This window comes from Streptomyces atroolivaceus, assembly GCF_000717025.1.
Lineage (GTDB): Bacteria > Actinomycetota > Actinomycetes > Streptomycetales > Streptomycetaceae > Streptomyces > Streptomyces atroolivaceus.
This window is the reverse complement of the sequence record NZ_JNXG01000024.1, coordinates 1-56,576: the sequence shown is the minus strand read 5'-3', so window position 1 is coordinate 56,576 and position 56,576 is coordinate 1. Positions and strand designations below refer to the sequence as shown.

The 56,576-nt window shown below is 71.7% G+C and carries 55 protein-coding genes, 1 pseudogene and 1 riboswitch (1 of these 57 running past the window's edge); of the genes and pseudogenes, 27 read left to right on the top strand and 29 right to left on the bottom strand.

Annotated elements, in window-relative coordinates; all coding sequences use genetic code 11:
* On the bottom strand, positions 1–1,953 hold the 5' portion of the coding sequence (locus tag OO67_RS33465) for an ABC transporter ATP-binding protein/permease (protein ID WP_033305593.1). 636 nt of this gene lie to the left of the window's left edge; 1,953 of the gene's 2,589 nt are visible here — the first part of the coding sequence; its start codon is at positions 1,951–1,953; its stop codon lies beyond the left edge, outside the window.
* 267 nt (positions 1,954–2,220) lie between these two features.
* Between OO67_RS33465 and serB the strand changes: the two genes are divergently transcribed.
* Positions 2,221–3,477, top strand: coding sequence for a phosphoserine phosphatase SerB (serB, locus tag OO67_RS33460; protein WP_033305592.1), 1,257 nt, complete (start codon positions 2,221–2,223; stop codon positions 3,475–3,477).
* A gap of 67 nt (positions 3,478–3,544) precedes the next feature.
* On the opposite strand, the gene OO67_RS33455 is transcribed toward serB, so the two are convergent.
* The 4 genes from OO67_RS33455 to OO67_RS33445 form a co-directional block, all read right to left on the bottom strand.
* Positions 3,545–4,063 carry a SixA phosphatase family protein gene (locus OO67_RS33455; RefSeq protein WP_033305591.1) on the bottom strand — a complete coding sequence of 173 codons (519 nt, stop codon included), beginning with the start codon at positions 4,061–4,063 and terminating at the stop codon, positions 3,545–3,547.
* A 100-nt stretch (positions 4,064–4,163) separates the two neighbouring features.
* Positions 4,164–4,370, bottom strand: coding sequence for a hypothetical protein (locus OO67_RS33450; protein ID WP_033305590.1), 207 nt, complete (start codon positions 4,368–4,370; stop codon positions 4,164–4,166).
* Between the two features lie 137 nt (positions 4,371–4,507).
* The gene (locus OO67_RS40550) at positions 4,508–4,624 is read right to left on the bottom strand and encodes an SGM_5486 family transporter-associated protein (RefSeq protein ID WP_086010434.1); all 117 of its coding nucleotides are present in this window, start codon (positions 4,622–4,624) and stop codon (positions 4,508–4,510) included.
* Positions 4,625–4,641: 17 nt separating this feature from the next.
* Positions 4,642–5,922, bottom strand: a complete 1,281-nt coding sequence (locus OO67_RS33445; RefSeq protein WP_033305609.1) for a CynX/NimT family MFS transporter — start codon at positions 5,920–5,922, stop codon at positions 4,642–4,644.
* A 142-nt stretch (positions 5,923–6,064) separates the two neighbouring features.
* Here OO67_RS33445 and OO67_RS33440 point away from each other — a divergent pair, with 142 nt between their 5' ends.
* A complete protein-coding gene (locus OO67_RS33440; protein WP_033305589.1) occupies positions 6,065–6,739 on the top strand; it encodes a FadR/GntR family transcriptional regulator in 675 nt (224 codons plus the stop codon).
* Between the two features lie 21 nt (positions 6,740–6,760).
* Here the strand turns inward: OO67_RS33440 and OO67_RS33435 are convergent, their stop codons facing one another.
* The 3 genes from OO67_RS33435 to fabG form a co-directional block, all read right to left on the bottom strand.
* A complete protein-coding gene (locus OO67_RS33435) occupies positions 6,761–7,132 on the bottom strand; it encodes a hypothetical protein (RefSeq protein WP_033305588.1) in 372 nt (123 codons plus the stop codon).
* 179 nt (positions 7,133–7,311) lie between these two features.
* On the bottom strand, positions 7,312–8,079 hold the full coding sequence (gene fabI / locus OO67_RS33430; protein ID WP_033305587.1) for an enoyl-ACP reductase FabI: 768 nt from the start codon (positions 8,077–8,079) through the stop codon (positions 7,312–7,314).
* 5 nt (positions 8,080–8,084) lie between these two features.
* Positions 8,085–8,804 (bottom strand): 3-oxoacyl-[acyl-carrier-protein] reductase, encoded by a 720-nt coding sequence (fabG, locus tag OO67_RS33425; protein ID WP_033305586.1) that lies wholly within the window; start codon positions 8,802–8,804, stop codon positions 8,085–8,087.
* A gap of 221 nt (positions 8,805–9,025) precedes the next feature.
* Here fabG and OO67_RS33420 point away from each other — a divergent pair, with 221 nt between their 5' ends.
* The 3 genes from OO67_RS33420 (at position 9,026) to tyrS (ending at position 13,272) form a co-directional block, all read left to right on the top strand.
* Positions 9,026–10,549 (top strand): TldD/PmbA family protein, encoded by a 1,524-nt coding sequence (locus OO67_RS33420; RefSeq protein ID WP_033305585.1) that lies wholly within the window; start codon positions 9,026–9,028, stop codon positions 10,547–10,549.
* Complete coding sequence (locus OO67_RS33415; protein WP_033305584.1) at positions 10,546–11,940, top strand: metallopeptidase TldD-related protein; 1,395 nt, start codon at positions 10,546–10,548, stop codon at positions 11,938–11,940. The genes OO67_RS33420 and OO67_RS33415 overlap by 4 nt, the downstream gene beginning before the upstream one ends.
* A 63-nt stretch (positions 11,941–12,003) precedes the next feature.
* The gene (tyrS, locus tag OO67_RS33410; protein WP_033305583.1) at positions 12,004–13,272 is read left to right on the top strand and encodes a tyrosine--tRNA ligase; all 1,269 of its coding nucleotides are present in this window, start codon (positions 12,004–12,006) and stop codon (positions 13,270–13,272) included.
* Positions 13,273–13,356: 84 nt separating this feature from the next.
* Here the strand turns inward: tyrS and OO67_RS33405 are convergent, their stop codons facing one another.
* Positions 13,357–13,641, bottom strand: coding sequence for a GlsB/YeaQ/YmgE family stress response membrane protein (locus OO67_RS33405; RefSeq protein WP_033305582.1), 285 nt, complete (start codon positions 13,639–13,641; stop codon positions 13,357–13,359).
* Between the two features lie 213 nt (positions 13,642–13,854).
* Here OO67_RS33405 and OO67_RS33400 point away from each other — a divergent pair, with 213 nt between their 5' ends.
* On the top strand, positions 13,855–14,241 hold the full coding sequence (locus OO67_RS33400; protein WP_033305581.1) for a DUF3099 domain-containing protein: 387 nt from the start codon (positions 13,855–13,857) through the stop codon (positions 14,239–14,241).
* A 217-nt stretch (positions 14,242–14,458) separates the two neighbouring features.
* Positions 14,459–14,707 carry a hypothetical protein gene (locus OO67_RS33395; RefSeq protein WP_033305580.1) on the top strand — a complete coding sequence of 83 codons (249 nt, stop codon included), beginning with the start codon at positions 14,459–14,461 and terminating at the stop codon, positions 14,705–14,707.
* Here OO67_RS33395 and moaA read toward each other — a convergent pair.
* The 3 genes from moaA to OO67_RS33380 form a co-directional block, all read right to left on the bottom strand.
* Complete coding sequence (moaA, locus tag OO67_RS33390; protein ID WP_033305579.1) at positions 14,690–15,679, bottom strand: GTP 3',8-cyclase MoaA; 990 nt, start codon at positions 15,677–15,679, stop codon at positions 14,690–14,692. The genes OO67_RS33395 and moaA overlap by 18 nt on opposite strands.
* 159 nt (positions 15,680–15,838) lie before the next feature.
* The gene (locus OO67_RS33385) at positions 15,839–17,479 is read right to left on the bottom strand and encodes a solute symporter family protein (RefSeq protein WP_033305578.1); all 1,641 of its coding nucleotides are present in this window, start codon (positions 17,477–17,479) and stop codon (positions 15,839–15,841) included.
* On the bottom strand, positions 17,476–17,841 hold the full coding sequence (locus OO67_RS33380) for a DUF485 domain-containing protein (protein WP_033305577.1): 366 nt from the start codon (positions 17,839–17,841) through the stop codon (positions 17,476–17,478). Before OO67_RS33380 ends, OO67_RS33385 begins: the two co-directional genes overlap by 4 nt.
* A gap of 304 nt (positions 17,842–18,145) precedes the next feature.
* Between OO67_RS33380 and OO67_RS33370 the strand changes: the two genes are divergently transcribed.
* Positions 18,146–19,678: a S8 family peptidase gene (locus OO67_RS33370; protein WP_033305575.1), complete on the top strand. Its 1,533-nt coding sequence runs from the start codon at positions 18,146–18,148 to the stop codon at positions 19,676–19,678.
* Positions 19,679–19,734: 56 nt separating this feature from the next.
* Here OO67_RS33370 and OO67_RS33365 read toward each other — a convergent pair whose 3' ends face one another.
* Positions 19,735–20,439: a lysoplasmalogenase gene (locus OO67_RS33365; RefSeq protein WP_033305574.1), complete on the bottom strand. Its 705-nt coding sequence runs from the start codon at positions 20,437–20,439 to the stop codon at positions 19,735–19,737.
* Positions 20,436–21,338 (bottom strand): sterol desaturase family protein, encoded by a 903-nt coding sequence (locus tag OO67_RS33360; RefSeq protein ID WP_033305573.1) that lies wholly within the window; start codon positions 21,336–21,338, stop codon positions 20,436–20,438. Before OO67_RS33360 ends, OO67_RS33365 begins: the two co-directional genes overlap by 4 nt.
* 150 nt (positions 21,339–21,488) lie before the next feature.
* On the opposite strand from OO67_RS33360, the gene OO67_RS33355 reads away from it, so the two are divergent.
* On the top strand, positions 21,489–24,584 hold the full coding sequence (locus tag OO67_RS33355) for an NACHT domain-containing protein (RefSeq protein ID WP_051710139.1): 3,096 nt from the start codon (positions 21,489–21,491) through the stop codon (positions 24,582–24,584).
* A 9-nt stretch (positions 24,585–24,593) separates the two neighbouring features.
* On the opposite strand, the gene OO67_RS33350 is transcribed toward OO67_RS33355, so the two are convergent.
* A complete protein-coding gene (locus tag OO67_RS33350) occupies positions 24,594–25,313 on the bottom strand; it encodes a VIT1/CCC1 transporter family protein (RefSeq protein ID WP_033305572.1) in 720 nt (239 codons plus the stop codon).
* 142 nt (positions 25,314–25,455) lie between these two features.
* On the opposite strand from OO67_RS33350, the gene OO67_RS33345 reads away from it, so the two are divergent.
* From OO67_RS33345 to OO67_RS33325, 5 genes are all read left to right on the top strand, one after another.
* Positions 25,456–26,463: a DEDDh family exonuclease gene (locus tag OO67_RS33345; RefSeq protein ID WP_033305571.1), complete on the top strand. Its 1,008-nt coding sequence runs from the start codon at positions 25,456–25,458 to the stop codon at positions 26,461–26,463.
* Between the two features lie 63 nt (positions 26,464–26,526).
* Entirely contained in the window at positions 26,527–26,760 is a 234-nt protein-coding gene (locus OO67_RS33340; RefSeq protein ID WP_078598444.1) for a hypothetical protein, read from the top strand.
* A gap of 68 nt (positions 26,761–26,828) precedes the next feature.
* A complete protein-coding gene (locus OO67_RS33335; protein WP_033305569.1) occupies positions 26,829–27,623 on the top strand; it encodes an SURF1 family cytochrome oxidase biogenesis protein in 795 nt (264 codons plus the stop codon).
* A gap of 78 nt (positions 27,624–27,701) precedes the next feature.
* Positions 27,702–29,495 (top strand): glycoside hydrolase family 15 protein, encoded by a 1,794-nt coding sequence (locus OO67_RS33330; RefSeq protein ID WP_033305568.1) that lies wholly within the window; start codon positions 27,702–27,704, stop codon positions 29,493–29,495.
* A 4-nt stretch (positions 29,496–29,499) separates the two neighbouring features.
* Positions 29,500–30,255 carry an SDR family oxidoreductase gene (locus OO67_RS33325; protein ID WP_033305567.1) on the top strand — a complete coding sequence of 252 codons (756 nt, stop codon included), beginning with the start codon at positions 29,500–29,502 and terminating at the stop codon, positions 30,253–30,255.
* 42 nt (positions 30,256–30,297) lie between these two features.
* Here the strand turns inward: OO67_RS33325 and amaP are convergent, their stop codons facing one another.
* Genes amaP through OO67_RS33300 form a run of 5 tightly spaced genes read right to left on the bottom strand, consistent with a single transcriptional unit; the run spans position 30,298 to position 32,629 of the window.
* Positions 30,298–30,876 (bottom strand): alkaline shock response membrane anchor protein AmaP, encoded by a 579-nt coding sequence (amaP, locus tag OO67_RS33320; RefSeq protein ID WP_033305566.1) that lies wholly within the window; start codon positions 30,874–30,876, stop codon positions 30,298–30,300.
* 4 nt (positions 30,877–30,880) lie between these two features.
* Positions 30,881–31,567: a DUF6286 domain-containing protein gene (locus OO67_RS33315; protein WP_033305565.1), complete on the bottom strand. Its 687-nt coding sequence runs from the start codon at positions 31,565–31,567 to the stop codon at positions 30,881–30,883.
* Complete coding sequence (locus OO67_RS33310) at positions 31,564–31,917, bottom strand: Asp23/Gls24 family envelope stress response protein (protein WP_033305564.1); 354 nt, start codon at positions 31,915–31,917, stop codon at positions 31,564–31,566. The genes OO67_RS33315 and OO67_RS33310 overlap by 4 nt, the downstream gene beginning before the upstream one ends.
* Entirely contained in the window at positions 31,914–32,102 is a 189-nt protein-coding gene (locus OO67_RS33305; RefSeq protein WP_033305563.1) for a hypothetical protein, read from the bottom strand. The genes OO67_RS33310 and OO67_RS33305 overlap by 4 nt, the downstream gene beginning before the upstream one ends.
* 32 nt (positions 32,103–32,134) lie before the next feature.
* The gene (locus OO67_RS33300) at positions 32,135–32,629 is read right to left on the bottom strand and encodes an Asp23/Gls24 family envelope stress response protein (protein WP_033305562.1); all 495 of its coding nucleotides are present in this window, start codon (positions 32,627–32,629) and stop codon (positions 32,135–32,137) included.
* Positions 32,630–32,722: 93 nt separating this feature from the next.
* Here OO67_RS33300 and OO67_RS33295 point away from each other — a divergent pair, with 93 nt between their 5' ends.
* Entirely contained in the window at positions 32,723–33,418 is a 696-nt protein-coding gene (locus tag OO67_RS33295; protein WP_033305561.1) for a hypothetical protein, read from the top strand.
* Between the two features lie 51 nt (positions 33,419–33,469).
* Here OO67_RS33295 and OO67_RS33290 read toward each other — a convergent pair whose 3' ends face one another.
* The 3 genes from OO67_RS33290 to OO67_RS33280 form a co-directional block, all read right to left on the bottom strand.
* Positions 33,470–34,261: an enoyl-CoA hydratase/isomerase family protein gene (locus OO67_RS33290; protein ID WP_033305560.1), complete on the bottom strand. Its 792-nt coding sequence runs from the start codon at positions 34,259–34,261 to the stop codon at positions 33,470–33,472.
* 151 nt (positions 34,262–34,412) lie between these two features.
* Entirely contained in the window at positions 34,413–34,634 is a 222-nt protein-coding gene (locus tag OO67_RS33285) for a helix-turn-helix domain-containing protein (protein WP_006123601.1), read from the bottom strand.
* A gap of 358 nt (positions 34,635–34,992) precedes the next feature.
* Positions 34,993–36,591, bottom strand: a complete 1,599-nt coding sequence (locus OO67_RS33280; RefSeq protein WP_033305559.1) for an ABC-F family ATP-binding cassette domain-containing protein — start codon at positions 36,589–36,591, stop codon at positions 34,993–34,995.
* Between the two features lie 299 nt (positions 36,592–36,890).
* On the opposite strand from OO67_RS33280, the gene OO67_RS33275 reads away from it, so the two are divergent.
* Positions 36,891–37,295, top strand: a complete 405-nt coding sequence (locus tag OO67_RS33275) for a VOC family protein (RefSeq protein ID WP_033305558.1) — start codon at positions 36,891–36,893, stop codon at positions 37,293–37,295.
* A 36-nt stretch (positions 37,296–37,331) separates the two neighbouring features.
* Here the strand turns inward: OO67_RS33275 and OO67_RS33270 are convergent, their stop codons facing one another.
* The 3 genes from OO67_RS33270 to OO67_RS33260 all read right to left on the bottom strand — a co-directional run bounded on the left by OO67_RS33270 (position 37,332) and on the right by OO67_RS33260 (position 40,706).
* Positions 37,332–38,630 (bottom strand): hypothetical protein, encoded by a 1,299-nt coding sequence (locus tag OO67_RS33270; protein WP_033305557.1) that lies wholly within the window; start codon positions 38,628–38,630, stop codon positions 37,332–37,334.
* Between the two features lie 185 nt (positions 38,631–38,815).
* On the bottom strand, positions 38,816–39,946 hold the full coding sequence (locus OO67_RS33265) for an alpha/beta hydrolase (protein ID WP_033305556.1): 1,131 nt from the start codon (positions 39,944–39,946) through the stop codon (positions 38,816–38,818).
* 100 nt (positions 39,947–40,046) lie between these two features.
* Positions 40,047–40,706, bottom strand: coding sequence for a class II aldolase/adducin family protein (locus OO67_RS33260; RefSeq protein WP_033305555.1), 660 nt, complete (start codon positions 40,704–40,706; stop codon positions 40,047–40,049).
* 272 nt (positions 40,707–40,978) lie between these two features.
* Between OO67_RS33260 and OO67_RS33255 the strand changes: the two genes are divergently transcribed.
* The 7 genes from OO67_RS33255 to OO67_RS33225 all read left to right on the top strand — a co-directional run bounded on the left by OO67_RS33255 (position 40,979) and on the right by OO67_RS33225 (position 49,430).
* Entirely contained in the window at positions 40,979–42,229 is a 1,251-nt protein-coding gene (locus OO67_RS33255; protein WP_033305554.1) for an inorganic phosphate transporter, read from the top strand.
* Positions 42,230–42,241: 12 nt separating this feature from the next.
* Positions 42,242–42,463 carry a hypothetical protein gene (locus tag OO67_RS33250; protein WP_033305553.1) on the top strand — a complete coding sequence of 74 codons (222 nt, stop codon included), beginning with the start codon at positions 42,242–42,244 and terminating at the stop codon, positions 42,461–42,463.
* Positions 42,464–42,610: 147 nt separating this feature from the next.
* Positions 42,611–42,739, top strand: a riboswitch (cobalamin riboswitch).
* A gap of 128 nt (positions 42,740–42,867) precedes the next feature.
* Entirely contained in the window at positions 42,868–43,812 is a 945-nt protein-coding gene (locus tag OO67_RS33245; RefSeq protein ID WP_033305552.1) for a cobalamin biosynthesis protein, read from the top strand.
* Positions 43,809–45,428 carry a cobyric acid synthase gene (locus tag OO67_RS33240; RefSeq protein WP_033305551.1) on the top strand — a complete coding sequence of 540 codons (1,620 nt, stop codon included), beginning with the start codon at positions 43,809–43,811 and terminating at the stop codon, positions 45,426–45,428. The genes OO67_RS33245 and OO67_RS33240 overlap by 4 nt, the downstream gene beginning before the upstream one ends.
* Complete coding sequence (locus OO67_RS33235) at positions 45,425–47,482, top strand: putative cobaltochelatase (protein ID WP_033305550.1); 2,058 nt, start codon at positions 45,425–45,427, stop codon at positions 47,480–47,482. The genes OO67_RS33240 and OO67_RS33235 overlap by 4 nt, the downstream gene beginning before the upstream one ends.
* Positions 47,482–48,090: a cob(I)yrinic acid a,c-diamide adenosyltransferase gene (gene cobO / locus OO67_RS33230; RefSeq protein WP_033305549.1), complete on the top strand. Its 609-nt coding sequence runs from the start codon at positions 47,482–47,484 to the stop codon at positions 48,088–48,090. The genes OO67_RS33235 and cobO overlap by 1 nt, the downstream gene beginning before the upstream one ends.
* Entirely contained in the window at positions 48,084–49,430 is a 1,347-nt protein-coding gene (locus tag OO67_RS33225; protein ID WP_033305548.1) for a cobyrinic acid a,c-diamide synthase CobB, read from the top strand. The genes cobO and OO67_RS33225 overlap by 7 nt, the downstream gene beginning before the upstream one ends.
* 38 nt (positions 49,431–49,468) lie before the next feature.
* On the opposite strand, the gene OO67_RS33220 is transcribed toward OO67_RS33225, so the two are convergent.
* Positions 49,469–50,191, bottom strand: coding sequence for a ZIP family metal transporter (locus OO67_RS33220; protein WP_033305547.1), 723 nt, complete (start codon positions 50,189–50,191; stop codon positions 49,469–49,471).
* Between the two features lie 116 nt (positions 50,192–50,307).
* Between OO67_RS33220 and cobC the strand changes: the two genes are divergently transcribed.
* Complete coding sequence (gene cobC, locus OO67_RS33215; RefSeq protein WP_078598442.1) at positions 50,308–51,819, top strand: Rv2231c family histidinol phosphate aminotransferase CobC; 1,512 nt, start codon at positions 50,308–50,310, stop codon at positions 51,817–51,819.
* Positions 51,820–51,880: 61 nt separating this feature from the next.
* Here the strand turns inward: cobC and OO67_RS33210 are convergent, their stop codons facing one another.
* Entirely contained in the window at positions 51,881–52,813 is a 933-nt protein-coding gene (locus OO67_RS33210) for an SCO1860 family LAETG-anchored protein (RefSeq protein ID WP_033305546.1), read from the bottom strand.
* Between the two features lie 322 nt (positions 52,814–53,135).
* Positions 53,136–54,236 (bottom strand): amidohydrolase family protein, encoded by a 1,101-nt coding sequence (locus OO67_RS33205; protein WP_208861124.1) that lies wholly within the window; start codon positions 54,234–54,236, stop codon positions 53,136–53,138.
* A 103-nt stretch (positions 54,237–54,339) separates the two neighbouring features.
* On the opposite strand from OO67_RS33205, the gene OO67_RS33200 reads away from it, so the two are divergent.
* The 3 genes and pseudogenes from OO67_RS33200 to OO67_RS38375 all read left to right on the top strand — a co-directional run.
* Positions 54,340–55,446 carry a pyridoxal-phosphate-dependent aminotransferase family protein gene (locus OO67_RS33200; protein WP_033305544.1) on the top strand — a complete coding sequence of 369 codons (1,107 nt, stop codon included), beginning with the start codon at positions 54,340–54,342 and terminating at the stop codon, positions 55,444–55,446.
* 338 nt (positions 55,447–55,784) lie between these two features.
* Positions 55,785–56,309, top strand: coding sequence for a diaminobutyrate acetyltransferase (gene ectA, locus OO67_RS33195; RefSeq protein ID WP_078598440.1), 525 nt, complete (start codon positions 55,785–55,787; stop codon positions 56,307–56,309).
* A gap of 98 nt (positions 56,310–56,407) precedes the next feature.
* Positions 56,408–56,576, top strand: a pseudogene (locus OO67_RS38375) (diaminobutyrate--2-oxoglutarate transaminase); the annotation flags it as partial.

Sequence of the window (56,576 nt, the reverse complement as noted above, 5' to 3'; positions counted from 1 at the left end):
GACCGCGAGGATCAGCATGATGGTGCCGGCCTTGCCGTTGAACCGGGAGGGCGGATCCGGCTCCGCCAGGCCGAACTCCGCCGGGATGACCACGCTGACGACGCCGAGGACGGCGGGCAGCAGCACCATCAGGAGGAGGAAGCCCTTGTCGGACGCGATCACCGAGACGTACCGGCGCATCAGTGTCCACAGCTGCGCCGCCCACCCCGACGGCTTCGGCGGACGCATCTGCTGCGCCGGGGGCATGTGTACGGACTGCGCGGCGACGGCGTCGATGTCCGCGGCGTACATCTGGTAGTGCTGCGAGCCGCGCCAGCGCCCCGCCCAGTCGTAGTCGCGGTAGTTCTCGAACGCGGAGAAGACGTCGGCCCAGCTGGTATAGCCGAAGAAGTTCAGCGCCTCCTCGGGAGGGCCGAAGTAGGCGACGGAACCGCCGGGCGCCATCACCAGGAGCTTGTCGCAGATCGCCAGCTCGGCCACGGAGTGCGTGACCACGAGGACCGTACGGCCGTCGTCGGCGAGGCCGCGCAGCAGCTGCATGACGTCGCGGTCCATGCCCGGGTCGAGACCGGAGGTCGGCTCGTCCAGGAAGATCAGCGACGGCTTGGTCAGCAGCTCCAGGGCGACCGACACGCGCTTGCGCTGGCCGCCGGAGAGCGAGGTGATCTTCTTGTCCCTGTGGATGTCGAGCTTGAGCTCGGCGAGGACCTCGTGGATCCGGGCGGTGCGTTCGGCCTCGGTGGTGTCCGCGGGGAAGCGCAGCTTGGCCGCGTACCGCAGGGCCCTGGTGACCGTGAGTTCCTTGTGCAGGATGTCGTCCTGCGGCACCAGGCCGATGCGCTGCCTCAGCTCGGCGAACTGCTTGTACAGGTTCCGGTTGTCGTAGAGGACGTCACCCTGATTGGCGGGCCGGTATCCGGTGAGCGCCTTGAGCAGGGTGGACTTGCCGGATCCCGACGGACCGATGACGGCGATCAGCGACTTCTCCGGGACGCCGAACGAGACGTCCTTGAGGATCTCCTTGCCGCCGTCGACCGTCACCGTGAGGTGGCGGGCCGAGAAGGAGACCTCACCGGTGTCGACGAACTCTTCCAGCCGGTCCCCGACCAGCCGGAAGGTCGAGTGACCGACGCCGACGATGTCGTTCGGGCCGATGAGCGCGGAGCCGGACTTGCTGAGCGGCTGACCGTTGACGTACGTGCCGTTGTGGGACCCGAGGTCACGGATCTCGAAGCGCCCGTCCGGCGTCGCCCGGAATTCGGCGTGCAGGCGCGAGACCTGGAGGTCGGAGACGACCAGCTCGTTCTCCAGCGCACGGCCGATGCGCATCACGCGGCCGAGGTCCAGCTGGTGGAAGGTGGTCGGACTGCGGTCGCCGTAGACCGGCGGCGCCCCCGCCGCGCCACCGTGACCGCCCGTTCCGGGCGGGTTGGCGTGGCCCTGCTGGTGCGGAACCGGAGGCTGCTGCATCTGCGGTGCCTGCTGCCAGGCCGCCTGCTGCTGCGCGGGACCGCCGGGCCAGCCCGCCCCGGCCTGCTGCGGCTGCTGCGCCGGGGCCTGGTGCGCGTGAGGAGCGGGCGCCTGCTGCGCGTGAGGGGTGGGCGCCTGCCGCACTCCCGCCCCCTGCCCGCCCTGGACCCCGGCGCCCGCCGCCGCGGTGAGGCTCACCCGCGGTCCGTCCGTGGCGTTGCCCAGGTGGAACGACGTGCCCGGGGAGATCTCCGTCTGCTGGACACGCCGGCCCTGCACGTAGGTGCCGTTCGTGCTGCCGTGGTCCTCGACGGACCAGGCGCGGCCGTTCCAGCTGACCGTGGCATGCCGCCACGACACCCTGGCGTCGTCGATCGTCAGGTCGCCCTGCGGATCGCGTCCGAGGGTGTACGACCTGGACGGATCGAGCGCCCAGGTCCTTCCATTCATTTCCAGTACGAGTTCCGGCACTCCGCGCCCCACTAGTTGTCCCCCGAATCGGCCCCCGTCGCAGGGGGCCTAGGGATGCTGAACATCGTGGGGAACTATTCCAGGAGCGGTCCCGTAACGGAAAGCCGGGCGGTGTGAAGACGGCGCGGAGGCTCGGGGCCCCTTCCCCCGACTCGGGAGAAATGGGTCCGGAGCATCCCATCCGAGGCGCCTGTTCCCGGCCAGGCCCCCCGCCGACGGCTGTCCGCCACTCGGGACGGCTTCGGAGCTCACCCCTCGGCCCTATACGGTGGGACCACCATGAGCGCTTCTCAGTCACCTCGGTCTCCCCGGTCTCCTGAGCCCTCCGCAGCCCCTCCGGGCACGGACACCCCCACCCTTCTCGTCAAGATCTTCGGGAAGGACCGGCCCGGCATCACGGCCGGACTTTTCGACACCCTGGCCGCCTACGCCGTGGACGTCGTGGACATCGAGCAGGTGGTCACGCGTGGCCGCATCGTCCTCTGCGCCCTGGTGACCTCGCCGGCCACCGGCGACACGGCCGAGGGCGACCTGCGGGCGACCGTGCACAGCTGGGCGGAGTCGCTGAAGCTGCAGGCCGAGATCATCTCGGGCACGGGCGACAACCGTCCGCGCGGCTTCGGCCGCTCCCACGTGACCGTGCTGGGGCACCCGCTGACGGCGGAGTCCACGGCGGCCATAGCTGCCAGGATCACCTCCACCGGTGGCAACATCGACCGGATCTTCCGCCTGGCGAAGTACCCGGTCACCGCGGTCGAGTTCGCGGTGTCCGGCACCGGGACCGAGGAGCTGCGGACCGCGCTGGCGACGGAGGCCGCGGGCATCGGCGTCGACATCGCCGTCGTGTCGGCCGGGCTGAGCCGGCGGGCGCAGCGGCTGGTCGTCATGGACGTGGACTCGACGCTCATCCAGGACGAGGTCATCGAGCTCTTCGCGGCCCACGCCGGCTGCGAGTCCGAGGTCGCCGCGGTGACCGAGCAGGCGATGCGCGGTGAGCTCGACTTCGAGCAGTCCCTGCACGCACGCGTGGCCCTGCTGGCCGGGCTCGACGCCTCGGTGGTGGAGAAGGTACGGGCCGAGGTGCGGCTGACCCCCGGCGCCCGCACCCTGATCCGGACGCTCAAGCGGCTCGGTTACCAAGTGGGCGTGGTCTCGGGGGGCTTCACCCAGGTCACGGACGACCTCAAGGAACGCCTCGGGCTCGACTTCGCCTCCGCCAACACGCTGGAGGTCGTCGACGGCAAGCTCACCGGCCGGGTCGTGGGCGACATAGTGGACCGGGCCGGCAAGGCCCGGCTGCTGCGCAGCTTCGCCGCTCAGGCGGGGGTGCCGCTGGCGCAGACGGTGGCGATCGGTGACGGCGCCAACGATCTGGACATGCTCAACACCGCCGGCCTGGGCGTCGCCTTCAACGCCAAGCCGGTCGTCCGCCGGGCCGCCCACACGGCGGTGAACGTCCCGTTCCTGGACACCGTGCTGTATCTGCTCGGGATCACCCGCGAGGAGGTCGAGGCCGCAGACGGCCTCGTGGACTGACCGGCGGGGTCCCACGCAGGAAGGGGCGCCGGCACGTGGTGTGCCGGCGCCCCTTCGTACGTCGTACTCAGTCGTTCGGCGTCCAGTAGTCGACGAGCTTGCCCACGCCGTGCTCCAGGCTCTTCCAGGGGCCGGAGAACTCGAGGACGGCGTAGGCGGCGGTCGGGAAGCCGTCCCTGGTCATGCGGGCCAGCGCATCGCCCTGGGCACTGCCGGAAAGTGCGTCCGCGGCACCGTGCATGCTGGGATTGTGTCCGATGACCAGCAGGTTCTGCACGTCGTCGGGTGTCTCGCCGAACAGGGCGATCAGCTCCCCGAGGGAGGCCTCGTACAGCCTCTCCTCGTAGACGGTCCGGGGGCGCTGCTCGAATTCGTGGACCGCCAGTTTCCAGGTCTCGCGGGTCCTGGTCGCGGTCGAGCACAGAGCCAGGTCGAAGACGGTTCCTGAATCGGCCAGCTTGCGGCCGGCGACGGGGGCGTCCTTCCTGCCCCGTTCCGCCAGTGGCCGCTCGTGGTCGGACTGCTGCGACCATTCCGCTTTTGCGTGCCTGAGAAGGACGATCCTGCGAGGTGTATCGGCGCTCATACGTCTCAGCTTCGCACGAATTGGGTGTCCGGGCGCAGGGTGTTGACGTGCTCGCCCGCTGGGGGGTGAATGACGGGCGACGGGGTGTGTACGAGGCCCGTCAGGCGGGCACGAGGCCCAGGATGTGCCCGAGCAGCCGCCCGATCGCGGGGTCGCCGGCCGCCGCGTGGGCCTGGCCGGGTTCCACGATCAGCAGGAGGAGCGCGGCGAAGGCGAGTGCGGGCAGCGCGATGGCCCACCACGGCAGGCTGACCTCGACGCTGTCCGTGGCCGGGCGGTGGGTCCGGGTGCGTGTACGGGCCGACATGTCCGCCTCCGTGGGTCCTCGGCTGTGTTACCCAGAACCTACGGGCCGGCCGGCGGCGGTCCCATCCGGTGACCCACCCACTCGACCCTGAACCTGGCCCCCTAGGGGATGGTGGGGCTGACCCCACCCCCGCGGGGTCAGGGGGAGGCGATCGTGGCGATCACACCGATGACCACGGAGATGAGAAGCATCGTCCCGAAGACGAGGAGGAGCTTCTTCTGGCCGTTCTGGGGATTCGGATCGAGCACTGGCATGCGCACAGTCTCGCATCTCAGCACTCGTCCTCGATCGTCCGGTCCCGCCCGGCGAGCATTCCCGCGACCGTCTGGGGCACGAGGAGGGCCGCCATGAGGGCGAGCGGCAGCCCCCAGCCGCCGCTGTGCTGGTAGAGCACGCCGACCAGCAGCGGCCCGGGGATCGAGAGCAGGTAGCCCGTGGACTGCGCGAACGCGGAGAGCCTGACCACCCCGGCGCCGCTCCGCGAACGCATCCCGATCATGGTCAGCGCGAGCGGGAAGGCGCAGTTGGCGACGCCCAGCAGCAGGGCCCAGAGCCAGGCGCCGCCGGCCGGGGCCAGGTAGAGGCCCGCGTAACCGAGGAGACCGCACCCGCTGAGGACGAGGACGATCGGCCCCTGCGTCCGCAGCCGGGAGGCGACCCGGGGGATGACGAAGGCGAGGGGCACGCCCATGGCCATGGTCACGGCGAGCAGGACTCCCGCGGTGCCCGCCGGCAGCCCGGCGTCACGGAAGATCTGCGGCATCCAGCCCATCGTGATGTACGCGGCAGTCGCCTGGAGCCCGAAGAAGCAGGCGAGCGCCCAGGAAGTACGGCTGCGGGTGATCCTCAGCGCGGGGGCGCGGGTCGAGGTCTGCCCCGCGGGCCTTCCCTGTGCCCCGCCGGGGCCGCGCTCCCGCACGAGCGGGATCCAGGGCAGGACGGCGACGGCGGCGAGGCCCGCCCAGACCGCCAGCCCGGACTTCCAGCTTCCGCCCAGCGCGTCCGTCAGGGGCACGGTGAGGGCGGCCGCGAGGGCGGTCCCGAGGGCCAGGGCCATCGAGTAGAGGCCGGTCACGGTGCCGACCCGGTCGGGGAACCAGCGCTTGACGATGACCGGCATCAGGACGTTGCTGACCGCGATGCCCATGAGGGCGAGGGCGCTGGCGGCGAGGAACCCGGCGGTGCCGCCCACGAAGGGGCGCAGCAGCAGGCCGGCGGCGATGGCCGCCATTCCGGCGCAGACGACGGCGCTGGGACCGAACCGGCGGGCCAGCCGCGGTGCCATGAATCCGAACAGGGCGAAGCAGAGCGGCGGCACGGAGGTGAGGACCCCGGCGACGCTGCCGCTCATGTGCAGCCCGTCCCGGACCTCTTCGAGGAGGGGGCCGAGGCTGGTGATGGCGGGCCGGAGGTTCAGCGCGGCGAGGACCAGGCCGACGATGACGATCCGCAGCACCCAGGGAGAGGGTCCGGGAGCGGACGTTCCGGGCGCGGGTACGCCGGCACCGGGGGCGGCGGGAGGGCTCAGGGTCGGGGTCTCGTCGTGACGCATGGGACCCATCATAGAATCATGGGATGATTGACTGTCCACTCCGGTCCTCTCCCTGAGACAATCGGGATGACGAACGGACGGGCCCGCACCTCCCGGATCACCCTCCCGGGAGACCCTTTCCGGAAAACGACCAAGGAGCACCATGGCGCTGACGTCCACGCGGCGTTCGGCTCTCGCCGACCAGGTGATTGCCCAGCTGAGGAATCAGATCACCGCGGGTGAGTGGCCGGTGGGCTCACGGATCCCCACCGAGCCCGAGCTGGTCGAGCAGCTCGGGGTCGCCCGCAACACGGTGCGCGAGGCGGTGCGGGCCCTGGCGCACAACGGGCTGCTGGACATCCGCCAGGGCTCCGGCACGTACGTGGTGGCGACCAGCGAGCTGGCGGGTGTGATGCACCGCCGGTTCGCGGACGCCGACCCCCGGCACGTGGCGGAGCTTCGCTCCACCCTGGAGTCGTCGGCGGCCCGGCTCGCCGCGCTGCGGCGCACCGACCGGGACCTGCGCCAGCTGGACACCCTGATGGCGCGGCGCGAGGCGGTGTGGGCGTCCGGGGACGCGGAGGCCTTCGTGGCCGCCGACACGACCCTGCACCTCGCCGTGGTCGCCGCCTCGCACAACGACGTCCTGACCGAGCTGTACGCCGACCTGAACGACCTGCTCCGCGACTACCTGCGCGACGACGTGGGTCCGGAACTGAGGCCGGAGGAGCTCATGGACCACACCCGGCTCGTGGAGGCGATCCGGGCGGGCGACGCGGAGACTGCTGCCACGGAGGCCGCCGCCCACGCGCTGAACTGTCTGCGGGAGCGCGTCTAGATCCGCTTTCCGGCGGCACGCTCAGGAGGACACCGAGTGGCTGACCCAGGCCGAGCCGACCTCTTTCCAGCAGCGGTCCTCGAGCTTGACCGTCCGGCCCGGCTGCACCGCGACCGCGCTGCCGTCGGCATCGACGTCCCACCACCGGGCGCACTCGGTGTGGAGCCGGACGGTATCGGTCGTGGGGTACGGGTTGTGGCAGTAGGCGACCACCTGGGACCCCTCGACCGTCGTACGGCATTCGGCGCCGGACGGCTCCGGTTCGGGGGCGAGAGGGGCTGCCGCTCCGCTTCCCGCCCGGTTGGCCGCACTCACGGCCACCGGGGCCAGGAGCCCCGCGACGACGGCCGCCGCTGCGAGCAGGGCCCAGGTTCGGCGACGTGTGGAGCGCACAACGATCTCCTCCCCACAGCCTGACCAAAAGTCCGGTTCCCACACATTCTGCGGGGGGACGGCCATCTTTTCGACTCGAGCGCCGAGGGACCCGCGGGGGATGGCGGTGACGGCGGTGACGCACGACGGCCGCACACCCCTGGCGTGGGGTGTGCGGCCGTCGGGGTGCCGTGTGCGGGTCAGGCGCCCATCATGTGCACGCCACCGTCGACGTGGATGATCTCGCCCGTCGTCTTCGGGAAGAAGTCCGAGAGCAGCGCGACCACACCGCGGCCGGCCGGCTCCGGGTCGGCCATGTCCCAGGCCAGCGGCGACCGGGTGTTCCAGACCTCCGCGAGATCACCGAAGCCCGGGATGGACTTGGCGGCCATCGAGCCGATCGGGCCCGCCGAGATCAGGTTGCAGCGGATGCTGTCACCGCCGAGGTCACGGGCGAGGTAACGGGAGGTGGACTCCAGCGCGGCCTTGGCCGGACCCATCCAGTCGTACTGGGGCCAGGCGAACTGGGCGTCGAAGGTGAGGCCCACGATCGAGCCGCCTTCCGCCATCAGCGGCTTGCAGGCCATGGCGAGCGACTTGAGCGAGAACGCCGAGACGTGCATCGCCGTGGCGACCGACTCGAAGGGCGTGTTCAGGAAGTTGCCGCCGAGGGCGTCCTGCGGGGCGAAGCCGATGGAGTGGACGACACCGTCCAGCGAGCCGAGCTCCTCCTTGACCAGGCCCGCGAGCCGGTCCAGGTGCTCGGCATTGGTCACGTCGAGCTCGATGACCTTGGCGGGCTTCGGAAGCTTCTTGGCGATCCGCTCGGTCAGCGTCGGGCGGGGAAACGCCGTCAGGATGACCTCGGCGCCCTGCTCCTGGGCCACCTTCGCGGTGTGAAAGGCGATGGACGACTCCATCAGCACCCCCGTGATGAGGATGCGCTTGCCGTCGAGAATTCCGCTCATGGTGATCAGTGACCCATGCCCAATCCGCCGTCAACGGGAATGACGGCTCCAGTGATGTACGACGCGTCGTCGGACGCGAGGAAGCGCACCGCGGCGGCGATCTCAGCGGGCTGCGCGTAGCGGCCGAGCGGCACCTGGGACACGATGCCCTTGCGCTGCTCATCGGTGAGCGCCTGGGTCATGTCGGTGTCGACGAACCCGGGTGCGACGACGTTGAACGTGATGTTCCGCGAGCCGAGCTCACGGGCCAGCGACCGGGCGAAGCCGACCAGGCCCGCCTTGGACGCCGCGTAGTTGGCCTGTCCTGCCGAACCGAGGAGGCCGACGACGGAGGAGATCAGGACGACACGGCCCTTCTTGGCGCGCAGCATCCCGCGGTTGGCCCGCTTGACGACGCGGAAGGTGCCGGTGAGGTTGGTGTCGAGCACCGACGTGAAGTCGTCCTCGGACATCCGCATCAGCAACTGGTCCTTGGTGATACCGGCGTTGGCGACCAGCACCTCCACAGAGCCGTGCTTCTCCTCGATCTCCTTGTAGGCCTGCTCCACCTGCTCGGTGTCGGTGATGTCGCACCGGACCGCGAGAACGCCCGCGTCGGTGAGCGCCTGCGGCGGCTCCCCCGAACGGTAGGTGATGGCGACCTTGTCGCCGCTGTCGGCGAAGGCACGGGCGATGGCGAGGCCGATGCCCCGGTTTCCTCCGGTGACGAGAACCGAGCGGCTCATCGGATCACCCTTTCCTTGGCGGTCTGGTACGTCGAAAACCTATCGGTACCACCCCGCTTCCAGGGAATCGGCCTCTGACAGCGCCGCCGCGCCGCGACTGTCGGATCCCTACAGAAAGGCCCGGCCGGGACACGGCAACGTAAAACCGGAGCACGAGGATGCCACGACCCCCCATGATTCACTGCGGAGACGTTTTCAGAGGTGGAGAAGGGGAGGCCCGCGTGGCCCACGAGGTAGATCAGTCGTTCCTGGCCCTGCCGCTGCGTGCCCTCGCCGACGCGGCGCTCGCCCGCGCCCGTGCGCTCGGCGCCGTGCACGCGGACTTCCGGTTCGAGCGGGTGCGGGGCGCCTCCTGGCGGCTGCGGGACGCCCGGCCGTCGGGGACCTCCGACACCACCGACACCGGGTACGCGGTCCGGGTGGTGCACGGCGGCGCCTGGGGATTCGCTTCCGGTGTGGACCTGACGATGGACGCGGCGGCGAAGGTCGCCTCGCAGGCCGTCGCCATGGCGAAGCTGTCGGCGAAGGTGATCGCCGCGGCCGGCTCCGACGAGCGCGTGGAGCTGGCGGACGAGCCGGTGCACGGCGAGCGGACCTGGGTGTCGGCGTACGAGCGGGACCCCTTCGACGTACCGGACGCCGAGAAGGCCGGGCTCCTTGCCGAGTGGAGCTCCCGGCTGCTGGCGGCCGACGGGGTCGCGCATGTGGACGCCTCTCTGATGACGGTCCACGAGAACAAGTTCTACGCGGACACCGCCGGCACCGTCACCACCCAGCAACGGGTGCGGGTGCATCCGCAGCTGACCGCTGTGGCCGTGGACGGTACGACCGGTGAGTTCGACTCGATGCGGACGATCGCTCCGCCGGTGGGCCGGGGCTGGGAGTACCTCACGGGCACCGGCTGGGACTGGGACGCCGAGCTGGAGCGCATCCCCGGGCTGCTGGCCGAGAAGATGCGGGCGCCGAGCGTCGAGGCGGGGACGTACGACCTGGTCGTCGACCCGTCCAACCTCTGGCTGACCATCCACGAGTCGATCGGTCACGCCACCGAGCTGGACCGGGCGCTGGGCTACGAGGCCGCGTACGCCGGGACGTCGTTCGCGACGTTCGACCAGCTCGGCAAGTTGACGTACGGCTCCCCCGTCATGAACGTGACCGGTGACCGCACCGCCGAGCACGGGCTCGCCACCATCGGCTACGACGACGAGGGCGTGGAGGCGCAGTCCTGGGACCTGATCAAGGACGGGACGCTGGTGGGCTACCAGACGGACCGGCGGATCGCGAAGCTGACGGGCCTGGGACGGTCCAACGGGTGCGCGTACGCCGACTCGCCGGAGCACGTCCCCGTGCAGCGCATGGCGAACGTGTCGCTGCGGCCCGATCCGGGCGGGCTCTCCACGGAGGACCTGATCGGCGGGGTGGAGCGCGGGATCTACGTGGTCGGCGACCGGTCCTGGTCGATCGACATGCAGCGCCACAACTTCCAGTTCACCGGGCAGCGGTTCTTCAGGATCGAGAACGGCAGGCTGGCGGGCCAGCTGCGGGACGTCGCCTACCAGGCGACGACCACGGACTTCTGGGGCTCGATGGAGAAGGTCGGCGGCCCGCAGACCTACGTCCTGGGCGGGGCGTTCAACTGCGGGAAGGCCCAGCCGGGTCAGGTCGCGGCCGTCTCGCACGGCTGCCCCTCCGCCCTCTTCCGGGGCGTGAACATCCTCAACACGACGCAGGAGGCCGGACGATGAGCCGCGTCAGCAAGCCGTACGAGATCGTCGAGCGCGCACTGGAGCTGTCCACCGCCGACGGCTGTGTGGTCATCGCGGACGAGAGCTCCTCCGCCAATCTGCGCTGGGCCGGCAATGCGCTCACCACGAACGGGGTGACGCGCGGACGGACCCTGACGGTGATCGCGACCGTTGACGGTGCCGAGGGAACGGCATCCGGCGTGGTGTCCCGCTCGGCCGTCACCGCCGACGACCTGGAACCGCTCGTGCGCGCCGCCGAGGCCGCAGCGCGCGGTGCCGGGTCTTCGGAGGACGCGCGGCCACTGGTCTCCGGCGTCCCGGTGTCCGCCGACTTCACCGAGGCACCGGCCGAGACCGGCTCCGGCGTCTTCGCCGACTTCGCCCCGGCACTCGGCGACGCCTTCGCGCGGGCCCGCTCGGGCGGCCGTGAGCTGTACGGGTTCGCACACCACCAGCTGACCTCGACGTATCTGGGTACGTCGGCGGGGCTGCGGCTGCGCCACGACCAGCCGAACGGGACGCTGGAGCTCAACGCGAAGTCCCCCGACCGGACCCGCTCCGCCTGGGCGGGCCGGGCCACCCGGGACTTCAAGGACGTCGACCCGGCGGCCATGGACGCGGAGCTGGCGCAGCGCCTCGGCTGGGCGGAGCGCAGGATCGAGCTGCCGGCCGGGCGCTACGAGACGCTGCTGCCGCCGACCGCGGTGGCCGACCTTCTGATCTACCAGTACTGGTCGGCGGGCGCCCGGGACGCCGCGGAGGGCCGGACGGTCTTCTCCCGGCCGGGCGGCGGTACGAGGATCGGCGAGACGCTCTCCGAGCTACCGCTGACCCTGCGCAGCGACCCGCACGCCCCGGGGCTGGAGTCCGCGCCGTTCGTGATCGCGCACGCGTCGGGTGACGATTCCTCTGTCTTCGACAACGGACTGCCGCTGGCCCCGACGGACTGGATCAAGGACGGCAGGCTGGAGCGGCTGACCACGACACGCCACTCCGCCGGGCTGACGGGCCTGCCGGTGGCGCCGGCGATGGACAACCTCGTCCTGGACGGCGGCGGTGAGCGGTCCCTGGAGGAGATGGTCGCCGCGACGACCGGCCGGGCCCTGCTGCTGACCTGCCTCTGGTACATCCGTGAGGTGGACCCGGCGACCCTGCTGCTGACCGGTCTGACCCGGGACGGGGTCTATCTGGTGGAGGACGGCGAGGTCCTCGGCGAGGTGAACAACTTCCGGTTCAACGAGTCGCCGGTCGGGCTGCTGTCCCGGGCGTCGGAGGCGGGCCGCACGGAGAGGACGCTCCCCCGCGAGTGGGGCGACTACTTCACCCGGGCCGCGATGCCCGCGCTGCGCATCCCCGACTTCCACATGAGCTCGGTCAGCCGGGGCGTATGACCCCCCTAGACTGACCGGACAACCGATCGAACCAAGTCGAACCCTCAGAGGAGAGAAACGACCGTGACGGACATCGTCGACGAGCTGAAGTGGCGCGGGCTGTTCGCCCAGTCCACCGACGAGGACGCATTGCGCAAGGCTCTCGCGGACGGCCCGGTCACCTTCTATTGCGGCTTCGACCCGACCGCGGCGAGTCTGCACGTCGGCCATCTGGTGCAGGTGCTCACCATGCGCCGGCTCCAGCTCGCCGGGCTGAAGCCGCTCGCCCTGGTCGGCGGGGCGACCGGCCAGATCGGTGACCCGCGGCCGACCGCGGAGCGCACGCTGAACGACCCGGAGACCATCGCCGCGTGGGTCCAGCGGCTGCGGGGGCAGATCGAGCCCTTCCTCACCTTCGAGGGCCCGAACGCCGCCACGATGGTGAACAACCTGGACTGGACCGCGGGCATGTCCGCGATCGAGTTCCTCCGGGACATCGGCAAGCACTTCCGGGTCAACAAGATGCTCACCAAGGACTCGGTGGCCCGCCGCCTGGAGTCGCAGGAGGGCATCAGCTACACCGAGTTCAGCTACCAGCTCCTCCAGGGCATGGACTACCTGGAGCTGTACCGGCGCTACGGCTGCACCCTCCAGCAGGGCGGCAGCGACCAGTGGGGCAACCTCACGGCGGGGATCGACCTGATCCACCGCCTGGAGCCGGGCGCCGCGGTGCACGCGCTGGCGACGCCGCTGATGGTGAAGGCCGACGGCACCAAGTTCGGCAAGTCCGAGAGCGGGGCCGTCTGGCTCGACCCGGAGATGACGACGCCGTACGCGTTCTACCAGTTCTGGCTGAATGTGGACGACCGCGACATCTCGACGTACATGCGCATCCTCAGCTTCAAGAGCCGTGAGGAGCTCGAGGAGCTGGAGAAGCTCACCGAGGAGCGCCCGCAGGCGCGTTCGGCGCAGCGGTCGCTGGCCGAGGAGCTGACGACGCTGGTGCACGGCGGCGCGCAGTGCGCGGCGGTCATCGCGGCTTCGAAGGCGCTGTTCGGCCAGGGCGAGCTCGGCGAGCTGGACGAGGCGACGCTGAGCGCCGCCCTGTCCGAGGTGCCGCACGCCCGGGTCGCCGAGCTGGGCCCTGTGGTGGATCTCCTGGTCGAGGTCGGGCTGTCCGCCAGCAAGTCGGCCGCCCGCCGCACGGTCAAGGAGGGCGGGGCCTACGTGAACAACGCGAAGGTCACGGACGGCGAGAGCGCCCCGGCGCCCGAGGAGCTGCTGCACGGACGCTGGCTGGTCCTGCGCCGCGGCAAGAAGAACCTGGCCGCCGTCGAGGTCACGGCCGGCTGACGCCGAAGAGCACGGCGCAGCGGCCGGTCACGCATGACGCGTGACCGGCCGCTGCGCTGCGTTCCGCTGCGTTTCACACCCGGCTCAGGTTCTCTGGCTCCTGCCCCGTCTGCCCCGGATCGACTGCCAGAGCATGTCTCCGACACCGACGACGGCCACGGCACCGATCAGTTGCAGCACATGGCGGATCCAGTCGATCCCCTTGGTGTCGTTGACACCGATCCAGGTGGCGACGGCGTTGCCGAGGATGCTGCCGAGGATGCCGAACACCACCGTCAGCCAGAGGGGGATGTCCTGCTTCCCCGGCAGGATCGCCCTGGCGATCACACCCAGCACCAGCCCTACGATGATTGCCCACAACCAGCTCATATCGCCTCCTCGTGCGGCGCGGTGTGCGCACGTCCGCCCAGTCTCGGACTGCGGGACGTACGCCGCATGCCGGACGGGGCCGTACGTGGAACGGCGGTCGCGCCCCGCACCGACGGGACGCGCCCCGGGCTCGAACGCGGCGGACGCCGGGCGTACCGTGGTGTCGGCACCGTCCGGGGAAGTCCGGCACAGAGATCTGGTGGTGGAGTCACGATGCGGAAGCAGAGCGGCACGGAGGTCTTCCGTATCACGGGCGCCCGGCAGGGCCTCGCCGACGACGTGCGCGGCAGACAACGGCGCTACATCATCTCGATGTCCGTGCGCACCGTCTCCGTGGTGCTGGCCGCCACCCTGTGGAACGTCGAGCGGCATGTGGCCGTGGTGGCGCTCGCACTGGGCGTTCTGCTCCCTTATGTGGCGGTGGTCATCGCCAACGCCGGTCGCGAGAACGTCCCCTCACTCCCCTCCACGTTCGTGACCGCACCGATGCGGCCCGCTCTCGGCGCGGCCCCTGCCGCCGGGCCCGCGCAGCCGGTTGCGGAGCCTGCCGGGGAGCCCGGGGGATCCGGCCGCACGGCCGGGCCGCGCCCCGCGGACTGAGCGTCGGCGCTCGGCCGGGCCGAGGGAAGCCAGATGAATCATGACGTTCCGGTGCACCGGACCCCTGACCCCGTGGCATACTTCGGGAGCGCTCCGCATCCCCCGTCGGAGCGACGGACCGACGCCGGGCAGCTCCCCCCGTGGCTGCTCGGCGTCGCCATTCTCCGGCGGGGATGCGCCGCGGTGACTTCACGCGCGAGCGCTTAGGGTTGAGGCCGTGAACCTCCCCGACATCTCCGCCGAGAGCGCCACCGGCGCACCTGTCTGTTCAGCCAAGGGCTGTCGCGCCGATGCCGTATGGGTGCTCGCCTGGAACAACCCGAAGCTGCACACCCCGGAGCGCCGCAAGACCTGGCTGGCGTGCGACGAGCATCGGGAGCACCTCTCCTCGTTCCTCGGTGTGCGCGGTTTCCTCAAGGACGTCGTGACACTGGCCGAGTGGGAGTCCTCAGCCGCCGATCGCTGACATGGGGCGGTCGGGCTGCAGGAAGGCGGGGTCGTCGAGACCGGAACCCGCCTTCTTGCCCCACATCGCGAGCTTCCAGATCCTGGCGATCTCCTCGTCGGGCGCGTCGGAGCGCAGGGCGCCGCGCAGGTCCGTCTCCTCGCGGGCGAAGAGACAGGTGCGGACCTGCCCGTCCGCGGTGAGCCGGGTGCGGTCGCAGGCCCGGCAGAAGGGCCTGGTCACGGAGGCGATGACGCCCACGCGGTGCGGGCCGCCGTCCACGGTCCAGCGCTCGGCGGGGGCGGAGCCGCGCTCCTCGTCCCCTTCCGCGCTGAGGGTGAAGCGCGTGCGCAGCGAGGCGAGGATGTCACCCGCCGTGATCATGCCGTCGCGCTTCCAGCCGTGCTGGGCGTCGAGTGGCATCTGCTCGATGAAGCGGAGCTCGTAGGCGTTCTCCACGGCCCAGGCGAGCAGGTCGGGGGCCTCGTCCTCGTTGAGACCGGGCATGAGGACGGAGTTGACCTTGACCGGGGTCAGTCCCGCTTCGCGGGCGGCCTGGAGTCCTTCCAGCACGTCCTTGTGCCGGTCGCGGCGGGTGAGCGTCTTGAAGACGTCGGGGCGCAGGGTGTCCAGGGACACGTTGACCCGGTCCAGGCCTGCCGCCTTCAGGGCGGCGGCGGTGCGCTTGAGGCCGATGCCGTTGGTGGTCAGCGACATCCTGGGGCGGGGCTCCAGTGCGGCGCAGCGCTCGACGATCGAGACGAGGCCGGGGCGCAGCAGCGGCTCGCCCCCGGTGAACCGGACCTCGGTGATGCCGAGACCGGTGACGGCGATACGGATGAGCCGGACGATCTCGTCGTCGCTGAGCAGCTCGGTCTTGGAGAGCCACTGCAGGCCTTCTTCGGGCATGCAGTAGGTGCAGCGGAGATTGCACTTGTCGGTCAGTGAAACACGCAGGTCGGTGGCGACCCGGCCGTAGGTGTCGACGAGCACTGTGGGCCCCCTCCCCCGGTTGTGTCCGCGGTTGCGGTTCTGACTTCTCCGAGACTACGCGAGACCTGTGACAAAGCGGGGGGCCCGGTTGACACGAGGTGCGGCGGGGCCCCGTCGTAGGTCTCTACGACGGGGCCCCGCCGGGGTGCGGCAGTCGGGTCAGTGGGCTCCGGTGCCGGTGAGGGACTTGACCTCGAGTTCGGCGTACTTGCCCTTGTCCGGCTCCTCCTTGGAGAGGACCGAACCGACCCAGCCGAGCAGGAAGCCCAGCGGGATGGAGATGAGGCCCGGGTTCTCCAGGGGGAACCAGGCGAAGTCCACGTCCGGGAACATCGAGCTGGCCTTCCCGGAGACGACCGGGGAGAACAGCACCAGGAAGACGGACGAGGAGAGGCCGCCGTAGATGGACCAGAGGGCGCCCTGGGTGGTGAAGCGCTTCCAGAAGAGGCTGTAGAGGATGGTCGGCAGGTTGGCCGACGCGGCGACGGCGAAGGCCAGGGCCACGAGTCCCGCGACGTTCAGGTCGCGGGCCATCGCACCGAGCCCGATGGAGACGACGCCGATCGCGACGGTGGCCCAGCGGGCCGCGCTCATCTCCTCCTTCTCGGTCGCCTTCCCCTTGCGGATGACGTTGGCGTAGATGTCGTGGGCGAAGGAGGACGAGGAGGCGAGGGTGAGGCCCGCGACCACGGCGAGGATGGTCGCGAAGGCGACGGCGGAGATGACGGCGAGCATGATGGCGCCCCCGGTGGTGCCGACCCCGCCGAGGTACTCGGCGAGCTGGGGTGCCGCCGCGTTGCCCGCCGGGTTCTTCGCCTTGATCTCCTCGGGCCCGATGAGTGCCGCGGCGCCGAAGCCGAGGGCGATCGTCATCAGGTAGAAGGCCCCGATGATGCCGATGGCCCAGTTCACGGACTTGCGGGCGGCCTTGGCGGTCGGGACGGTGTAGAAGCGGATCAGGATGTGCGGCAGGCCCGCGGTGCCGAGCACCAGCGCGATACCGAGCGAGATGAAGTCCAGCTTCGACACGTCGGTGACGCCGTACTTCAGGCCGGGCTCCAGGAACGCCGCGCCGTGACCGCTCTTCTCAGCGGCGGTGCCCAGCAGGTCGGAGACGTTGAAGTCGAACTTCCAGAGCACCATCAGGGTCATCAGCAGCGCGCCGGCGATGAGCAGCACGGCCTTGACCATCTGGACCCAGGTGGTGCCCTTCATGCCACCGATGGTGACGTAGAGAATCATGAGCACGCCGACCAGGGCGACGATGAGGACCTTGCCGGCGTCGCTGGTGATGCCGAGCAGCAGCGCGACGAGGACTCCCGCGCCCGCCATCTGGGCCAGCAGGTAGAAGATCGACACGACGATGGTGGAGACACCCGCCGCCGTGCGCACCGGCCGCTGCCGCATCCGGTAGGCGAGGACGTCGCCCATGGTGTAGCGGCCCGAGTTGCGCAGCGGTTCGGCGACGAGCAGCAGGGCGACGAGCCAGGCGACCAGGAAGCCGATGGAGTAGAGGAAGCCGTCGTAGCCGAAGAGCGCGATGGCGCCGGCGATGCCGAGGAAGGACGCGGCCGACATGTAGTCACCGGAGACGGCGAGGCCGTTCTGGAAGGCGGTGAACTGCCGGCCGCCCGCGTAGAAGTCGGACGCGCTCTTGGTCTGCCGGCCGGCCCAGACGGTGATGCCCAGCGTCGCCGCGACGAAGACCGCGAAAAGGGTGATGATCAGCGGGCGGTGTTCGGTCGTCGACGACGACGCGGCGAGCTGGTTCAGGGTGTGCGTTACGTACGCGGCGCTCATGCGTCGGCCTCCAGACGGGACTTGATGGCCGCCGCCTGCGGGTCGAGCTTGTTCGTGGCGTGGCGCGAGTAGAACCAGGCGATGAGGAACGTGGTGGCGAACTGGGCGAGGCCGAACACGAAGGCGACGTTGAAGTTCGCGAAGACGATCTTGCTCATGAAGCCGCCGGCATAGCTGGACAGCAGCACGTACAGCAGATACCAGGCAATGAACCCGACGGTCAGCGGGAAGGCGAAGGAGCGGTGGGAGCGGCGCAGCTCGGCGAACTCCGCACTGTTCTGCGCCTCCAGGAACACCTCGGTCGTGGGCTGGACGGGACTGCCGTCCTCAGGGGTCTGGGGCGGCGGTGCTTCGGTGGCCACGGATTCTCCTCGCGACGCGGGTGCGGTGGTGGGAACGGTGGATTTCACGGGGAGTCCTTCGTGTGGTGGGGGCTGGACGCGCGACTCCCTGTGCAACGGCACGGAGAGCGCGGCGAAGCGGTTCACCGCAGGTTCGGTCTTCTCGGGCCGGCGCCCGCGGACGCGACTCCCACAGGTCACACCTCGAACTCACTTGCCCGTATTCATTGATGTGCCGGGAAGATCGGCGATAACTTCACAGGTCATGTACCGGACCGGACGCGCCAGTGTCCGGCTCCACCGGCACGGATGATGTGGAGAACCCATGGCTCATCTGGCATCCAGACGGACTCGCGTACTCACGCTGCCCGTCGGACTCGCGCTCACGGCCTCGCTCGGCTTCCTCCCGACGGGGACCGCGGCCGCGGCACCCGCGGACGAGCCGGCGGCGGCGGTTCGCGCGGACGGCCCGAAGCTGTCGTACGTCGTCAACACGCGGGCCGGTCACGGCACCGTCAAGCAGGTGCGGAAGGCGATATCCGCGGCCGGCGGAACCGTCGTGACGTCGTACGACAGGATCGGCGTCATCGTCGTCCACTCGCAGAACCCGGACTTCGGCGCGACGATACGCAAGGCCAAGGGCGTCCAGTCCGCGGGCGCCACGCGCACCAGCCCGCTCGTCCCGCAGGCGACGAAGGACATAGGCGTCGAGCAGCCGCTCACCGCCGGCCAGGCACGGGCGGCGTCACAGGACGCGGTGGCGGGCCAGGACCCGCTGGAGCCCCTGCAGTGGGACCTGCCCGCCATCAAGGCGGACAAGGCGCACAAGAAGTCGCTCGGCAGCAGCAAGGTCACGGTCGCGGTCATCGACACGGGTGTCGACGACACGCACCCGGACCTGGCCCCGAACTTCGACCGCGAGGCCTCGGTGAACTGTGTGTCCGGCGCCCCGGACACCACGGACGGCGCCTGGCGGCCCGCGGCCGGTGAGAGCGACCACGGCACGCACGTCGCGGGCACCATAGCCGCGGCGAAGAACGGCACCGGCATCACCGGTGTCGCGCCCGGGGTGAAGGTCTCCGGCATCAAGGTGTCCACGCCGGCCGGACTCTTCTACACCGAGGCCGTCGTCTGCGGCTTCGTCTGGGCCGCCGAGCACGGCGTCGACGTGACCAACAACAGCTACTACACCGACCCGTGGCTGTTCAACTGCAAGAACGACCCGGACCAGGGCGCCCTGGTCGAGTCGGTCACCCGCGCCACCCGCTACGCGGAGGGCAAGGGCGTCGTCAACGTCGCCGCGGCCGGCAACTCCGACCACGACCTGGCCCTCGACGCCATCGAGGACTCGACGAGCCCCAACGACACGACGCCGGTCACGCGCACGGTCGACCCGAGCGCCTGCCCCGACATCCCGACCATGGTGCCGGGTGTCGTGACGGTCTCCGCGACCGGTGCGAAGAACCTCAAGTCCTCGTACTCGAACTACGGCCTCGGTGTCGTCGACGTGGCCGCCCCGGGCGGTGACTCGACGCGCTACCAGGCGCCGGAGGCACCGGCCGACAACGGGCTGATCCTTTCCACGCTGCCCGGCGGCAGATTCGGCTACAAGGCCGGTACGTCGATGGCGTCCCCCCACGTCGCGGGGGTCGCGGCCCTGATCAAGTCGACCCACCCGTACGCCTCGCCGGCCGGGGTGAAGGCCCTGCTGACGCACCAGGCCGACGCCACCGCGTGCGGTGCGCCGTACGACATCGACGGTGACGGCACCGTCGACGCGGTCTGCGAGGGCGGCAAGCAGTACAACGGCTTCTACGGAGCCGGTGTGGTGGACGCGCTGGACGCGGTCCGCAGGTAACACGTGGGAGAGGGGCCGGGGACAGCTGTCCCCGGCCCCTCTCGTGCGCCGTACGGCTACGGCCTGGTGAGGACCTTGAGCGTGGTGCGCCAGTCCCTCTCCCCGTGGCCTTCCGCACCGGCGCCGGGGGGACCCACCGGTCCGCCGAGCGCCCCCCGGGTGAGCAGGTACTGCGCGGCCAGGTAGGTCAGCATGATCCAGAAGTCGTGTGCGGGCAGTTGCGGCCAGTCCGCGATACCGGTGGCGATGAGCGCGTCGGAGAGCAGGAACAGCGCGCCGCCGAGTGCCGCGTACCTGCCGAGGGCGCCGGCCCGCCAGGCCATCGCGGTGAGGAGCAGGCTGTAGCCGGTCAGAGGGATCCTCAGTCCGCCCGGCAGGCCGGGCCACAGGAGCACGACGAAGGTCACCAGGACGGCGGCGTACACGAGGCCGGCCGCCGGGGAGACGCGGGCGCGCCCGAAGAGCCACAGGTAGCAGACGTGGCCGACGGCGAAGGACCCCATCCCGGCGAGGAAGGCCGTATCCGAGCCGGGCATCAGCAGCACGTCCCCGCCCCAGCCGAACAGCAGCGCCGCGAGCAGCGGACGGGGGCCGCCCCGCGCGGCGGCGTAGGCGGCGAGCAGGGGCATCAGCAGCGGTTTGGTGACCAGGTGGGCGGCGTCGGCGCCCACGAGGAGCCCCGTCAGGTGGACGGCGGAGACGGCGAGGAAGGCCGCGAACAGGGGGTGTACGAGCCGGGGCGCACCGGTGCGGGGGGTCATCCGGTCTGCCCGGCGCCGGCGCCCGGCCGCACGGGCACCGCCGTGGCGGCGGGGGCGTCGGCGGTGCGCGACGGCTGCCAGCCCGGCCCCCGGAAGACCCGGCCGGCCCGCTCGCCCCAGGTGGTGGCCGCCCGTACGTCGCGGGCGATGGCGGCGTACTCGTGGGTGGCGACGCGGAACGGGTTGTGGGTCGCGATGTTCTTGGTGAGGCCGAAGACGGGGCGCTCGGTCTCGGCGGCGAACGAGCCGAAGAGCCGGTCCCACACGATGAGGATCCCGCCGAAGTTCCGGTCGAGGTAGCCGCCCTGGGAGGCGTGGTGCACCCGGTGGTGGGAGGGGGTGTTGAGCACGTACTCGAAGGGCCGGGGCAGCTTGTCGATCCGTTCCGTGTGCACCCAGAACTGGTAGACGAGGTTCGCCGAGGAGCAGAAGGCGAGCGCGGCCGGATGGACGCCGCAGGCGATGAGCGGGACGTAGAACGGCCAGACGGTCAGGGAGGTCCAGGGCTGGCGCAGCGCCGTCGTGAGGTTGAACTTCCGGCTGGAGTGGTGCACGACGTGGCAGGCCCAGAGGATCCGGATGACGTGGTGGCCCCGGTGGGACCAGTAGTAGAGGAAGTCCTGGGCGAGCAGCATCAGCAGCACCGTCCACCACAGGACGGGGACGCGCAGCGGGGTCAGCTCGTAGACGGCCGCGTAGACCGCGACTATGGGAATCTTCCACAGCAGGTCGAAGACCAGGCTGCCGAGCCCCATGGTGACGCTGGTTGCGGCGTCCTTGGCGTCGTACCCGGCGGCCTCCTCGTCCGGGTGAAGCCGGTGGGCCACCATTTCGAGGACGGTGAGCAGGACGAAGGCCGGGATCGACCACAGCACGACATCGGGCAGGTTCGGCTCCATGCGAGCACCGTAGAGCCGCCCCGGGTGCCGGGCATAGACGTTGTTACCGACAAGTATGTGAGACATGGCGTCATGAGCGTTTGGTGGGTTCTGCCAACTGCCCCGTCGTAGGATTTCCGGCACGCGCGCCGTCGAGGGGGAGGAACGCACGTGACCGGTACGGAAGTTGCGCTGATTCGGCTGGCCACCACCGTCATCGGCACGGTCGCCAAGTCACTGCTGGCCCCCAGGCCGGGCGCGGCGCTCGTCCCGGACCCGGTTCGGCCACTCCCCCGCCCCGCGAAGCCGGACCGGCTGGTGAAGGTGCTCGGCGGCCGGCTGGCGGAGCGGTACGCGGACCTGCCCGAGCACGAACGCCTCGCCGCCCTCGACTCCGTGCACGACACCTTCGCCGCGGCGGGCGAACTGACGGCCGAGCGACTGTTCGCGCTGGACCTGGACGAGGACCGGCTGCACACCGAGCTCGCGGATCCGGCACCCGGTCTTTCCGGCCGGGCGGCCGAGCTGTACGACGAGCTGCTGCGCCGGTGCTGCGCCCATGCGCTGGAACAGTTCACCGCCCACCCGTCGTTCGCGGCGCGTGCGGCCGTGGAACAGACCCGGGCGGAGGCCCGGACCCGGGAGCTGGTGGAGGACGTACGCTCCCGGGTCGGCCCCCGGCCTGACGCCGCGGCGCTCGCCTTCGAGCAGCGGTACGCCGATTTCGTGGCCACCACGAACTGCCGGATGGGGCTGTTCGGGCTGACGCTGGGACGGTCGGCGAGCGAGTGGCCGCTGGAGACGGCGTACATCAGCCTGAGCGTGAGCGGCGAGGGTGCCGGGCAGGACGGACTGGACCGCACGGCCACGGTGACGGTCTCCGTGGAGCAGGCGCTGGCCGGCACGGACCGGCTGCTGCTGCGGGGTCCGGCCGGTTCCGGCAAGAGCACGCTGGTGCAGTGGCTGGCGCTGAACGCGGCCCGCCGCACCTTCGGCAGCGACCTCGGGGACTGGAACCGCTGTGTGCCGTTCGTTCTGCGCCTGCGCGCCTTCACCTCGCACGGGTCGCTGCCCGTTCCTGAGGAGTTCCTGCGGGCGGCCGGCGTCCCGCTGGACGGAGCGGCGCCGGCGGGCTGGGCGGACGGCGTGCTGTCCGAGGGCCGGGGCCTGGTCCTGGTGGACGGCGTCGACGAGGTACCGATGCGGCTGCGTCACCGCACGGAGAAGTGGCTGAAGGACCTGATCGCGGCCTACCCGAAGTCCCGCTACGTGGTGACGACCCGGCCCTCCGCCGTCCCCGAGAGCTGGCTGTCCGGATCCGGGTTCGAGGCCCACTCCCTGCTGGCCATGGGCAGGAAGGACATTCACGCGTTCATCGATCACTGGCATGCGGCTGCCCGGTCCGAGTGCGCGTCCGATGAGCAGCGCGGACAGCTCGATGTGTACGAGACATCGCTGCGCCGGGCCGTGACGACCCGCAGCGACCTGGGACGGCTCGCGACGAACCCGCTGATGTGCGCCCTTCTGTGCGCCCTGAACAGGGACCGGCGGATGCAGCTGCCCCGCGCCCGTAAGGAGCTGTACGACGCCGCGTTGGACATGCTGCTCGTACGGCGGGACACGGAGCGCGAGATCGTCGGGGTGGAGGGCGTCGACCTGACGCGGGAGGAGCAGACAGCTCTGCTGCAGCGGCTGGCGTACTGGCTGATCCGCAACGGCCAGGCGGAGGCGGACCGCGACGAGGCCATCGCCATGGTGGCCGAGTGGATGACCGCGATGTCGCAGGTCCGGGGCACCGCCGAGGAGGTGTTCTCGCACCTGCTGATCAGGAGCGGACTGCTGCGCGAACCCGCCCCGGGGGCGGTGGGCTTCGTGCACCGGACGTTCCAGGACTACCTCGGCGCGAAGGCGGCCGTGGAGGCCCGCGACTTCGGTGTGCTGGTCCAGCACGCGCACGACGACCAGTGGCACGACGTGGTGCAGATGGCGGTGGGCCATGCACGCCCCGACGAACGGGCCCGGCTCCTGCGCCAGTTGCTGAAGCGGGCGGACCATGCGCGCAAGCACCGGCACCGCCTGGTGCTGCTGGCGGCGGCGAGCCTGGAACACGCCCCGGAGCTGGACCCCGCGGTACGGGCCGAGGTGCAGCGGCAGACGGAGACCCTGCTGCCGCCTCGCACACGGGCCGAGGCGGAGGAGCTGGCGGAGGTGGGCGAACTGGTGCTGGAACTGCTGCCGGGACCGCAGGACGTGGCGGAGGAGTACGCGGCGGGCCACGTGGTGACGACTGCGGCCCTGGTGGGCGGTGACGCGGCGTACGAGGTGATCAAGCGGTACCGGAATGACGAGCGACAGTGGGTCGCCGCCCAACTCGACGAGGCGTGGAACAGGTTCGACACCGACACCTACGCCCGTGAGGTACTCGCGGCACAGACTTGGCAGGGTGCCAGCATCTCGGTGACCCACGAACGCCAGATGGCCGCGCTCCGGCATGTCCCGGTGGCCCGGCGGGTCCGGCTGCTGGGCGACATCGCGGACATGTCCGCCCTGACCTCCCGGCACGAGATGGAGAGGCTCTTCGTTTTCGACAACGAGGCGCTGACCGGCATCGAGGCCATGGCCGCGATGACATCACTCACCGGAGTGGGTCTCAGCCTGTGCCGCCGTATCAGCGACCTGAGCCCTCTGGCCGGACTTCCGCTCACCTGGCTGTCGCTGATCCAGCTCAATCCCGGCATCCCCTCGGAGCATCTGGAGCCGCTCACGGAGATCCGCGATCTGACGCTGGGCCATCGCTTTCCCGTCGGCAGCATCGGCGAACTTCCCCTGGGGCGTCACCTCGAGTCTCTGTACCTCCTCAGGGAGGTCGAGGATCTGGACCTCGAGGGCTTGGAGCAGTGGACCGAGCTGGCGGTACTCGCGGTGACCGGGCTTCGTCAGCTCGGTCACGTGGGCCGTACGCCCTTCTTCCGGCGTCTTGACGAACTGCACCTGGCCCTGCCCGACCTCCCGGAGCTGGACGTGATCGCCGGACTCACCGGGCTGCGTACTCTGGTGGTCAACCGCAGCAGGATTCCGCACGGCCTGGCGCCTCTGCGGGATCTGCCCGCGCTGGAGCACCTGCATCTGTACGTCCCACCCGAGAACGGCCCGGTCGATCTGACGCCGCTGTCCGGTCTCGGCGACCTCACGGTCACCGTCGGATCCGAGACGGTCCTCACGGGCACCGAGCTCTTCCCGCCCGAGCGCATCGTGCGCAGAGGCTAGGGCCCGCCCTCACACCCCGGCCGCCCCCAGCAGCGTTCCCGCCCCGTAGGTCACCGCCATCGCCACCGCTCCCCCGGACACGTTCCTCAGCACCGCCCTTCCCGCCGGCGCCCCACCCAGCCGCGCGCTCCACCAGCCGGTGAGCGCCAGGGCCACGAGCACCGACATCACCGTGACGGCCAGCCGCGCCGGGGCCGGCGGGAGCACGATCGCCAGGAGCGGCAGGAGCGCGCCCACGGTGAAGGCCAGGAAACTCGCCCCCGCCGCGTGCCACGGGTTGGTCAGCTCGTCCGGATCGATGCCGAGTTCGACCTCCGCGTGTGCCCGCAGCGCGTCCCGCCGCGTGAGCTGCACGGCTGCCTCCCGGGCGAGCCGACCGCTCAGCCCCTTCTCCTCCAGGAGCCCGGTCAGCTCGGCGAGCTCGGCCTCCGGGGTCTCCTCGAGCTCCCGTTTCTCCGTCGCCAGCGCGGCCCTCTCCGAATCACGCTGGGTGGACACCGACACGTATTCGCCGGCCGCCATCGACATGGATCCCGCGAGCAGCCCTGCCAGGCCCGCCGTGAGCAGGGTGGAGCGGTCACCGGCGGCCCCGGCCACGCCGACGACCAGACCGGCGGTGGAGACCACCCCGTCGTTGGCACCGAGCACCGCTGCCCGCAGCCAGTTGAGCCGGGTGCCGAGTCCGCCCCGGTGGGGTTCGCCGTGGGTCTGTGCGTCTGTCTCCGTCACTCGGGGAGCGTCTCACCGCGCCCTCGCCGGGCGCGTCCGCGACCCGCGTTCCCGCCGTCGCGGTCAACTGCTCGGCGGGGTCGTCGCGTTCACGGCCCCGGACTCCCGGATGGGCCGCTGTCGGTCCCGGCCCGTATTCTCTGTGACCATGCTCGACGACCGTCAGACCGCAGCGCCGTGGCCGGCCGCGTATCCCCAGGGGTACGCGGTCGTCGACGTGGAGACCACCGGACTCGCCCGCGACGACCGGATAGTGTCCGCTGCCGTGTACCGCCTGGACGCGAGAGGCGTCGTCGAGGACCACTGGTACACGCTGGTGAACCCCGAGCGGGATCCCGGCCCCGTCTGGATCCACGGGCTGACCAGCGATGTCCTGGAGGGCGCGCCGCTCTTCCCCGAGGTCGCCGCGCAGCTGTCCGAGCGGCTCGCCGGACGGGTGCTCGTCGCCCACAACGCCGCGTTCGACTGGTCGATGATCGCCCGGGAGTACGCACGGGCGTCGGTCACCGCGCCCGTCGAGCAGCGGCTGTGCACCATCGCACTCGCCAAGGAGCTCCGGCTCCCCCTGCCCAACCACAAGCTGGAGTCGCTGGCCGCGCACTTCGGCGTGGTGCAGCAGCGCGCACACCACGCGCTGGACGACGCCCGGGTGCTGGCCGAGGCGTTCCGGCCCAGTCTGCACGCGGCGGCCAGGGACGGGGTGCGGCTGCCGCTGCTGGAGTGCCGCCCGCTGACGGAGTGGAGCGACTCCCCGGTCACCCCGCGCGCCGGCTACCGGCCGTCGCAGGGTCAGGGCAGCTGGCGTCCCTCGCGCAAGCGCCCCACGTGCCCGTATCCGAATCCCGGGCGCTACGAGTCGGACAAACCGCTCATGCAGGGCATGCGGGTGGCCTTCTCCGGAGACACCTCGATCGACCGGGAGCTCCTCGAGGACCGCGCCGTGGAGGCCGGTCTGCACGTGGCGACCAGCGTGTCGCGGCTGACGAGCCTGCTCGTCACCAACGACCCGGACTCGGCCACGTCCAAGACGGTGAAGGCGAAGTCCTTCGGCACCCCGATCCTGGAGGAGAGCGCCTTCACCCATCTGCTGAGGGACGTGGCACCGGCCAGGACGGTCGCCGTGCCGAAGCCGTCACCGTCATCGGAGTGAACCGGCGGCGACTCGCCCCGCGCCGGCTCGCCCGCCGCCGTCCGGCGTCCCACCCTGTGGCGCATGGCACGTTGTGAGGTTTGCGGAAACGACTACGGGATGTCCTTCGAGGTGCACGCGCAGGGCGCGGTGCACGTCTTCGACTGTTTCTCCTGCGCCATTCACCGCATGGCGCCCATCTGTGAGCACTGCCGGGTCCAGGTCATCGGCCAGGGCGTCGAGGTCGACGGCCACTGGTACTGCGGTGGCCACTGCGCCCGCGCCGAGGGAGGGGCGGGCATCGTGGACAAAGTATGACGGGCCGTCCCGTCCGCACGGGGGACCCTCCGTGCCGCACCCCATGGCCCCGGTTGTACGGTCATGGGGTGTACCGCTTCCTGTTGACCCGGCAGTGGGTGATTCTCACCCTCCTCGTCCTCGCGATGATTCCCACGATGGTGGAGCTGGGTTTCTGGCAGTACCACCGGCATGAACACCGGGTGGAGCAGAACGCGCTGATCACGCGGAACCTGGAGGCGGACCCGGTCCCCGTCACCCGCCTCACCTCTCCCGGGCACACGGTCCCCCGCTCCGACTACTGGCGTGCCGTGACGGCCACCGGAACGTTCGACACCGAGCACGAGGTGGTCGTGCGCCGCCGCACCTCGCGGGACGAGCGCATCGGCGTACTCGTCCTGACCCCGCTGAACATCAAGGGCGGCGGCACGGTCCTCGTCAACCGGGGCTGGGTCCCGGCCGCGGCCGACCAGCAGGCCTACCCGGAGGTCCCCGCCCCGCCTCGCGGCGAGGTCACCGTCACGGGCCGGCTCAAGGCGGACGAGACGACGAGCGCCAGCGGGATCAAGGACCTCGAAGGTCTGCCGGACCGCCAGGTGATGCTGATCAACAGCTCCCAGCAGTCGCACCTGATCGGCCGCCCGGTGCTGGGCGGGTACCTCGAGCTGACCGGTCCCGAGCCCGCGGACGGCAGCCCCGAGACGATCGCCGCCCCCGACGACGGCTCCATCGGCCCTCACATGGCGTACGCCGTCCAGTGGTGGCTCTTCACCGCGGGCGTCCCCGTCGGCTGGGTCATCCTCGTGCGCCGTGAGAAGCGCGACCGTGAAGCGGCCGCCAAGGAGAGCGAGACGGCGGAACAGCCGGAGCCGGCGAACGCCTGAGGGGCGCGTGGCGTCGTCCAACCGGTCCGCACCGGTTCCGCTGCTTAGCGGGGCCCAGGTTCGGGAAGACGCCACAGCGTGACCCCACGTATCGAGGACTACGCCATCATCGGCGATCTCCAGACAGCCGCCCTGGTCGGCAGAAACGGTTCCGTCGACTGGCTGTGCCTGCCCCGCTTCGACTCGGGCGCCTGTTTCGCGGCCCTGCTCGGCGACGAGGAGAACGGCCACTGGCGCATCGCCCCCACGGGCACGGACAGCACGGACACCTGCACCCGGCGCGCCTACGTGGACGACTCCCTGGTCCTGGAGACCTTCTGGGAGACCAGGACCGGGACCGTCAAGGTCATCGACTTCATGCCGCAGCGCGACAAGGCGCCCGATGTCATGCGGATCGTGGAGGGCGTCAGCGGCAGCGTCGACATGAGTTCCGTGCTCCGGCTGCGGTTCGACTTCGGCTCCGTGGTCCCGTGGATGCGCCGCTCGCACGGCCACCGTGTGGCCGTCGCGGGCCCGGACTCCGTCTGGCTGCGCAGCGAGCCGCCGGTCAAGACGTGGGGCCAGCAGTTCAGCACGTGTTCCTCCTTCACCGTCGCCGAGGGCGAGTCCGTGGCGTTCGTACTCACCTGGCACCCCTCGCACTCCGCCCGCCCGAAGCTGATCGACCCCCACAAGTCGCTGAAGCACACCCTCTCCGACTGGGCGACATGGGCGGCGCGGTGCACCTACCACGGCAGGCACCGGGAGGCGGTACTCCGCTCCCTGATCACCCTGAAGGCCCTCACCTACGCCCCCACCGGCGGGATCGTGGCGGCCCTCACGACCTCGCTGCCCGAGGAGATCGGGGGCGTACGGAACTGGGACTACCGCTACTGCTGGCTGCGCGACTCCACCCTCACCCTGGGCGCCATGGTCTCGGCCGGGTACCTGGAGGAGGCCGCCGCGTGGCGGGACTGGCTGTTGCGGGCCGTGGCCGGTGATCCCGCGGACCTCCAGATCATGTACGGGCTCGCCGGTGAGCGCCGCCTTCCCGAGACGGAGCTGCCGTGGCTGAGTGGCTACGAGAACTCGCTCCCGGTCCGCACGGGCAACGCGGCGGTGCGGCAGCGGCAGCTCGACGTGTACGGCGAGGTCATCGACTCGCTGAGGGTGGCCCGCGAGGCCGGGCTCGACGACAAGCCGCACGCCTGGAACCTGCAGCTCAGCCTGCTCGGCTTCCTGGAATCCACCTGGCGGGAGCCGGACGAGGGGCTGTGGGAGGTCCGCGGGGAGCGCCGCCACTTCGTGCACTCGAAGGTGATGGCCTGGGTCGCGGCCGACCGCGCGGTGCGCACCCTGGAGGAGAACCCCGAACTGCCGGGCGACGCCGACCGGTGGCGGGCCATGCGGGACGCCGTGCACGCGGAGGTCTGCGAGAAGGGCTACGACCCCGTACGCAACACCTTCACCCAGTACTACGGTTCCCAGGAGCTGGACGCCTCGACGCTGCTCATCCTGCGCACCGGTTTCCTGCCCCCCGACGACCCCCGGGTGGTCGGGACCGTGGACGCGGTGCGGGACGAGCTCGCCCATGACGGTCTGATCCGGCGCTACAGCACCGAGGGCGCGTCGGTGGACGGCCTGCCCGGCGACGAGGGGGCGTTCCTCGCGTGCTCGTTCTGGCTGGTCGACGCCCTGCTGCGGACGGGCCGCCGGGACGAGGCCGAGGTGCTCTTCGACCGGCTGCTGGACCTGCGCAACGACGTGGGGCTGCTGGCCGAGGAGTACGACCCGGTGGCAGGGCGCCAGCTCGGCAACTACCCGCAGGCGTTCAGCCACATCGGCCTGGTGAACAGCGCGGTCGACCTCGCGGGTGAGGACTTGGCAGGATAGGGCCATGGATCTTGGACTGAAGGACCGCGTGTACATCGTCACCGGCGCGACCCGTGGGCTGGGCAATGCCACCGCGCGTGCTCTCGCCGCCGACGGCGCGAAGGTGATCATTTCGGGCCGTGACGAGAGGAGTGCCGCCGAGGCCGCCGCAGAACTGGGCCCCGACGCGGTCGGGCTCGCGGCCGACAACGCCGACCCTCTGGCGGCCCGGCGTCTGGTGGACGCCGCGAAGGAACGCTTCGGCCGGCTGGACGGCATCCTCATCAGCGTCGGCGGCCCCGCGCCGGGCTTCCTGGCCGACAACACGGACGACCAGTGGCAGTCGGCCTTCGAGTCGGTCTTCCTCGGTGCCGTGCGTCTGGCCCGTACGACGGCGGACGCCCTCGGTGAGGGCGGTGTGATCGGCTTCGTCCTGTCCGGGTCGGTGCACGAGCCGATCCCCGGCCTGACGATCTCCAACGGACTGCGCCCCGGCCTCGCCGGTTTCGCCAAGTCCCTCGCCGACGAGCTGGGTCCGCGCGGGATCCGGGTCGTCGGTGTGCTGCCGTCCCGGATCGACACGGACCGCGTGCGCGAACTCGACGCCCTGTCCGGCGACGCGGAGGCCTCCCGTACGGCCAACGAGGCGCGGATCCCGCTGCGCCGCTACGGCACCCCGGAGGAGTTCGGGAAGACCTCGGCCTTCCTGCTCTCCCCGGCCGCCTCCTACCTGACGGGCATCATGGTGCCGGTCGACGGCGGCGCCCGGCACGGCTTCTGACTCCCCGGCCCGGGCGGACCCCGGTGCACCCGCCCGACCTCGTCAGTTCACGCGTTCCGCTCGGTGCTTGACCGCCTTCAGACGGACCTCGGCCGGCAGTTCGTCCAGCCCGGCCGAGGTCCGCGCGTGCGTCAGAGCCCCCTCGGAGAGTCCGCGCAGCACCGGCCCCGGGGCCGCGTGCGGCTCCATCAGCAGCCGGACCCGGGCCTGCGGGGCGGTACGCCGGCCGGTCAGCGTGGCCTTGGCGTCGGACACCCCGTCCAGGGCGCCCGCCTCCTCGGTGAGCACACCCTCCAGAGCCCTGCCGCGCAGCAGCGCCCCCTCGCCGTCGCCGCTGTCGACCAGTACCTCGGCGAGGCGCCCGCGACGCAGTTGGGCGAGGAACCACCACAGCGCGAGGATCACCAGGACGGCGAGAACCGCGATGACGGTGGGCCACCACCAGCCCTCGTCCCGCCACCTGGTCCGGTCGCCCTTGCTGAGCAGCACGTCGTCCGGCCCGTCGAAGGGCGACCAGGAGGGTACGGACACGCCGAGCCCGGACACGAGGACCGCGCCTCCGAGGACGAGGAGGATCAGCCCTGCCAGACCGAGCAGGACCCGGTTGACCGATGTGATCACGGGGTCACCCCTTCTTCGCCGGCCGGCGCACGCGCACGGAGAGGCCGAGCGGCCGTGCCAGGCCCATTTCGCTGATGGCCGTTCGGAGGACGGTGTCCAGTTCGGCCTTGACGTCGTCGAGTTCACGGAAGTGCGAGAGGGCCCGCACGGTCGCCTTGCGCCGGCTCGTCTTCACCCGGGCGGACTGCACTCCGGACACCTTCACGGCCCGGTCGCGCAAAACGCGGGCGGCGGCCGTCCGGTCGAGTCCGGCCCGTACGCCGGGGTGGTGCCGGCGCATGGGGAGCAGGGCGCGCAGTCCGGGGGTGAGGGCCAGCAGGAGCAGCCACAGGCCGAGCGCGGCCGCCAGTGCGGATCCCGCCAGGACCCAGACGTCGTCGAGGTGACGGCTCGCCAGGTCGTCGGCGACCGAGCGGCGCCAGCGCATGGCCGGGTGGTCGGCCCGTACCGCTGCGATGTCGTAGAGCAGGAGCCCGGCGCCGCCGAGAACGATCAGGGCGAGCAGTGCCGCTGGGATCCTTCGCCCGGACCAGAAGCGGCCCGCCCTGCCGCCCGGCCGCGCCGTCGCGGGGGTGGGTTCGTACGACGAGCCCGACGCGGACCGGTCCCTCTCGAGCACGCCGCCGGGTGGCGCGGGCTCGGCGGAGGGCACGCGCCGCGTGCTGTTCTCCGGCTCGTGGGGCTCGGTCATCGGATGCTTCCCTTCGGTGCGGTGCCCTTTCCGGACGCGTGCAACCGCTCGACCTGCACCGCCACCTCGGGCACCTCCATACCCGCCAGGGCTTTCACCCGCTCGGTCACGCGGCGGCGTACCGACCCGCACTGACGGCCGATGTCACAGGGGTAGGCGAGGTCGAGGCTGACCCGTACCCGTGCGGTGTCCCGGTGCACGGTGACGGTGGCTCGCGGTGCGGCGGCGTCCTCGGGTCGCTCGCCGGCTGCTTCCTTGGCCGCCTGCGCGGCGATCTTCGCGACGACCCGGTCGGCGATCCGGGTCTGCCCGCGCCCTGCGGCGTCGACGCGGCCTGTCACCCCCGTCACCGTCGCCGGTCGCGCTCGCGACTCCGGAAGAAGTCGCCGGGCTCCAGGTCGCCGTCCAGGAAGCGGCCGGCGATGAAGCCGACCGCGCCCAGCGCGGCCACCAGCAGGAAGGCCCCGAACCCGCCGAAGTATCCGGCGAAACCGAGCGCCATGCCGGCCACCAGGCCGACCACAGCCATGCTCATCGTGTGCTCCTCAACTGCCGGGTGTGACAGGTCTACTGGACGCGGGACTCGGACTCGTCCTCGTCGTCGTCCTCGTCGGGCAGTTTCACATCGCTCACTGCGATGTTGACCTCGACGACCTCCAGGCCGGTCATCCGCTCGACCGCCGCGATGACGTTCTCGCGCACGTCGCCGGCGACCTCGTTGATCGCCACCCCGTAGTCGACGACGATCTCCAGATCAACGGCGGCCTGCGATTCACCGACCTCCGCCTTGACGCCGCGGGACACGGACTTCTGGCCGCCGGGCACGCGGTCGCGTACCGCGCCGAACGTCCGGGAGATGCCACTGCCCATCGCGTGGACACCGACGACGTCGCGTGCCGCCATTCCGGCGATCTTCTCGACCACACCGTCGGCGATGGTGGTGCGGCCACGGGTCGCGGGGGCTCCCCCGCCGCGCTTGCTGAACTGGCTCTGCCTGCCGTCGTCCCCGCCGGACGCACTGCCGGGGCTGTCGGGCCGGTTCCGCTGTGGGCTCTCGGTCATCGCCGCTCTTCCCTTCGGGGCGGGTTGAACTTCCGTGGCTCACAGTAAGTGCGCTTGCCCGGTCCCGCGCCGTGGATGCGGCAGGGTGGAGCAATGACTAAGGCTGACAGCCCGTACGGGGCCGACGGATGGACCTCTGCCGTACGCCAACGACTCGGCCTGGGCCGGTTGCTCCCTCTGGGTGGCCCCGCCGACTGTTCCTGGATCGCGGAGCGAGCGGCGACGACGGTGCTGCGGGATGCCGCGAGCGGGTCGGGAGCCGTGCTGGGGACGGTAAGGATCGCCCCGGCCGACGAGGACCACGCCCCGGAGCCGCCGGCGCCCGGGCCCACCGGCGCACTGCCGCCCGGACCTCTGCGGATCGAGGCCGGTTTCTCCGCGACGGCGCGGCGGCCCCTGACCGCCACCGCGGACGCGTTGCGCGCGGCCCTGCTGACGGCGGCGGCCCAGCGGCTCGGCCTGGTGGTCGACGAGGTGGACCTCCGGGTGACCGACCTGCTGGAGGAGGAACCGCCGCCGGCCACGGAGCCGCCGGCCGACATCCTCGCGGCGGCACCGGAGGGGGCCGCCGCGACGGCGGCGGCCGGGGTCCCCGGCGTCGTCTCGCTGACCCGGGTGCTGGGCAGCGCCGTGCAGCGCACGGAGGGTCATGTCCGGGTGGAACTCGCTGCGGCCGGGGACCACCGGGCACTCGACGTGGCGCAGGCGGTGCGCGGCGCGGTGGCCGAGGCCGTGGAAGGCAGTCCGACGGTCGCCGTGCTGGTCACGGCCGTCGTGAACCGGGACTGACACCGCCGCCCCCCGCCGGACGGCGAGGGGCGGCGCGCCGAAGTCGGCTGTTCAGTCGGCGAGGCCGGCGAGGTCGCGCAGGCGGCGGCCCTGGGCGGCCCGCTCGGCGGCGCGCTGCTCCTCGTACGTACGGGAGAGTGCGCCGCTCAGCAGCGCCTTGGTCTCGACGACCGCATCGCGCGGGGCGGCGAGCAGGGCCGCGGCCAGGTCGCTGCCTGCCGGGTCGAGCTGGTCGGCGGGGACCACGAGGTTGGCGAGACCGGTGCGCTCCGCCTCCTCGGCGTGCACGAAGCGGCCGGTGGCGCAGATCTCGAGCGCACGGGCGTATCCCACGAGGTTCACCAGGGGGTGGGTGCCCGTGAGGTCGGGGACGAGACCGAGGCTGGTCTCGCGCATGGCGAACTGCACGTCCTCTGCGACGATCCGGAGATCGCAGGCGAGAGCGAGCTGGAATCCGGCACCGATCGCGTGCCCCTGGACTGCCGCGATCGACACGATGTCATTGCGGCGCCACCAGGTGAACGCCTCCTGGTACTCGGCGATGGTCGCGTCGAGTTCGGCCTCCGGGCCGCGCGCCATGTCGAGGAAGGAGGGCTCGCCGTCGAAGCCCTCGGGTGCGAATGCCTGCCGGTCGAGACCTGCGGAGAAGGACTTGCCCTCGCCGCGCAGCACGACGACCCGCACACTGCCGGGGAGCACCCGTCCGGCCTCTGCCAACGCCCGCCACAGAGCGGGAGACTGAGCGTTGCGCTTGGCCGGGTTGGTGAGCGTCACCGTGGCAACCGCGTCTTCGACGGTGAGCCGTACGCCGTCCTTGTCGAGCACAGAGTCGAGCGAGGTCATGGAGCGCCTCCGGATCGGGTGCAGTCAGCACTTACTGGCAAGTAACTGAACAGTAACCACCCGGACGACCTGACGATCGGCCGGGTGGCCACCCGATGTTCCGGTGAGCCCTCGGAGCCGGCCTGGGCCGGACCATGACCGCTGCCCGCCGTCAGGCCGAAGCGGCCTTCTTGCCGCGAGTCGCTCCGCCGCGTCCCCGCAGCGTGACTCCGGACTCACTGAGCATCCGGTGGACGAATCCGTAGGAGCGGCCGGTTTCCTCGGCCAGCGCCCGGATGCTCGCACCGGAGTCGTACTTCTTCTTCAGGTCTGCCGCGAGCTTGTCGCGCGCGGCGCCGGTCACCCGGCTGCCCTTCTTCAGAGTCTCGGCCACCCGTGCCTCCTCAAGGAAGTGCGCTCTGGACTCTCATGATCACCCCTCCTGGGCTTCCTGGCCACCCATTCGGCAAGGTACGTACGACCGGATTCCGCGGCCTGAAGCTGTCCCACACAAACGGAAGCAGGAATTCCACGGGGTCTCGATCCCCGAGGGGACGGGCTGCGGGAAGAACGGCCAGGTCAGGGCCGTCCAGGGCGGGGTGGCCTGAAATGAGTGGGCCCGGCAGCTATCTGCCGGGCGCCGCGCCGGGGTACGAGACCCGCTCACTCAGATGATGGATCACCGATGGGCCGAATGATCCAGACGCGTTGGATCACCGGGCGCCGCACGGGATGCCGGGAGCCCCTGCGGGTCAGGCGAGGGCGACCAGGTCCCGGTAGTCCGCACCCCAGAGGTCCTCGACACCGTCGGGCAGCAGGATGATCCGCTCCGGCTGGAGCGCCTCGACCGCGCCCTCGTCGTGGGTGACGAGGACGACGGCACCCTTGTACGTGCGCAGGGCCCCGAGGATCTCCTCGCGGCTGGCCGGGTCGAGGTTGTTCGTCGGCTCGTCGAGCAGCAGCACGTTGGCGGAGGACACGACGAGCGTCGCCAGGGCGAGCCGGGTCTTCTCACCGCCGGAGAGCACTCCGGCGGGCTTGTCCACGTCGTCACCGGAGAAGAGGAAGGAGCCGAGGGTCTTGCGGACCTCGACGAGATCGAGGTCGGGCGCCGCGGAACGCATGTTCTCCAGGACGGTGCGCTCCGGGTCCAGGGTCTCGTGCTCCTGGGCGTAGTAGCCGAGCTTGAGGCCGTGGCCCTCGATGATCCGGCCGGTGTCGGCCTTCTCGGCACCGCCGAGGAGCCGCAGCAGCGTGGTCTTGCCCGCGCCGTTGAGGCCGAGGATGACGACCCGTGAACCCTTGTCGATGGCGAGGTCCACGTCGGTGAAGATCTCGAGCGAGCCGTACGACTTGGAGAGGCCCTCGGCCATCAGCGGGGTCTTGCCGCACGGGGAGGGCTCGGGGAAGCGCAGCTTGGCGACCTTGTCCGAGACCCGCACGGCCTCCAGGCCGGAGAGCAGCCGGTCGGCGCGCTTGGCCATGTTCTGGGCGGCGACGGTCTTGGTGGCCTTCGCACGCATCTTGTCGGCCTGCGCGTTGAGGGTCGCGGCCTTCTTCTCGGCGTTCTGCCGTTCGCGCTTGCGGCGCTTCTCGTCGGCCTCGCGCTGCTGCTGGTAGAGCTTCCAGCCCATGTTGTAGATGTCGATCTGGGCGCGGTTGGCGTCGAGGTAGAACACCTTGTTGACCACCGTCTCCACCAGCTCGACGTCGTGGGAGATCACGATGAAGCCGCCGCGGTAGGTCTTGAGGTAGTCCCGCAGCCAGACGATCGAGTCCGCGTCGAGGTGGTTGGTGGGCTCGTCGAGGAGCAGGGTGTCGGCGTCGGAGAACAGGATCCGGGCCAGCTCGACCCGGCGGCGCTGACCGCCGGAAAGGGTGTGCAGGGGCTGGCCGAGCACCCGGTCGGGCAGGCTGAGCGCGGCGGCGATGGTGGCGGCCTCGGCCTCGGCGGCGTATCCGCCCTTGGTGAGGAACTCCGTCTCCAGGCGCTCGTAGCGCTTCATCGCCTTCTCGCGGGTGGCGCCCTTGCCGTTCGCCATCCGCTCCTCGTTCTCCCGCATCTTGCGCAGGATCTCGTCGAGCCCGCGGGCGGAGAGGATGCGGTCGCGGGCCAGGACGTCGAGGTCGCCGGTGCGCGGGTCCTGCGGGAGGTAACCGACCTCGCCGCTGTTGGTGATGGTGCCGCCGGCCGGCGTCCCCTCACCCGCCAGGCACTTGGTGAGGGTGGTCTTGCCCGCGCCGTTACGGCCCACCAGGCCGATGCGGTCACCCTTGGCGATACGGAAGGACGCGGACTCGATGAGGATGCGGGCGCCGGCGCGCAGCTCGATGCCGGAGGCGGTGATCACGGAAATACTCCAGGGCGGTATGGACGGCGGAGGGACAGCGGACTCACGACTCGACGCCGTCTAATGCACAAGGAGAATTGCCATGGGACTCAGTCTACTGGCGGTGTCCACCTGCTTTTCGTCATGCTCCCGCCCCGTCACCGCGTCACTGCTGGACGCCGTGCGGCCGGACATACCCGAGCGAACCACCTGCCACGAGGTCCTCGGCCCGGCCTCGGGCATCGATGTCGGCGACCGGTGCGAGACTGAGACACGGATCACATCGCAACGGTGTGCGTGAGCAGGAGAAGGTGAGCGCGATGGCGGCAGCGGACGGCGCCCCCACGATCTGTCCGACGATTCTGTACGACGACGCGAAGGCCGCGATCGGGGTGCTCACCCGGGCACTGGGGTTCACCGAGGAAGCGGTGTACGAGGGGAAGGACGGCAGCGTCGTCCACGCCGAGCTGTCCTGCGGCAACGGCAGGGTGATGCTCGGTTCCAGAGGAGGCGGAGGTGTCTTCGCCGAGGCGATGGCCGGAGCCGGGCCCGCCGGGGTGTACGTGGTGGTGGACGACGTGGACGAGCACCACGCCCGGGCCGTGGAGCACGGTGTGGAGATCCTGATGCCACCCACGGACCAGGACTACGGCTCGCGCGACTACATGGCGCGGGACCCCGAGGGCAACGTCTGGAGCTTCGGCACGTATGCCCCGGGGTCCTAGGGCTGAGCACCCCGGGGGCTGCGCGGGCTCTCGCGGTCACACCCCGCCGTTGTGCACCTGGAAGGCGGCGCGGCGTACTGCTTTGGCGAGGGCCGGGTCCGGGTGTGCGGCGGCCAGGGCGACCAGCACCTGGACGGTCCGCGGATGCCCGACGGCCCGCACCTCGTCCAGCAGCGCGGGGACCGTGCCCTGGACGGCGGAGTCGAGATGACGGATCAGCAGGCCGGTCTCCCCGTGGTCGGCCACGGCCGCGGCGGTGTCCACCCAGAGCCAGGTGGCTTCCTCGCGGCTCAGGACGTCCTGGGCGTCGTCCGGGTCCGTGCCCGCGTACTCGGCGAGCCAGAGCAGGGCGTACGGGCGCAGCGACGCCTCGCCGACGACGGAGCGGACGACGGGCTCCGCCGGTGCGCCGACGACGCGCAGCGCCTCGAAGGCGAGGCCGCGCAGCAGCGCGTCCTCGCCGCGGGCGACGGCCAGCAGTTCGGCCACGGCGCTGCCGACGGGCCGGGCGGCGAGCCAGGCCCGGTATTCGGCGCGGGCCGGGCCGGGGGTGAGCCGTGCGCAGCCGAGCAGCATGTCGGCCGCGGACTGTTCGATGTTGCCGGCAGGGCTCTGGGCGGCGACGCAGATCTGCTCCAGCTTGACCCAGACCGCCCAGTTCCCCAGCGGAGTGAGTGTGGCGTGGCCCGCGCCGAGTGTGAGGGCGCCGACGGAGGCGAGGCCTTCCAGGGCCCAGTCGAGCAGCAGCGCGTTCAGGTCGGCGGACCGGCCGCCGACGGGGGCGGGCTGCTCCTGCGGCCCGTACGGCACCTCGCACCGCTCCTCGTGGAGTTCCGCGACGCGCTGTCCGAGCAGGTCGAGGAGTGCGGGCACGGTGACCGGTCCCGCCGAGAGCTGGAGGAGCGAGAGCACCTGGGGCACGGCCTCGATGGCCTCGGCCACCGCGGTGGCCTCGATGCCGTCGGGTGAGGCGTGGACGAGGGACCAGGCGTCGAAGAGTGCCACCCAGCCGCGGAGGACGGCCGAGTCGTCACGGTCCCAGGCGCGCAGCCGCCAGCCGGGGCGTGCGGTGTCGCCGTGCAGTTCGATGAGCCCCGCCAGCCTGGCCCGGTCCCAGCCCGTACGCACCTGGGCCGGGGACAGTTCGAGCGCGGCGGCCGCCCGTTCCAGGACCTGGGCGGCGAGCGGGGCGGAGCCCGGGCTCCTGCCGTCCGCGGCCCAGTGGGCGATCCGCACGGCGTCGGCCAGTACGGCCCTGGCCTGCCGTGCCAGTTCAGCCGGGGGAGGCGTGCCCTCGGGTGGGCGGGGGGCCGGCCGGGTGCGCCGGGTCGTCACGGCCTTGCGGGCGGTCGCCTGGGGTCGCGGGCGGACAAGTCGCAGCCTGGAGTCGCGCGGGGTACGGGACGTCACGAGGAGCAGTCTTGCCTCTGACGGGCCGAAAGCCCAAACGGAAGCCGTGTCACCGGGGTTCGCAGGGCTTCCGGGCCGGGGCACCAACCGGGCGGTTCCGGCGCATCAGCTCACATCAGGGGCGTGAGGAAGCGCCTGAGCGCCTCTTCGTAGCGGGCCGGGCCGGCGTTCCACATCGCCGCATGCGGAGCCTGCGGTACGGAGTGCAGCGTCACGAGGTCGGGGCGGAGTGCGGCGAGGTCCCGGGACTGCTGCCAGGGGGCCAGGGTGTCGTCGGGGCCGTGGAAGATCAGGGTGGGGGTGTGCAGGGCCGTCGGCACCGAGGTGTCCAGGAGCCGGGCGCCGTGCAGCCCGGTCTGGCCCTGGGCGGCCCGGACGGCGAGGGGCAGCAGGGCGGAGGGGACGCCCCGGGCGGAGGCGAGAGCGCGCAGGGTGGCCTTCCAGTCCATGACCGGGGAGTCGAGGACGAGGCCGCGGACGCGATCGCGGAGAGCGGAGTTGACGGCCGTGTGCAGGGCCATCGAGGCGCCGGACGACCAGCCGTGGAGGATGACGTTCTCGGCCCCGTAGCGAACGGCGTAGCGGATGGCCGCGTCGAGGTCGCGCCATTCGGACTCGCCGAGGTGGGTGAGCCCGTCCGGGGAGCGCGGAGCGCCGGCGTCACCGCGGTAGGCCAGGTCGAGCACGGGGAACTGCTGGTCGTGGAGGAAGCCCGTCAGGTTCAGGGGGTGGTCCCTGGTGGTGCCGAGCCCGTGCACGGTGATCACCCACGTGTCGCGGGCACCGGGAACGAACCAGGCGGGCAGGGCGCCGAGCTCGCCGGGGACCTCGACCTCCTTGTACGTGAGGCCGAGGGCGGCGAGCGGGTCACCCCGGTGGAGCTCCGGCGTGAGCCGGACCCTCATGCCCCGCTTCAGGCTGCCGAGGGTCACGCCCTCCAGCCGGCGTACGACGGTGTCGGCGGAGCCGTGGGGCGCCTGCTCGATCACTGGGCCGACCACCGCGTGGACGCCGCGCCCGGTGAGTCCGTACGTACCGGGGCGCAGCGCGGAGAAGGAACGGGTCAGGGTGATCTGTTCGGCGGTGACGGCGTGGACCGTGAGACGGCGGTCGGCCGGGAAGGGACGTGGCGAGGCCGCCCCGAGGGCGAGTTCGCTGGCGTAGCGGCCGGCGGCGACCGCTGCCGCGCCGGCGCCGAGGATCGAGGTTGCGGCCACTGCCGCCGCTGTTGCCGGGCGCACGGCTCCAGTGTCCTGGGCGCCGGCGCCGGCTGCCAGTGGGCAGGGCCGTACGGTGCGGCGCCGGTACCGGCGGGCAGGGCCGTACGGTGCGGCGCCGGGCTCAGCCGGGCTGGCCGTACCCCTCCAGGGCGTCCTGCACGTCGCGCAGCTGGGCGGGGGTCAGGAGGGTCGGCCGGTGGCCGGGTACGGAGCTCGCGGTGAGCCAGAGCCTGCACATCCATTCGAGCTGGGCGGTGCGGTCGTAGGCCTCGTCGAGCGTGGCCCCGTAGGTGACCGTGCCGTGGTTCCGCAGCAGGCAGCCGGTGCGGTCGCGCAGGGCGGCGAGCATGTTGTCGGCGAGCTCCCGCGTCCCGTAGCGCGCGTAGGCGGCGGTGCGGACGGGGCCGCCGAGCACGGCGGCGGCGTAGTGCACGAGCGGTACCTCGGGAACGAGGGTGGAGACGGCCGTGGCGTGCACGGCGTGGGTGTGGACCACGGCGACGGCGTCGCTTTCCCGGTAGACGGCCAGGTGGAGCGGGAGCTCGCTGGTGGGCACCATGTCGCCCAGGACCTGACGCCCTTCGAGGTCGACGCCGACCGCGTCCCCGGGGCCGAGCCGGTCGTAGGGCACCCCGGTCGGGGTGACCAGGACGACTCCGCCGACCCGGGCCGACACATTGCCCGAGGTGCCGACGACCAGACCCTCCGCCGCCGTCCTCCGGGCCGTCTCCACGACACCGTGCCACGCCCGTTCGATCGCGTCCTTGCCCACGTCACTCATGCGGGGATCCTAGGGTCGCGTGAGTGATGTCTCTTTGGAGGGACACGTCCGACAGGACGCCGGTTGACGGCCGCAAGGCGGGGATCAGCCACATACCGGGCGTGGGCCCGGTTCCCGCACCGGCTCCGGAGCGTCCGGCGCACCCTCCACGCACACAAGCGGAACCGGCATACGCGGTTGGGGTCACCGTGCCGCCCTGCCCAGTTCACCTTCCGTTCATCCAGGTTGCTTACGTTCCACGTGCCAATGACGTCGAACGATTGCCTGGGTAAATGGAACACATCACGCTGCTGCTCGCGATCGTGATCGTGACAGCTCTCGTGTTCGATTTCACGAACGGTTTCCACGACACCGCCAACGCGATGGCCACCACCATCTCGACCGGCGCTCTCAAGCCCAAGACAGCGGTGGCCATGTCCGCCGTTCTCAACCTCGTAGGCGCGTTCCTGTCGGTGGAGGTCGCCAGGACGATCTCCGGCGGGATCATCAACGAGGACGGCCTCAGAACCGAGGTCATCTTCGCCGCGCTCGTCGGCGCCATCCTGTGGAACCTGCTGACCTGGCTGGTCGGCCTGCCCTCCAGTTCCTCCCACGCACTCTTCGGCGGCCTCATCGGCGCCGCGGTCATGTCCGCCGGCTGGTCCTCCATCGACGGCGGCACCGTCGTCACGAAGGTCCTGCTCCCGGCGATCGCCGCGCCCCTCGTCGCCGGTATCGCCGCGCTGCTCGCCACAAGGCTGACGTACCGCCTCAACCGGAAGATCACCGACGAGGCCCAGCTGAAGTCGACCGCCAAGGGGTACCGCGCCGGCCAGATCGCCTCGGCCGGTCTCGTGTCGCTCGCGCACGGCACCAACGACGCGCAGAAGACCATGGGCATCATCACCCTGGCCCTGGTCACCGGCGGCGTCCTCGCCCCCGGCTCCAACCCGCCCGTCTGGGTCATCGCCTCCGCCGGAATCGCCATCGCCCTGGGCACCTACCTCGGCGGCTGGCGCATCATCCGGACCATGGGCAGCGGTCTCACCGACCTCCGCCCGCCGCAGGGCTTCGCGGCCCAGACGAGCGCGGCCACGGTCATCCTGGCCTCCTCGCACCTCGGCTTCTCCCTCTCCACCACCCAGTCCTGCTCCGGCGCCGTCATGGGCGCGGGTCTCGGACGCAAGGGCGGCACGGTCCGCTGGTCCACCGCGACCCGGATGTTCGTCGCGTGGGGCCTGACACTGCCGGCCGCCGGTCTGATCGGCGCGGGCTCCGAGCTGCTCACCAAGCAGGGCCCGTGGGGCGTCGCGGTGGTCGCCGTGATCCTCGTCGCCGGCTCCGCCGCCATCTGGCTGCTGTCGCGCCGCAAGCCGGTCGACCACACCAACGTGAACGCGGGCACCGAGCCCGCGGGCGTCGTCACCACCGCCATCTCGGCGGTCAGCCCGCCGCCCGCCGGTACCGTCGCGCCGGAGTTCAAGACCACCATCTCGGCCCCGGCCCCGACGGCCGGAACCCCGGCCGACCGGGCCACGGTGTAAGGACAGATCCGCATGAACATCGACTGGGCAGCTCTCGCCTCCGTCTTCGGCGTCAGCCTCGTGGTCACCGTCGCACTGGTCGGCCTCTTCACCCTCGGCATCACGGGTCTGGCCAAGCAGGTGCCGACGGCGCAGGGGGGCGGCTCCAACGCCCTCGTGCGCACCGGCGCGTACGCCTGCTTCGGGCTGTGCGCGGCGGCGGTCGCGTACGGCATCTACCTGATCGTCGCCTGACCCCCACGCGGAACCCACCGGGCCGGACACACCATGTGTGTCCGGCCCGGTGTGCGTCTGAGCACACTGAAGCCTCGCAGGTCAACGGCAGGTTGACTGGCGTTCGCGAGGCGTGGTGGACTGCCGGAGCCGTTTACGGCGACAGCAGAGGAAGCCGGTGCGAATCCGGCGCGGTCCCGCCACTGTCACCGGGGAGCAGCCTCCACACGGAAGTCACGGTCCGCCACCACGGACTGGAAGGCCGGAGGAACTGCGGATCCGGAAGCCAGGAGACTCTCGTCGCCGGTCACGTCGAACCAGGGCGCGGACCCTGAGTGAGGACATACGCCATGCCTGGCTGCCCTGCATCGGTCACTGCACCACCTGCCACGAAGGCCCTTCGAGGCACGACGGCCGGCTGAGCGGTGCGAGCCGACCGCATCTTCGCGTACGGCGCCGCCGCCGGTCTGGTCGTCGACCTGCTGCTCGCTGATCCCCGGCGGGGCCATCCCGTCGCCGCCTTCGGGCGTGGAGCGGCGGGCGCCGAGAGCCGGCTGTGGCGCGACCACCGTGGCTGGGGCGCCCTGCACACCCTCGTCTGCGCCGGTGGTGCCACGGGGGCCGCCGCGCTGGCCGCCCGGGCCGTACGGAACCGTCCCGCCGCCGCCGTGGCGCTGACCGCCGCCGCCACCTGGTCCGTCGTCGGGGGCACCTCGCTGGGCCGCGAGGCCCGCGCCATCGGCGGGGCGCTGGCCGCCGGGGACGTCGAACTGGCCCGGGAGCGGCTGCCGCACCTGTGCGGCCGTGATCCGCAGTCGCTGGACGGGCAGCAGATCGCCCGCGCGGTGGTCGAGTCCGTCGCCGAGAACACCTCCGACGCCGTCGTGGGGGCTCTCGTGTGGGGCGCGCTCGGCGGAGTGCCCGGACTGGTCGGCTTCCGGGCCGTCAACACGCTCGACGCGATGGTCGGGCACAAGTCGCCCCGCTACCGGCGCTACGGCTGGGCATCGGCCCGGCTCGACGACGTCGCCGGCTGGCCAGGGGCCCGGCTCACCGCCGTGCTCGCCGTGGCCGCCGGGGGGCGCCCGCGCGAGGCCGTCCGGGCCTGGCGGGCCGACGCGGGCAGGCATCCCAGCCCCAACGCGGGCCCGGTGGAGGCCTCCTTCGCGGGAGCGCTCGGAGTACGGCTCGGCGGCACCCTCGCCTACGGCGGACGGGTCGAACACCGGCCTGTGCTCAACGGTGAGGCGGGCCGGGACGTACGGGTCACGGACATCGAACGCGCGGTGCGGCTGTCGCGCCGGGTGAGTGTGCTGGCCCTCGCCGTGTGTGCGGCGGGGCGGCTGGTCATGGGACGGAGAGTCGGATGAGCGGCGGGCTGCTGGTCGCGGGTACCACTTCGGACGCGGGCAAGAGCGTCGTCACGGCCGGGATCTGCCGGTGGCTGGTGCGCCGGGGGGTGAAGGTCGCGCCGTTCAAGGCGCAGAACATGTCGCTGAACTCGTTCGTCACCCGGGAGGGGGCGGAGATCGGCCGCGCCCAGGCGATGCAGGCGCAGGCCGCCCGGGTGGAGCCGTCCGCGCTGATGAACCCCGTGCTGCTCAAGCCCGGCGGTGACCGTTCGAGCCAGGTCGTCCTGATGGGGAAGCCGGTCGGCGAGATGAGTGCGCGCGGCTACCACGGGGGGCGGCAGGAGGCTCTGCTGGGGACGGTCACGGACTGTCTGGAGCAGCTGCGGGGCACGTATGACGCCGTGATCTGCGAGGGGGCGGGCAGCCCGGCCGAGATCAATCTGCGGCGCACGGACATCGTGAACATGGGCATCGCGCGGGCCGCGCGCTTTCCCGTGCTGGTGGTCGGGGACATCGACCGGGGCGGCGTGTTCGCCTCGTTCTTCGGTACGACGGCGCTGCTGAGCCCCGAGGACCAGTCGCTGATCGCCGGATACCTCGTCAACAAGTTCCGCGGCGACGTGTCGCTGCTGGAGCCGGGTCTCGACATGCTGCTCGGGCTCACGGGCCGGCGGACGTACGGGGTGCTCCCCTACGCCCACGGTCTGGGCATCGACGAGGAGGACGGGCTGCGGGTGTCCATGCGCGGCGCCGTACGGGAGTCGGTCGTCGCGCCGCCGCACGGCGAGGACGTGCTGCGGGTCGCGGTGTGCGCCGTGCCGCTGATGTCGAACTTCACCGATGTGGACGCGCTGGCGGCCGAGCCGGGTGTGGTGGTGCGGTTCGTGGACCGGGCGGAGGAGCTCGCCGACGCGGACCTCGTGATCGTGCCCGGGACGCGGGGCACCGTGAAGGCACTGGCGTGGCTGCGGGAGCGGGGGCTCGCCGCCGCGCTTCGGCGAAGGGCCGCCGAGGGGCGGCCGGTGCTGGGGATCTGCGGCGGGTTCCAGGTGCTGGGTGAGCGCATCGAGGACGACGTGGAGTCGCGGGCCGGTCTGGTCGAGGGGCTCGGGCTGCTGCCGGTGCGGGTCCGCTTCGGCCGGGAGAAGGTCCTGGGGCGGCCCGTCGGGTCGGCGCTCGGGGAGCCGGTGGAGGGATACGAGATCCACCACGGGGTCGCCGAGGTGAGCGGCGGCGAGCCGTTCCTGGACGGGTGCCGGGTGGGTTCGGTCTGGGGGACGCACTGGCACGGGTCGCTGGAGAGCGACGCGTTCCGGCGGGCGTTCCTGGGCGAGGTCGCCCGGGCCGCGGGGCGGCGGTTCACGGCCGCGCCGGACACGAGCTTCGGGGCGCTGCGGGAGGAACAGCTCGACCGGCTGGGGGACCTGATCGAGGAGCACGCCGACACGGACGCGTTGTGGCGGCTGATCGAGACCGGCGCGCCGGAGGGGCTGCCGTTCCTCGCGCCGGGAGCGCCGCCCGCGCCCGCTCCCGGACCACCCGAGGGACCCGGGAGACCCGCTCCGGACGGGCCGGAGCTCGCCGCAGCCGGACGTGAGAGTGCAGATGTGACCGTTACAGAGGAGGCTCCGTGAGTACGCCGTATCCCTTCACCGCCATCGTGGGGCAGGACGATCTGCGTCTCGGGCTCCTGCTCAACGCCGTCAGTCCCGCCGTCGGCGGGGTCCTGGTCCGGGGCGAGAAGGGCACCGCCAAGTCCACCGCCGTACGGGCGCTCGCCGCACTCATGCCCGAGGTCGCGGTCGTGGCGGGGTGCCGCTTCTCGTGCGACCCGGGAGCACCCGATCCGGCGTGTCCCGACGGTCCCCACGAGGCGGGCACGGGCGTGTCGCGTCCCGCGCGGACCGTCGAGCTCCCGGTCGGCGCGTCGGAGGACCGGCTCGTCGGGGCGCTCGACATCGAACGGGCCCTCTCCGAGGGTGTGAAGGCCTTCGAGCCGGGGCTCCTCGCCGACGCCCATCGCGGGATCCTCTACGTCGACGAGGTCAACCTCCTCCACGACCACCTGGTGGACCTGCTGCTCGACGCGGCGGCCATGGGCGCCTCCTACGTCGAGCGCGAGGGCGTCTCCGTCCGTCACGCGGCCCGCTTCCTGCTGGTCGGGACGATGAACCCGGAGGAGGGCGAGCTCCGGCCGCAGCTCCTGGACCGCTTCGGGCTGACCGTCGAGGTGGCCGCGTCGCGTGAGACGGACCTGCGCGTCGAGGTCGTGCGGCGGAGGCTCGCCTACGACGACGACCCGGCCGGGTTCGCCGCTCGGTGGGCCGACGAGGAGGCCGCGCTGCGTGAGCGGATCGTCGCCGCGCGCGCCCTGCTCCCCCGTGTGGTGCTCGGCGACGGCGTGTTGCGGCAGATCGCGGCGACGTGTGCGGCGTTCGAGGTCGACGGGATGCGTGCCGACATCGTCATGGCGCGCACGGCGACGGCTCTGGCAGCGTGGGCGGGCCGCGAGGAGGTCGTCGCGGACGACGTGCGGCAGGCCGCGCTCCTGGCACTCCCCCACCGGCGCCGGCGCAACCCGTTCGACGCGCCGGGACTGGACGAGGACAAGCTGGACGACGCCCTCAGGGACGCGGCGGACGACCAGGGCGAGGGCGACGACGACCCGGACCCCGACGGACCCGGCGGCGGGGTGCCCCCGCAGGGCGGCGGCCCCGACGACGACGGTGCGGACTCGGACGGTCCGGACGACGGCGGTACGGAACCGGGGCCCGGCGACGGGAGTGCCGGCACGCCCGGCAGGGAGGACACCGGGAGCGGTGACGCGCCCGCGCCGGGCGGCGGCGCCGGTGAGCAGCAGCCCGTGCGGGCCGGCGAGCCGTTCCGTACGAAGATGCTCAGCGTGCCAGGTCTCGGCGAAGGCGCGGCCGGGCGGCGGTCCCGTGCGCGTACCGAGCACGGCCGGACCACGGGGTCGCGGCGGCCGGAGGGGGCGCTGACGAAACTGCACCTGGCGGCGACCGTGCAGGCGGCGGCGCCGCACCAGCGGGCGCGCGGGAGGTCGGGGCGGGGTCTCGTCGTACGGCGTGACGATCTGCGGCAGGCGACGCGGGAGGGGCGCGAGGGAAATCTCGTGCTGTTCGTCGTGGACGCCTCCGGGTCCATGGCGGCCCGGCAGCGGATGAGCGCCGTCAAGGGGGCGGTGATGTCGCTGCTCCTGGACGCCTATCAGCGCCGGGACAAGGTCGGTCTGGTCACCTTCCGGGGCAAGGACGCCGAGGTGGCGCTGCCGCCGACCTCGTCGGTGGACGCGGCGGCGGCCCGGCTGGAGTCGCTGCCGACCGGCGGGCGGACCCCGCTGGCCACGGGGCTGCTCAAGGCACACGACGTGCTGCGGGTGGAGCGGTTGCGCGACCCCTCGCGGCGGGCGCTGCTCGTCGTGGTGACGGACGGCCGGGCCACCGGGGGCGTCGACCCGGTGGCGCTGGCGGCGCGGGCCGGGCGGCTGCACGCCTCCGAGGGAACCGCGTCCGTCGTCGTGGACTGCGAGTCGGGGTTCGTACGCCTCGGTCTCGCCGCACAGCTCGCCCGGGATCTGGGAGGCAGCGCGGTCACGCTCGACGAGCTGCGCGCCGACTCGATCGCCGGGCTGGTCAAGGACATCACTGCTGCCGGGAGGGCCGCTTAATGCCACAGGGACAGCCGGTATCGGTACCGGACGACGGGCTGACGACGCGTCAGCGGCGTAACCGCCCGCTGTTGTTCGTCCACACGGGCATCGGCAAGGGAAAGTCGACGGCGGCCTTCGGGCTGGCGCTGCGGGCCTGGAACCAGGGCTGGCCGATCGGGGTGTTCCAGTTCGTGAAGTCGGCGAAGTGGAAGGTCGGCGAGGAGAACGCGCTGAAGGTGCTCGGGGCGAGCGGCGAGGGCGGCACCGTCGACTGGCACAAGATGGGCGAGGGGTGGTCGTGGGTCCAGCGCGGCATTCACGGTGACAACTCCGACAACGAGGAGAAGGCACGCGAGGGGTGGGAGCAGGTCAAGCGCGACCTGGCCGCCGAGACGTACAAGCTGTACGTGCTCGACGAGTTCGCCTATCCGATGCACTGGGGCTGGATCGACACCGACGAGGTCGTCGAGGTCATGCGTGACCGTCCGGGCACGCAGCACGTGGTGATCACGGGGCGGAACGCCCCGCAGAAGCTGATCGAGGCCGCCGACCTGGTGACCGACATGTCGAAGGTCAAGCACCCGATGGACGCCGGCCAGAAGGGCCAGAGAGGCATCGAGTGGTGAGTGTTCCTCGTCTGGTCATCGCCGCGCCCGCCTCGGGCAGCGGCAAGACCACGGTCGCCACGGGCCTGATGGCGGCCTTCGCGGGGCGGGGCCTCGCGGTGTCCCCGCACAAGGTGGGGCCCGACTACATCGATCCGGGTTACCACGCGCTGGCCACCGGCCGCCCGGGGCGCAACCTCGACGCGTACATGTGCGGGCCGGACCTGATCGCCCCGCTGTTCACCCATGGGGCGAGCGGCTGCGACCTGGCCGTGGTCGAAGGGGTGATGGGGCTGTACGACGGGGCCTCGGGGCAGGGTGAGCTCGCCTCGACCGCCCAGGTGTCCAAGCTGCTGCGGGCGCCCGTCGTGCTGGTCGTCGACGCGTCCTCGCAGTCGCGTTCGGTCGCGGCCCTCGTGCACGGGTTCGCCTCCTGGGACCCGGAGGTGCGGATCGGCGGGGTGATCCTGAACAAGGTGGCCTCCGACCGTCATGAGGCGCTGCTCCGTGAGGCGCTCGACGAGTCCGGGCTGCCGGTGCTCGGGGTGCTGCGGCGGGCGCCGCAGGTGGCGACCCCCTCGCGCCATCTGGGCCTGGTCCCCGTGGCCGAGCGGCAGACGGACGCCCTCGACGCCGTACGGGCGATGGGCGATCGCGTGCGGGAGGGCTGCGACCTGGACGCCCTGATGGCGCTGGCCCGCTCGGCGCCCGAACTGTCCGACGAGGCGTGGGAGCCGGAGCCGCAGCCCTCGCCGGAGGTCCGGCCCGTGGTGGCCGTGGCGGGCGGCGCGGCGTTCACCTTCGCCTACGCGGAGCACGCCGAGCTGCTGACGGCTGCGGGTGCGGAGGTGGTCGTCTTCGACCCCCTGCGCGACGAGAAACTGCCCCCGGGCACGGCGGGGCTCGTCATCGGCGGCGGCTTCCCCGAGGTGTACGCACCGGAGCTGTCGGCGAACGAGCCGCTGCGCCGGGCCGTCACGGATCTCGCCCTCTCCGGCGCCCCCGTGGCGGCGGAGTGCGCGGGACTGCTCTATCTGGCCCGTGAGCTGGACGGCCGGCCGATGTGCGGGGTGCTGGACGCCTCGGCCCGGATGTCCGAGCGGCTGACGCTGGGCTACCGGCAGGCGGTCGCGGTGTCCGACAGCGTGCTGGCGGTGGCCGGGACCCGGCTGCGCGGGCACGAGTTCCACCGGACCGTCCTGGAGCCCGGCGCCGGTGCCACGCCCGCCTGGGGCCTGCACCAGCCGGAGCGGCGGGTGGAGGGCTTCGTGCAACAGGGCGTGCACGCGAGCTATCTGCACACGCACTGGGCGGCGGAGCCCGGGGTGGCGCGGCGCTTCGTGGAGCAGTGCCGGGGGTGACGCCGCTCCGCTTCCGTGGAGCGGTGCCCGGGGTGACGTCACTCCGCGACGCCGACCACCAGCCAGATGAAGCCCACTCCCACGACCGTGCACAGCAGCGTGGAGCGGGCCGGGTGTTCGTGGTGTGCCTCGGGGAGGATCTCGGCGGCGGCGAGGTAGAGCAGCGCCCCGCCGAAGAAGCCGAGATAGCAGCCGAGCAGTTCCTCCGGAAGGGTGAACAGCAGGGTGGTGGCCGCGCCCACGATCGGGGCCAGGGCATCCGCGTACAGCATCAGGAGGGCCTTGCGGCGGGCGTTCCCGTAGAGGCTGGTGATCGTGTACGTGTTGAACCCGTCGGCGAAGTCGTGGGTGATGACGGCGAGCGCGACGGCGGCTCCCATGCCGCCGCCGATCTGGAACGCGGCGCCGAGCGCGATGCCGTCCATCAGGCTGTGGCCGACCATCGCGGCCGCCGCGGTCATCCCGACCTGCGGCACTCTTTCCTCGCCCGCCCCGTGTGCCGCCTGGCGTACGGCCAGCGAACGCTCGACGAGATGGGCCGTCAGGAAGCCGCCCACGAACAGCAGCAGGGCGGCGGGGACGCCGAAGACCACGCCGCCCGCGGCCTCCACCGCCTCGGGCAGCAGATCCAGACCGACGACGCCCAGCATCAGTCCGCCGGCGAAGCCGAGCACGAGGTGCCGGCGGTCGCTGACGCGCTGTGCGACCCAGCCGCCCGCCAGGGTCATCAGGAACGCGCCGAGCGCGACGAATACCGCCATGGGCCCTTGCTAGCGGATCGCCCCCTCCTCCCGCACCTCAGGCACCCCTTACCTGTGCGTCGACGCGTCTCCTCGGTCCCGGCCCCTCATCCACGTCTCTGAAAGGACTTCCCCTCATGACCCGAGCGGCGCTCGTCGTCGGTGTCGGTGCCCGTCGCGGCGTCGCGGCCGAGGAGGTGCTCGGGCTGATCCGGAGGGCGCTTCAGGAGGCCGGACCGACGGCCGGTGACGTGGTGGAGCTGGCGACCCTCGACACGAGGGCGGACGAGCCCGGGATCGTCGGCGCCGCGGCTCTCCTCGGGGTGCCCGTCCGGTCGTACACCGCCGGAGCGCTGGCGGAGGTCCCCGTGCCCAACCCCGCAGCGGCACCCCGTGCGGCTGTGGCCACCGGATCGGTCGCGGAGGCCGCCGCGCTCGTGGACGGCGGTGAACTGCTGGTCCCCAAGCGGAAATCGGCGTCGGCGACCTGCGCGGTGGCCCGCCGGAGAAAGCCGGACGACACCTCGCCATCGACGAATCGCGCCGCGCCGTTCACCATGGCTGCCATGCTCCCCCCCACGAAGCACACCGAGAGCGCCGGGCCCGACCTGCGGCACCACGGCGACGCGGAAGTACGCGGCCTGGACCTGACCGACCTCGCCGTCAACGTACGGACCGGCACACCCCCGGAGTGGCTGCGGCAGCGGATAGCCGCGTCGCTGGGATCGCTGGCCGCCTATCCGGACGGACGGCCGGCGAGGACGGCGGTCGCCGGGCGCCACGGGCTGCCCGAGGAGAGGGTCCTGCTCACGGCGGGCGCGGCCGAGGCGTTCGTACTGATCGCGCGGGCGCTGCCCACCCGGCGGCCGGTCGTGGTGCATCCGCAGTTCACGGAGCCGGAGGCGGCTCTGCGTGCGGCTGGGCACGAGGTCGGGCGGTTGCTGCTGCGCCCGGAGGACGGCTTCCGGCTGGATCCGTCGGCGGTGCCGGAGGACGCGGATCTGGTGGTGGTCGGCAATCCGACCAACCCGACGTCCGTTCTTCATCCCGCGGGTGTGCTGGAGCAACTGGCCCGGCCCGGGCGGACCCTGGTGGTCGACGAGGCGTTCATGGACGCCGTGCCGGGCGAACGCGAGGCGCTGTGCGCACGTCAGGACGTTCCCGGGCTCGTCGTGCTCCGCAGCCTGACCAAGACGTGGGGCCTCGCCGGTCTGCGGATCGGTTACGTACTGGCCGATCCGGCGACGGTCACCCTGCTGCAGGAGGCGCAGCCGCTGTGGCCGGTGTCCTCCCCCGCGCTGGCGGCGGCGGAGGCGTGCATGGAGCCGCGTGCGCTCGTGGAGGCGGCGGACGCGGCGGACCGGATCGCGGTGGACCGGGCGCATCTGCTGGCCGGGCTGGCGGAGTTCAGCGAGGTGCAGGTGGTGGAACCCGCTGCCGGATCGTTCGTGCTGCTGCGGCTGGACCGGGCCGACGAGGTCCGGGAGCTGCTGCGCTCGCGCGGTTTCGCGGCCCGGCGCGGGGACACGTTCCCCGGGCTGGGGCGCGAGTGGCTGCGGCTCGCCGTACGCGACCGCGTGACGACCAACAGGTTTCTGCAGGCGCTCGACCTGGCCCTTCAGGGGCTGCCCCGGAGAACCGTCGGCTGACGGCTCTCCGGGTGCGGGGAGCGGTGTTCCGTCCTGTGGACACCGCTCCGCGCGAAGGTGATCAGCCCCGGACGCGCCTGCGGGCGACGACGGTGGCACCGGCGCCGACCGCCAGCAGGGCGGCCGCGGCACCCGCGATGTACGGGGTCGAGGAGCTGGATCCGGTCTCCGCGAGGTCGCCGGTGCCGGCCCCGGAGGCCTGGACCGGGTCGGCTCCGGTCTGGGGCTGCACGTCGACGGGCTCTTCCTTGCCACCGATGTCCGAGCCGCCGCCCTCCGGCGTCTCGCACCTCGCTTCGGCCAGCGTGACCTCGCCCTCCACCTCGGCGACGTTCAGCTTCAGCGGGTTCACGGACACCCGCAGCCGCAGCGCCGTCGCGGCCGCCGTGCGCGTGGTCGTCGCGGTCTCCGACAGGTCGAGGGTCACGTCACCGACGCCCGGCACCTCGACCTTCGTCGTGCCGCCCGACGTGAGCCGGATCTTCTTGCCGAGCACCTTCACGTGCCCCAGCACGTTCGACTCCGCGACCGGCTTGCGGCCCACCTCGCACACGGCCCTGGAGGTGACCTCCTGGGCCTCGACGAGCGAGAGGAACGGCAGCCCGGGCACGTGCACCCTGGCCTCGGCGAGGTCGGCGCGGCCCTCAGCCCTGTGCTGCTCCGCCGTGGCGTTCGCCTTGGCCAGGCCGGCCTTCAGCACGTGCACGGGACGGCCCTTCTCCACGCCGTCGAGCTCCACGCTGAGCGCGGTCCTCTCCGCGCTCGCCGGCGCGTGCACCTCGTTGAGCGTGGCGTCGAGCGGCACCTGGACCGACTTGTTCAGGAGCGAGACGTCGAGCCCGGCACGGAGCACGACCGCGCTCGCCTTTCCGTGGCCGCCGGCCGGAGTGGCCGGGGTCGTCGCGGTGGCTGCCTGCGCGGGGACGGCGACGAGCAGGGCGACGGGAACGGCGGCGGCCGCCAGGGCGGCCGCACGGAAGGTGTTGCTGTTCACAGTGGTGGAACCCCCACAAGAGACATGGAGCCACCGGCGCCGTCCAATGGGGGACATCGCGGGCGACCGGTGGCCTCGACTCCGTGAATCTTTACGCACGGAGAGTGAACTGACGGATACCTTCCGCCAGTTCACCCCAAAGAGAGGTTTTCGTGTGCACATTCGAATCCATCGGCACAGGAGTTCATCGGAATCACCCGTTTCACACCTGCGGGCCGCTCTCACCCGACCCTGCCGACATCACGCCTGGGTGCTTCAACGAGAGGCCGGGCCCGGAGTCACCGCCGGTCAACCCACCACCTGTCCCGAGGTCAACCGGCGATCAGCCCATCACCCGCCCGTTGAGCACCACCCTCCGCGGAGACGCCAGCACCCGTACGTCCGCCCTCGGGTCCTCGTCGTACATCACCAGGTCCGCCGGGGCACCCTCCTCGAGGACCGGCCGGCCGAGCCAGCGCCGCGCGCCCCAGGCCGTCGCGGAGAGCGCGTCGAGCGCCGGGATGCCCGCCTTCACCAGTTCGGCCACCTCCTCCGCGATCAGGCCGTGTGCCAGTGACCCGCCCGCGTCCGTGCCGGTGAAGACCGGGATCCCGGCGTCGTACGCGGCGCGGACCGTGTCGTACCGGCCCTTGTGAAGGCGGCGCATATGGGCTGACCACCGGGGGAACCTGGCCTCGCCGGCTGCCGCGAGGCCGGGGAAGGTGGCGATGTTGACCAGGGTCGGGACGATGGCCACGCCCCGCTCCGCGAAGAGCGGCACGGTGTCCTCCGTCAGCCCCGTCGCGTGCTCGATGCAGTCGATCCCCGCCTCCACCAGGTCCCGCAGCGCGTCCTCGGCGAAGCAGTGGGCGGTGACGCGGGCGCCGAGCCGGTGCGCCTCGGCGATCGCCGCCTCGACCTCGCCTCGCGGCCAGCAGGCCGTCAGGTCCCCCGCGTCCCTGTCGATCCAGTCGCCCACCAGCTTCACCCAGCCGTCGCCGCGCCGCGCCTCCCGCGCGACGTAGGCGACGAGGTCTCCGGGCTCGATCTCGTGGGCGAAGTTGCGGATGTAACGACGGGTCCTGGCGATGTGCCGCCCCGCCCTGATGATCTTCGGCAGATCCTCCCGCTCGTCCGTCCACCGGGTGTCGGAGGGCGATCCGGCGTCCCGGATGAGCAGCGTGCCGGCCTCCCGGTCGGCGAGGGCCTGCTTCTCACTGGTCTCGGCGTCCACGGGCCCCTGGTGGCCCAGGCCCACGTGGCAGTGCGCGTCGACGAGGCCGGGCAGCACCCATCCGGTGAGCGTCACGGCGTCGTCCGCGCCCGGAGGCCTCTCGTACGTGATCCGCCCGCCGACCGCCCAGAGTCCGTCCCTCACCTCGTCGGGCCCGACGAGCACCCGCCCCTCGATCCGCAGCACCGGCGCCACCTCGTGATCACTCATGGGCAGCACTGTACGAGGCGGCCCGGCCAGGGGCCCCGGAGGTGCTGGGTACGCTCGACGCAGGCGCTGACCGCGCACCGGCCGACCCGAAGAGAGCACCACCGTGACGCACCCATTCCTCGACCTCGCCCCGCTCACCGCCGCGCGTTTCGCAGCGATCGAGCGGCGGGTGGCCGGCCTCCTCTCCACCGAGCAGGACGTCGTCGTCATGCAGGGCGAGGCGCTGCTGCCCCTCGAAGGCTGCATCCGGGGCGGCGCCCGGCCCGGTTCCACCGCACTGAACATCGTCACCGGGCCGTACGGCCAGACCTTCGGCAACTGGCTGCGCGACTGCGGCGCCGAGGTCGTCGACCTCGCGGTCCCGTTCCACTCCGCGGTCACCGCCGAGCAGGTCCGGCAGGCGCTGACCGAGCACCCGGAGATCGACTTCGTGTCGCTGGTGCACGCCGAGGCGGCGACCGGCAACACGAATCCGGTCGCGGAGATCGGTGAGGCGGTCCGGGCGCACGGCGCGCTGTTCATGGTGGACGCAGTGGCGTCCGTGGGTGCCGAACCGCTGCTGGTGGACGCCTGGGGAGTGGACCTGTGCGTCATCGGCGCGCAGAAGGCGATGGGCGGCCCGGCCGGAGTGTCCGCGGTGTCCGTGAGCGCGCGGGCGTGGGAGCGGATGGCCGCCAACCCGCGGGCCCCACGGCAGTCGTACCTCTCGCTGCTCGACTGGAAGGCCCGCTGGATCGACGGCGGCCGGAAGGCACTGCCGCACGCTCCGGCCCAGCTGGAGATGCTGGCGCTCGACGCGTGCCTGGAGCGGATCGAGGCGGACGGCCTGGACACCGTCATGGCGCGGCACGCTTCCGCGGCCGCGGCGACCCGGGCGGGGGCCACGGCGCTCGGCGGCGGGCTGGAGCCGTACGTCCACGACGCCCGTGACGCGGCGCCGGTAGCCACGACGCTGCGCACTCCGGCGGGTGTCGACGCCGCGGAGCTGGTCGCACACGCCCTGGCCGCCGACCCGTCGCTGCCGTTGATCGCGGGCGGCGGGGCCCTGTCCAAGGAGATGATCCGGGTCAATCACTACGGCATGGACGCGACGCGGGACGCGGTGCTGTCCTCGCTGGCCGCCCTGGGCGCCGCGCTGGCGGACGCGGGCCGGGACACCGATACCGAGGCTGCCCGGAAGGCCGTCGTGGAAACCTGGCCGATCAGCTGAATTCAATGCGCGGCCCCACTGCGGCCGATTTAATCGACGTAAAAGGGGAGCTGCTTTATCGGGAGCAGCTCCCCGCATTCTTCTTCCCCCGTTCCCCGGACCTAAACGCCACGGTTCACGGCGGGGGTATCCGCGTAATCCGAACAGGCGTCACTCACGTTACAACGGTGTGACCGACCCCACATTCAGTCCGATATGGCCGTTAAATTCCGGACAAGTAGGCGGAAATCTTCCCCTGATCGGAGCCGGTCCGCGCCCGCGTGATAACACAGCAGGTGCGTTCACCCAACCCCTTGCGACGATGCAATTTTGATTTTTGCTGGGTAAATTCAATTCGCATGACCGCCGCACCAGCAGATTTTGCACGTGCCCGAAGCGAATTCCTCAGTATCGACACCCCGCGAGTGGAGGACGGAGCCGCGATCTGGCGCATTGCCCGCGACTCCGAGGTCCTGGACCTCAACTCCTCGTACAGCTACCTGCTGTGGTGCCGTGACTTCGCGGCGACCTCCGTGGTCGCCCGCGACGAGAACGGCGACCCGATCGCCTTCGTGACCGGGTACATCCGCCCCGACCGCCCCGAGACGCTCGTCGTCTGGCAGGTGGCCGTCGACCAGGCCCACCGTGGCAAGGGACTGGCGGCCACGCTGCTGGACGCGCTGACCACCCGTGTCGCCTCCGACCAGGGCCTTGCCTCGGTCGAGACGACCATCACACCGGACAACGCCGCCTCCGACCGGCTGTTCACCTCCTTCGCCCAGAGGCACGACGTGCCGCTGGAGCGCGAGGTGCTCTTCGACGGTGCCCTGTTCCCCGACGGGACGCACCTGCCGGAGGTGCTCTACCGCATCGGCCCGTTCTAGGGCCCCTCAGAACTTCTCCGCGCCCCGCCCGGGCGCGGCTTCCTGGGCATGCCTGACCCGCGCCGCCCGTCACACCCCCCTCGAGCAGGAGATCAGCTGTGACCATCACCCCGCCCGCCCTGAGTGTCTTCGAGAGCCTTGAGTCGGAAGTACGCAGCTACTGCCGCAGCTGGCCCGCGGTGTTCGACCGCGCGCAGGGCGCCCGGCTCACGGACGAGGACGGCCACTCCTACCTGGACTTCTTCGCCGGTGCCGGATCGCTCAACT

Coding starts and splice junctions, on each gene's coding strand:
- serB (WP_033305592.1), top strand. CDS start 2,221: ATGAGCGCTTCTCAGTCACCTCGGTCTCCCCGGTCTCCTGAGCCCTCC.
- OO67_RS33455 (WP_033305591.1), bottom strand. CDS start 4,063: ATGAGCGCCGATACACCTCGCAGGATCGTCCTTCTCAGGCACGCAAAA.
- OO67_RS33450 (WP_033305590.1), bottom strand. CDS start 4,370: ATGTCGGCCCGTACACGCACCCGGACCCACCGCCCGGCCACGGACAGC.
- OO67_RS40550 (WP_086010434.1), bottom strand. CDS start 4,624: ATGCCAGTGCTCGATCCGAATCCCCAGAACGGCCAGAAGAAGCTCCTC.
- OO67_RS33445 (WP_033305609.1), bottom strand. CDS start 5,922: ATGCGTCACGACGAGACCCCGACCCTGAGCCCTCCCGCCGCCCCCGGT.
- OO67_RS33440 (WP_033305589.1), top strand. CDS start 6,065: ATGGCGCTGACGTCCACGCGGCGTTCGGCTCTCGCCGACCAGGTGATT.
- fabI (WP_033305587.1), bottom strand. CDS start 8,079: ATGAGCGGAATTCTCGACGGCAAGCGCATCCTCATCACGGGGGTGCTG.
- fabG (WP_033305586.1), bottom strand. CDS start 8,804: ATGAGCCGCTCGGTTCTCGTCACCGGAGGAAACCGGGGCATCGGCCTC.
- OO67_RS33415 (WP_033305584.1), top strand. CDS start 10,546: ATGAGCCGCGTCAGCAAGCCGTACGAGATCGTCGAGCGCGCACTGGAG.
- OO67_RS33405 (WP_033305582.1), bottom strand. CDS start 13,641: ATGAGCTGGTTGTGGGCAATCATCGTAGGGCTGGTGCTGGGTGTGATC.
- OO67_RS33400 (WP_033305581.1), top strand. CDS start 13,855: ATGCGGAAGCAGAGCGGCACGGAGGTCTTCCGTATCACGGGCGCCCGG.
- OO67_RS33385 (WP_033305578.1), bottom strand. CDS start 17,479: ATGAGCGCCGCGTACGTAACGCACACCCTGAACCAGCTCGCCGCGTCG.
- OO67_RS33370 (WP_033305575.1), top strand. CDS start 18,146: ATGGCTCATCTGGCATCCAGACGGACTCGCGTACTCACGCTGCCCGTC.
- OO67_RS33365 (WP_033305574.1), bottom strand. CDS start 20,439: ATGACCCCCCGCACCGGTGCGCCCCGGCTCGTACACCCCCTGTTCGCG.
- OO67_RS33360 (WP_033305573.1), bottom strand. CDS start 21,338: ATGGAGCCGAACCTGCCCGATGTCGTGCTGTGGTCGATCCCGGCCTTC.
- OO67_RS33340 (WP_078598444.1), top strand. CDS start 26,527: ATGGCACGTTGTGAGGTTTGCGGAAACGACTACGGGATGTCCTTCGAG.
- OO67_RS33325 (WP_033305567.1), top strand. CDS start 29,500: ATGGATCTTGGACTGAAGGACCGCGTGTACATCGTCACCGGCGCGACC.
- OO67_RS33315 (WP_033305565.1), bottom strand. CDS start 31,567: ATGACCGAGCCCCACGAGCCGGAGAACAGCACGCGGCGCGTGCCCTCC.
- OO67_RS33305 (WP_033305563.1), bottom strand. CDS start 32,102: ATGAGCATGGCTGTGGTCGGCCTGGTGGCCGGCATGGCGCTCGGTTTC.
- OO67_RS33300 (WP_033305562.1), bottom strand. CDS start 32,629: ATGACCGAGAGCCCACAGCGGAACCGGCCCGACAGCCCCGGCAGTGCG.
- OO67_RS33295 (WP_033305561.1), top strand. CDS start 32,723: ATGACTAAGGCTGACAGCCCGTACGGGGCCGACGGATGGACCTCTGCC.
- OO67_RS33290 (WP_033305560.1), bottom strand. CDS start 34,261: ATGACCTCGCTCGACTCTGTGCTCGACAAGGACGGCGTACGGCTCACC.
- OO67_RS33275 (WP_033305558.1), top strand. CDS start 36,891: ATGGCGGCAGCGGACGGCGCCCCCACGATCTGTCCGACGATTCTGTAC.
- OO67_RS33260 (WP_033305555.1), bottom strand. CDS start 40,706: ATGAGTGACGTGGGCAAGGACGCGATCGAACGGGCGTGGCACGGTGTC.
- OO67_RS33255 (WP_033305554.1), top strand. CDS start 40,979: ATGGAACACATCACGCTGCTGCTCGCGATCGTGATCGTGACAGCTCTC.
- OO67_RS33250 (WP_033305553.1), top strand. CDS start 42,242: ATGAACATCGACTGGGCAGCTCTCGCCTCCGTCTTCGGCGTCAGCCTC.
- OO67_RS33240 (WP_033305551.1), top strand. CDS start 43,809: ATGAGCGGCGGGCTGCTGGTCGCGGGTACCACTTCGGACGCGGGCAAG.
- cobO (WP_033305549.1), top strand. CDS start 47,482: ATGCCACAGGGACAGCCGGTATCGGTACCGGACGACGGGCTGACGACG.
- OO67_RS33220 (WP_033305547.1), bottom strand. CDS start 50,191: ATGGCGGTATTCGTCGCGCTCGGCGCGTTCCTGATGACCCTGGCGGGC.
- cobC (WP_078598442.1), top strand. CDS start 50,308: ATGACCCGAGCGGCGCTCGTCGTCGGTGTCGGTGCCCGTCGCGGCGTC.
- OO67_RS33205 (WP_208861124.1), bottom strand. CDS start 54,236: ATGAGTGATCACGAGGTGGCGCCGGTGCTGCGGATCGAGGGGCGGGTG.
- ectA (WP_078598440.1), top strand. CDS start 55,785: ATGACCGCCGCACCAGCAGATTTTGCACGTGCCCGAAGCGAATTCCTC.